This is a genomic window from Agathobacter sp. LCP21S3_B2 (assembly GCF_052118705.1).
Classification (GTDB): domain Bacteria; phylum Bacillota; class Clostridia; order Lachnospirales; family Lachnospiraceae; genus Roseburia.
On sequence record NZ_JBQKGQ010000003.1, the window covers coordinates 115,343 to 173,013 of the forward strand.

Consider the following 57,671-nt stretch of genomic DNA (forward strand, 5'->3'; position numbering starts at 1 on the left):
GCCAGCTTTTTGGCCGGTGAATATGCATCCAGTGTACCTGAAAGCAGTGCCAGACGCTGTCTGCAGTCCGAAAGCCTCTGCTTCATAATCCTTTCAAGTGCATCCTCGATATCTGCCAGACGCCTTTTATTCTCATTTAGTTTATTCTGTGGACTAAGGAAATTAAGTCTTGTTTTAATATGTGACAGCTTTTCCCTGAAAAAATCAATCCGGCCTGTCAGATTTCTGTCCATCCTGCGGCGCAGATTGTCAAGGCGCTCTAACGTCTGTCTGTAGTCACTGACTGCAAGCTCTGCAGCCGCTGAAGGTGTGGGTGCTCTCCTGTCTGACACAAAATCCGCTATCGTCCAGTCAGTCTCATGGCCTACCGCCGAGATGATTGGCGTGCGGCAGTCAAATATGGCTCTCGCCACAATCTCCTCATTAAAGGCCCATAAATCCTCTATGGAGCCTCCGCCTCTGCCGACTATTATCACATCAAGATTCATCGCATCCAATGTCTGTATGCCCTTCACTATACTATTAGCCGCACCCTCTCCCTGCACAAGTGCCGGATAAAGTATGACCTGTACATATGGATTCCTGCGCGACGATACATTCCTTATATCCTGCACGGCCGCGCCTGTCGGTGCTGTAACCACACCAATACGGCCGGCATACTGCGGAATAGGCTGCTTGTATTCTGCCGCAAACATGCCCATCTCCTCAAGCTCACGCTTTAGCTGCTCGAATTTGAGATACAGATTGCCCTCTCCGTCAAGCTCTATCTTTTTGGCATAAAGCTGATAGGCACCTGTCTTCTCATACACCTCAACGGAACCTGTCACAATAACCTGGTCTCCCTCCTTCATGTGGAAGGAAAGTCCTGCAGCCCTGCTGCCCGCAAACATGATAGCGTTCATGGCTGCTCCCGCGTCCTTTATTGTGAAATAAATATGACCGCTCGTGTGATACTTGCAGTTGCTCACCTCTCCCTTTATGCTCACCTGTCTGAGCATAAAATCCTGAGCGAACATATTTTTAATATAGCTATTTACTTGTGCTACCGAATATATATTTCTATTTGCCATGTTCAATGCTCTATATCGCTGTTCCTCTTAAGCTATGCAAACTTTGCAAGCACTCCGTTTACAAATGCACCTGACTCATCTGCACCATACTTCTTTGCAAGCTCAACAGCCTCATTTATTGAAACCTTTGTAGGAATATCGTCCTCAAACTTTATCTCATAAACTGCCAATCTGATAATTGCCAGATCAACCTTTGCCATACGATTGGTCTTCCAGCCTATAGACTTCTCATCGATGAGTGCATCAAGCTCTGCCATATGCTCAATAATCGCACTGCATTTTTCATCAATATACTGTCTTTCCTCGTCTGTAGGATTTGTAAGCTCATCATTTAAAAGCTCCATCTGCTCTGCAAGCTCAGACTTGTCATGAAACTCAACCCTAAAAAGCATCTTAAAAACGTTTTCTCTTATCTTGCTTCTTGTCATTTAAATTCCTCTCGTGAATAGTATTTTATATAAATTAAGGATGTCTGTACGACATCCTTAATTATACTACATTTGTGCTCATTTAAAAAGAACTATTTAATTCTCTCCCATATCAACACTTGCTATACGAACATTGATAGTAGCCACAGAAAGCCCTGTCATTGTCTCAATTGCAGACTTAACCTTCTCCTGTACCTTTGTAGAAACCTCAGGGATGCTATACCCATAAGCAATATTGAGTGCTACATCAACTACTACCTCATTGTCTGCTATCTCAATCTGAATTCCCTTTGAGAGATTCTTCATACCGAGCCTGCTGACAATCTCGTTTGTGATATTGCCTGCCATGGAGCTTACTCCCTCAACCTCAGTGGCAGCAAGACCGGCTATGATAGCTACAACCTCATCTGCTACCTTGATCTCGCCAGACTCATCTGATTTGATATTTATTGTGTTTCTATTCTCTGCCATGTCCATGTTCCTCCTTAACCGGCTATACGGTCTGTCCCTTTGCCACGTAAACCTGGAATGAGTCATTACCCGTAAGTGATCTATTGCTTGATACACGAACATTCTTGTCTGTAATCACGTACTCCAGATTGGCGCCATCCTCAATTACCGTATCCTGTAGCAGGATGCAGTTCTTGACCTTTGCATTCTTTCCTATCTTGACGCCTCTTGATAGGATGCTGTTTTCCACGGTACCCTCGATGACACAGCCATCAGCAACCATGACATTCTTGGCTTTTGAGCCATTTATGTATCTTGTAGGGTTATCATCCCTGATCTTTGTATAGATAGAATTGCCACTCTTAAACAATGCTTCCCTGTTATCCTCATCAAGGAGCTTCATATTCTCCTCGAAATAGCTCTTCATATCTGTAATCTGTGAAGCATAGCCTGTGTACTCATATGCCTGGATATTGAGTGAATCAGTGTTTGCAGCCATCAGATCTCTTGTGAAATAAGAATAGCCATGCACAAAAGCGTCATCCACTATTCTAATGAGCTTCTCCTTCTCCATGATATAGATATTCATGCCAAAGTTTACCTTGCCCATATTCCTTGCATTGATATATATCTTTTTGATACGTCCATCATCTATATCAAATGTATAGTACAGCTCATCATTGTTGCCGTTTGGTTTAAGGAATACCTTTGGTACCTCCTGCTTGCGGTACATTGCAGTGATATCAGCCCCTGTGCTCTTGTGTGCCTCAATCAGCTCCCTGAAATCAAAATTGAATACATAGTTTGAATCAGCCATGATAACATACTTCTGAGTACACTTCCTCAGATAGCCCTTAAGGCTTTCAATTGCCTCAACACGGCCCTCATACACCTTAATCTGCTTCTGTGCATAAGGCGGAACTATATTGATACCACCATTTTTTCTTGCAAGATCAAACTCCTGACCTGAGCCCAGGTGATCCATCAGAGAGTGATAATTTTTCTTAACTATGAGAGATATATTGTCAATTCCGCTATGTACCATGCTCGAAATCAGGAAATCACAGAGTCTGTAACGACCTGCAAACGGAATGGAAGCCATAAGTCTCTCGGATACCATCTCAGGAATGAGGGCATCGTAGCTGTTTGCAAAAATAACGGCCAAAGCCTCTTCGTTGTTCATGTTTAGCATTGTTCCTGGCCCTCCTCAACATCATTATATACCATCGCCTTTGGTCCTATAACCGCTCTGTCGCCAATTGTAACTCCCGGTGCAATTGTAGCAACATCACCTGTCACGTCCTCCGCCGGCTTTTCTCCAATAACTGCATCATAGCCTACTGTAACGCCCTCTGCAACTATACAGTGTGTGACCTTAGCGCCTCTTTTTATCACAGTATCACCCATGACAACTGCATCCTCTACCACTGCGCCCTCTTCTACGACGACACCGCCAAAAAGAATTGAATGCTTTACTGTGCCCTTCACTACACAGCCATCGGTAATCATAGAGTCTGTAACCTCTGCGTTGTTGCCGATGAAATGTCCTGTATGGCCGCTGTTACGGCTGTATATCTTCCAGTTCTCATCGAATAAGTTGATACCGCTGTGCTCAGGATCAAGCACCTCCATGTTTGCCTCCCAGAGTGCAGGTATTGTTCCTACATCCTTCCAGTATCCATTAAAATGGTATGCATACATCCTGCGGCCATCCCTCAAAAGATTTGGAATGATATTGTTACCAAAATCATTCTCGGAATCCGGATCATTTTCATCCTCAATAAGATACTTCTTAAGTATATCCCAATTAAAGATATAAATACCCATGGATGCAAGATTAGACTTAGGATTCTTTGGTTTTTCCTGAAATTCTGTAATCTTGTCATCATCATCTGCTACCATGAGACCGAAGCGTGATGCATCCTCCCACGGAACCTCCATAACCGCTACAGAAAACTCAGCATTTTTCTCCTTATGGAACTTAAGGAAATCGCTGTAATCCTGCTTACAAATCTGATCTCCTGAAAGTATGATAACATACTCAGGATCATATCTCTCGATAAATGCAATATTCTGATAAATCGCATTAGCTGTTCCCTTGTACCAGTCAGAGCCTGAAGCCTTCTGATACGGTGGCAGTACATGCACTCCTCCATATAATCTATCGAGATCCCATGGCTGTCCATTTCCTATGTACTCATTCAAAACAAACGGCTGGTACTGTGTCAGTATACCAACTGTATCTATTCCTGAATTAACACAGTTAGAAAGTGGAAAATCAATAATTCTGTATTTGCCTCCAAACGGAACTGCCGGCTTTGCAAGTTTCTGTGTCAGTGCATAAAGTCTTGAGCCCTGACCACCGGCAAGAAGCATTGCAACTAGCTCTTTTGCCATATTAAAATCCCCCTTGTTAAATTTTATTAAATTTTGTTAGCTTTTGCAATTATTTTGGTTTTTTATAATGGTTTATAGTTATATTTTACCACACTTTGGCATTTATGCAATTCAAAATTAACTAAAAAATACTATAATTTTTGTCATTATTTTCCAATTATCTCGCGGTTGTTTATGAACTCGTACGGCACTTCCTGGTACACATAGTAGTTAAGCCAGTTTGAATAAAGTATATTGCCGTGAGACCTCCACTGTAAAAGCGGCTTTTGTGTGTCATCATTGTCCGGATAGTAATTCACAGGCATATCTATATCAAGCCCCCTATTCTTATCCCTCTCGTACTCATTGTGCAGAGTATATCTGTCATACTCAGGATGTCCCATCACAAAAATCTTTTTGCCGTCCTGATCCATCAGGAGAAATACTCCTGCCTCATCCGACTCCGCAAGTATGGTAAGCTCAGGATGCTTTAATATATCCTCCTTTAAGACCTCGGTATGTCTTGAGTGCGGTGCATAAAACACGTCATCGAAGCCTCTGACAAGCGGGATTTTTCTATTCTTTACGCGGTGTGCATATACACCGAACTTCTTCTTTGAAAGTACACGCTTTGGTATGCCGTAATGATAATACAATCCGGCCTGTGCGCCCCAGCACAGATGAAGTGTGGAGAAAGCATGTGTCTTGCTCCACTCCATTATCTTACATATTTCGTCCCAGTAGTCTACCTCCTCATATTCCATTAGCTCAACAGGCGCTCCTGTGATAATCAATCCATCAAAGTATCTGTCCTTTATATCATCAAATGTCTCGTAAAACTTGTTCAGATGGCTGAGTGATGTGTGAGTAGCCTCGTGAGTCGAAGTAGCTACAAAAGTTACATTGACCTGTATTGGAGTATTTGACAATGAGCGCAGTATCTGAAGCTCAGTATCCTCCTTAAGCGGCATGAGATTTACAATCGCAATCTCCAGCTGTCTGATATTCTGATGTGATGCCCTGTTTTCGTCCATCACAAATATATTTTCTCTCTCTAGTATTTCCTTTACAGGTAAATCATTTTGTGTCTTTATAGGCATTTTATAACCTCTTTTCTAACGCCCAAACATCTCTATAAATGTATCCTCCGAGATGATAGGTATTCCTAATTCTTTTGCTTTTTTGTTTTTTGATGAAGTAGATTCTGTGTCATTGTTTACCAGATAGTCTGTCTTTTTTGACACACTTCCTGTCACCTTGCCGCCCTGTGACTCCACATAGGCCTTAAACTCGCTTCTGTTGGCGAAATCATGCACATCGCCTGTGATGACAAAGGTCTTGCCGTTTAAGCTTCCCTCCGACATATCCTTTATATCGACCTTTTCTATGTCAAGTTCCTTAATCAGCGCTTCAAACATCGCACTGTTTTTTGGATTTGCATACCATTCAAGTATGGAGCCTGACTTTTCCTGGCCTATGCCGTCTATATCCACAAAGTCAGTGGCATTTCTCATCCTGTCTGCAAAGCCATCAAAGCCTATCGTGTTGACAATCTTCTTGCCTGCATCGGTACCTATAAGAGGTATGCAGAGTGCAAATATCAGATTTACCGGATGGACATGTCTGCTTTTTTCGATGGCAGCCTGCATATTCGTGCACGACTTCTCGCCAAAGCCCTCCATGCTGCTTATCTTATCAAAGTGCTCGGGCAGATGGTATATGTCGGGAAACTGTTTTATGAATCCCTCATTTATAAATTTTAACATTGTCTGTACCGAAAGTCCATCTATATCCATTCCGCTTTTGCTTACAAATCTTGAAAACTTTTTGACATTCTTGGCTGTGCAGTCAGGGTTTGTGCAGTGCAGTGTCCTTACACCGCTGTTTTTGCTGACAAATATGCGTGTCGGATGATGGCATACCGGGCACTCCTTCGGTATCTCAACAGCCCCCACCGCATCCTTTACAGCTATGCATTTTGGAATAATTTTATTGGCTTTTATGACAGAAAGCGTACATTCTTTTCCCACTCCAAGCCTTTCTATCTCAGTCAGATTGCAAAGCGAAGCTCTCGAAACCGTCGTGCCCTCTATCTGCACCGGCTCAAAAACAGCCACCGGCGATATTGTCGAAACCGCACACGACCACTCAATATAGCGAAGCCTCGTATCTACTGCCTCATCCTGCCACTTGAAAGCAAAGCCTGCCCTCGTTGCATGATGTCCCGTGATGCTTCCGCCTGAAGCGTAAGCTGTATCATCATAGCATATGACAAGTCCGTCCACAGGCACATCCATCTTTCCGCTCTCAACATCCCTTGTCCAGCGTTTTACAGCCTCCTCAAGGCCTGCCGCATCAGTTGCCTCCCTTTTGACAACATTGAATTTCATATCACTAAGATAGCTCATTCTGTCACCCCATGATATGATATCATCATCTATATGCACGAGTGTAAACGCATAAAACACAACATGTCTGCGCTTCACCTCCTCCACATCATCGAGATTTAATGTACCGGAGGCAAGGTTTCTTGGATTGGCATATTTCTCATCATCGTCCTCGATTGTATCATTTAACAGCTTGAAATCCGTGTAGGAAATTGTCGCTTCTCCTCTTACAACCATATGCCCCTTGTATGGTATCTCCTTTGGGAAGCCGCTTATGGCATCCTGCAAAAATGTGATGTTACTTCCTACAGTTCCATTTCCTCTCGTCAGTATTTTCACAAGCCTGCCACCGTCATACGTAAGCACAAGTGTCAGACCGTCAAGCTTCCATGAAAGCCATATTGGCATATCGCCTGCCCATTTCTTAAGCTCCTCAATGCTCTTTGTCTTTGCAAGTGAAAGTGCCGGATATTCATGCGGCTCACGATTTCCAGCCTCTGCCTCATAGCCTGCATTCTGTGTCGGACTGTCCTGGCGGATATATCCTGTCTCTTTTTCAAGCTGTGTAAGCTCATCAAACATTGCATCCCACTCGTAGTTTGGCATGATTTCATCTGCACCGTTGTAGTAAGCCCTGGACGCGCGGTTAAGACTTTCAACAAGCTCATCTATCTTATCATTTAATTTATTATTCTCCATACCGTAATATTCCCCTGTCTGCTTTACTTTGCTTTTCTATCCGGATATTTCTTATCAGAATGTTTCTTATCAGAATGCTTCTTATTCGTATCAGGCATAACCGGCTGATTTGATGAATCCGCAATCAGTCTTTTAAGTCCCTTATATTCAAGTGGTGTCACAGCCCTGTACTTTCCTCTTGGCAGGTCGCCGAGCTCAATATTCATAATTCTCACTCTCTCAAGCTTGACCACACGGTAGCCAAAGTATTCACACATGCGTCTTATCTGCCTGTTGTAGCCCTGTGTCAGGATAATCTTAAACTGCTTTGAAGACAGCTTTTTCACATGGCACTTTCTGGTTGTCACACAAAGCTCTACAAGCGGTACTCCTCCCGCGAGTCCTCTGATAAAGCTGTCAGATATCGGTCTGTTTACCGTGACGATATACTCTTTCTCGTGTCTGTTGCCGGAGCGCATCATCTTATTTACTATCTCTCCGTTGTTGGTCAGAAGTAAAAGTCCCTCAGAATCCTTATCCAGCCTGCCAATAGGATAAATGCGTTTTGGGTAATTAAGATAATCTATAACGTTGTTTTTTTCCCTTTTTTCAGCTGTGCAGACTATGCCGGCCGGCTTATTCAAAGCAATCAGTATCATCTCTTCTTCCTTTGATACTACCTGTCCATTATATGTGACAGTCTGTCCCTTTAGAACCCTGTCACCTGTCTTTGCTGTCACACCGTCTATTTCTACTTTGCCGGCCTCTATCTGCCTGTCTGCCTCACGCCTTGAGCACACACCCGCTTCACTGAGAAATTTATTTATTCTTACACCATTTTCTTCCATACCATATCCTCTTTTTAGATTTCTTTATCCGATATACATAAACCAGGCAACAGCCTTTTCTACTCTTTGCAACAGCCATATGCTATGTAGATTAAAACACGGAGACCTTTAAGCCTCCGTGTTGCTTTTATGATTGTATATGCAAATCTGTTACTTTGTATTGCTTTTACTGTCCTACTGTCTGGAGATTTTCCGTCTTGATATAAGCCCTGCCATTTGTTCCGGCACTGTAGGATACTATAGTCCAATCACCCTCTGTACCATATGCTGTAAGTGTTACCTGCTCCTTTAAGAGACCAAGCTCCTTAGCATCTGTGCTTGCACCGTCACGCACCTTTACAACATCCTTTGTCACTACCTGATACTCAGCCGGTGCCTGTGGCTGCTCTGCCGGCTGCTGATTTTCAGCATTAGTATCTGTAGCCTGCTGGTCTGTGGTCTGTCCGACGTTTGCATCTGTAGTCTGCTGATCAGCGGTCTGTCCGGCGTTTGCATCTGTAGTCTGTCCGGCATTTGCATCCGCAGCCTGCTGGTCGCTGTTTTGTGCTGCATCATCAGCCTGCTGTGTATCCGCCTCTGTGTTCTGTGTGTCTGCATCATCTTTCTTTAAATTGGCAATACCTGAAGATGTGTACCATTGCTTTATTGCACCTGTGAGTGTTGTCTCAAGCATAGTCTTTAAGTTTGCATCTGTGCTGAGCGCCTGCTCATATTCCTTCTGTACCTCCTCATGAAGGTCTGCAAACTCGGATGAAGCAGTATACTTTGATATAAGCTCCATAATATCATCATCAAGTTCATTCTCACAGTATGTTCTGTTGAAATTGCTGTATACATTGTTTATGAAGAGCTTTCCATCCTTGCCTGTCTCTATATAAAAGAAGTCAAGTGTAGGTGCCTGTGTATCAACTCCTGTAAACTTTATGCTGTTTTTGACAGACACAAAATATGAGCCTTTCTTCAAACCATTTTTGGTATAAGGTGTGATATCATTGACTGACTCATAGTACTGGCTGACAACACCGATATAGCTCTTCTCGTTGTCACTCATAGGTGTAGCAAGCTTGCCAAGTGTATCAATGTCATCCCCCACGTATGCCTTGTAATAATCAGCAAGTAATGTGCTGATATCGTCCTTTGCGTCATTTGTGTAATCCTTTTCAAACTCAAAATCCTTTACCGAAATCTCTGTCTGTGATCCGGCTTCGGTATTGGATTGTCTGCCATTATTGCCTCCTGCGACAACTACTATAAGTATGAGTATGAGTCCTACAAGTACACCTGCTACTCCAACGTATTTTTTATTTTCTGTGCAAAACTGCTTTATATTATCCAATGTTTCCCTGTTAAAAAAGTCCTTCATGTGATTCCTCCATTAACCCAACATATCAAACTCAAAGTATGTGACCGACGCGAATCGAACGCGCACTCGCCGGAGTCGGAGTCCGGAATTTTATCCATTAAACTACGGTCACAAAAAAGTTACCAACTATTTATATCACATCTTTTACTTTTTTTCAATGTTACTTTTTTCTTATTATAGTCTTTTAGTGTTTTATTATAACTTATTATGCATACTATTATAATTGATAAAAATTTGACAATATATTTCATTTATCTTATTATTTATCTGTTTGGGCATTATTATATATTTGAAATTTTTTCCGATATGCCATAAAAATATACCATTTTAATTAATACAATTACTATTTATATAAGGAGCAGTATTATGAGTTTCACATTTTTAAACCAGCTTCCAACTCCTGCACAGATTAAGGAGGAATATCCTCTGTCAAAGGAGCTTACCGAGCTTAAAGCGAAGCGCGATGCAATGATTTCAGATGTTATCTGTGGAAATGATGATAGATTTCTTGTCATTATCGGACCTTGTTCAGCTGATAACGAGGATTCAGTCTGTGACTACGTCAGCCGCCTGACAAAGATTCAGGAGGATGTAAAGGACCGCGTAATTATCATCCCACGTGTATATACAAATAAGCCAAGAACAACCGGTGAGGGCTACAAGGGCATCGCCTCACAGCCTGACCCTGAGAAGGCTCCTGACATGATTGAGGGACTTATCGCCATGAGAAAAATGCATATCCGTGCCATCGCAGAGAGCGGACTCACCTGTGCAGATGAGATGCTTTACCCTGAGAACTGGGGCTATGTTGAGGATCTTCTCTCATATGTCGCAATCGGTGCTCGTTCTGTTGAGGATCAGCAGCATCGTCTCACCGTCAGTGGCTTCGATGTGGCCAGCGGTATGAAAAACCCTACAAGTGGTGATTTTTCTGTCATGCTCAATTCTGTTTATGCAGCACAGCACCCACATCATTTTGTTTACAGAGGCTATGAGGTCGAGACTTCAGGAAATCCTCTGACACACGTTGTTTTAAGAGGCGCAGTCAGCAAACATGGCAACACTACAACAAACTACCATTACGAGGATTTAATCCGGCTGCACGAGATGTACGACAAAATGGACGTTGTCAATCCGGCTGCTATCATAGATACCAACCATTCCAACTCCGGAAAACAGTTCAAAGAGCAGATCCGTATTGCCAAGGAAGTTATGCACAACAGACAGCTTTCCTCTGATATCAAAACACTTGTCAAGGGTCTTATGATTGAGAGCTATATTGAGGAGGGCAGCCAGAAGATTGGCGAGCATGTCTACGGAAAATCCATCACCGACCCATGTCTTGGATGGGAGGATTCAAAGAAGCTTATCTACGATATTGCAGAAATGAATTCTTAAATCACAAATTATATACATATTATTTTTGCAAAATACAAGCCACAGGAGTTTATATCCTGTGGCTTGCATTATTTTGTCTGTTTATTTAATCATATTGCTATAGGCAAGAACTGCACTGACTGTTTTGGAATCCTGGATTTTTCCGGCATAAATCATGTCGCACAGTTCCTTTAGAGTGTATATTTCTACATCGATTGACTCGGCATCATCGAGATGCTGCTCGCCCTTTTTCAGGTTTTTGGCAAGATAGACATCCACTTCTTCGTCACAAAAGGCTACTGTTGTGCGAAGCGAAAGTAAAAACGAGATATCGTCAGAGCTGTAGCCCGTCTCCTCCTTAAGCTCTCTTTCTGCACACAGCCTTGTGTCTTCTCCCACAAAGTCCCTGCAGCCGGCCGGAATCTCTATTGTCTCCCTCTCGAGGGCATTTCTATACTGACGCACCATGATTATCCTGCCGTCATCAAGCACCGGAAGCACTGCCGCAGCGCCTTTTCTGTGCGAGACAAAATCCCATTCCTCAGTCTTACCGTTTGCAAACTGCATTGTATCCTTGTATATATCGAGTATTGAGCCCTTATATACAAGCTCTCTTTTTTGCCGTTTCATTTCGTCAATCATTTTTTCTGTTTACCCTCTAAATAATTAAAATTGAAAGTTGCCGTTTTGATTAGAAATCTACCTCTGTGTCATAATAGCAGCACTTGAGAAGCTTCTCCATCTCCTCCTGGCTTGGCTGGCGCGGATTTGAGCCTGTACAAGCATCAAGTATGGCATTTGCCGCAATCTCAGGAAGTCTCTCAAGGAATACCTCCTCCGGTACAAAGCCCTGCTCTGTCGGATAACTGTCTGCTCCGTAATTCTTGATACAGTGTGGTATATTCAGATCATCATTCATGCCGCGTAAGTATTTGATAAGAAGCTCAACCTTCTCATCAAGTGTCTCTCCACCCAGCTTCATGAAATCAGCTATTGCTCCGTAGCGCTCCTTTGCTGTCTCATCCTTTGCATTGAAAGCAATAACCTTTGGCAGATACATCGCATTGGCTGCTCCGTGGATGATATGTGCACCATAATCTGCAAAAGCTGCGCCTGTCTTGTGTGCCATAGAATGAACTATTCCAAGTAGTGCGTTGGAGAATGCCATTCCTGCCAGACACTGCGCATTGTGCATCGCATCTCTCTTTGCCATATCACCATTGTATGAATCAATCAGGTCATGCTGTATCATCTCTATTGCATGGAGTGCAAGCGGATCTGTAAAATCGCTGTTGGCTGTGGATACATATGCCTCGATAGCATGTGTCATGGCATCCATTCCGGTGTGTGCAACAAGCTTCTGTGGCATCGTCTCTGCAAGCTCAGGGTCTACGATTGCAACATCAGGTGTAATCTCAAAGTCTGCAATTGGATATTTGATGCCCTTCTCATAATCTGTGATGATTGAGAACGCAGTAACCTCTGTTGCTGTGCCCGATGTGGATGAAATAGCACAGAAATGTGCTTTCTTTCTAAGCTTTGGAATACCAAACACCTTGCACATATCCTCAAATGTGATATCCGGATACTCGTACTTAATCCACATAGCCTTAGCTGCATCTATAGGTGAGCCTCCACCGATAGCCACAATCCAGTCCGGTTCAAATTCTTCCATGGCAGCCGCACCTTTCATGACTGTCTCCACTGACGGATCAGGCTCGATTCCCTCAAAAAGCCTAACCTCCATGCCTGCTTCCTTCAAATAAGCCTCGGCCTTGTCTAAAAAGCCAAATCTCTTCATGGAGCCTCCGCCCACACAGATAATAGCTTTCTTTCCCTCAAAGTTCTTTAACGCCTCAAGTGCTCCCTTTCCGTGATATAAATCTCTTGGTAATGTAAATCTCTGCATTGCAAAACCCTCCATATGATATCGTTATTATATAGTTTCTCCCTTGTAATATTTATAAAAATCGCAGCCATCAACACTGAATAGTTACTAAATATTACATTTATTATTTTATAACATTTTACTAATTTTGTCACGTACTATTATCACTTTTTGTGAATATAAAACAATTTATACATATATTTTTATGCAATATAGATAATTATCTTTAGTAGTTATGAATAGTTACCGATAATTTATTTTATATCATAAGCACTGCATTGTAAAAATCGGCAGCATTTGTGTTTTTCATATGTTTTCATACATTTTAGCAAAAAGAAAAGGCTTCATACGAAGCCTTTTCAAATGTACATGTTATTATGTAAAACCGACAATACACTAATGCTTTACTTTGCGTAATCCACTATACGTGACTCACGTATTACATTAACCTTTATCTGACCCGGATACTCTAACTCAGACTCAATCTGCTTAGATATGTCTCTGGCCATGATAACCATGTCGGCGTCACTGACCTGCTCAGGAACTACCATAATACGAATCTCTCTACCTGCCTGAATAGCAAAAGATTTCTCTACACCTTTATAACCATTTGTAATGTCCTCTAACTGCTGAAGACGATTTGAATATGTCTCCAAAGTCTCTCTTCTTGCACCAGGACGCGCCGCACTGATTGTATCAGCCGCCTGCACGAGACATGCAATAAGTGACTCCGGTTCAACATCACCATGATGTGATTCTACTGCATTAATCACAAGTGGTGACTCTTTATATTTCTTACATAATTCGGCACCGAGCTGGATGTGTGAACCCTCCATCTCGTGATCTACTGCCTTACCTATATCATGTAATAAGCCTGCACGCTTTGCCATTCTGACATCCTCGCCGATTTCAGCAGCCAGTAAGCCAGCCAGCTGTGCAACCTCGATAGAATGCTTTAACGCATTCTGACCGTAGCTTGTTCTAAACTTCATCTTTCCAAGAAGACGCACAAGCTCCGGATGAATACCGTGTATGCCCACCTCAAGTGTGGCAGCTTCACCCTCTTCACGAATCATATTATCGACTTCTTTTTGAGCTTTCTCAACCATCTCCTCTATGCGGGCCGGATGGATTCTTCCGTCAACAATAAGCTTCTCAAGAGCTATTCTTGCAACCTCTCTTCTGATTGGATCAAAGCTTGACAAAATGACTGCCTCAGGTGTGTCATCTATAATCAGATCTACTCCTGTCATAGTCTCGAGAGTACGGATATTACGTCCCTCTCTTCCTATGATACGTCCCTTCATCTCATCATTCGGAAGTGATACCACTGAAATAGTAGTCTCAGATACATGATCTGCTGCACATTTCTGAATAGCTGTAACCACATATTCCTTAGCCTTACGGTTTGCCTCTTCCTTTGCTTTGTTTTCCATTTCCTTAATCATTTTTGCAGTATCAAGTTTTACATCTTCTTCAATGGTCTTTAAGAGATATTCTTTAGCTTGCTCGGAGGTTAATCCAGAGATTCTTTCAAGTTCCTGTAAACGCTGCTCGTTAAGCTTTGATATTTCAATCTTCTGCTTCTTGAGTTCCTCTTCCTTAACTGCAAATCCGGCTTCACGCTTCTCGATAGCTTCGAGCTTCTTGTCGACATTTTCTTCCTTCTGAACGATACGACGCTCATTACGGGAAATCTCGTTTCTACGCTCTTTTATTTCCTTATCCAGATCATTCTTAGCCTTAATAGACTCTTCCTTAATCTCAAGCATAGACTCGCGCTTCTTTTCCTCCGCAGCCTTTACAGCCTCATCAATGATTCCTCTTGCCTTCTCCTCAGCATTTCCAATCTTGGAGTTAGCAGATTTATTCTGGTATGAAGCGGCTACAAACCATACAACCAATGCAGTAATAATAATAGAAACTACAGCAGTAATGATATACGGTAGCATTACAGGAGCACCTCCTTTATTAAATTTTCATTGTATTTCACAAATTACAACAATTAAATTCTATACTTTTTGGTGCAAATTGTCAAGGTAATTGTGACCTCATTGCTGAAAGAATCTGGCTGCTCTTAAAGCCCCTACGCATTAGAAACTGATATATCCTGCGAAACTCCTTTTCATCACAGTTGTCAGGATCATAATGTTTCTTTTCAAGCAGCTTGGCTATATGTTTCTCTTCTTCTGCAGTGTATTCGCTCTCTATGGCACAATTTATATCATCTCTGCCTATGCCCTTTGCCATAAGCTTCTGCTCAAGCTGCCTGCGGCTTAAGCTGTCCTGATGATATCTGACATATGTGACGGCAAATCTGTAATCATCAAGATAATGAAAACTCTTGACATAATCTATCGCTGCATCCACACAGCAATCCGGATATCCGCCCTGTGTGAGCTTTTCCCTGAGCTTTCTTTCACTCCTGTCCATCTGTTCAAGCAGATGAAGTGCTCTCTTTTTGGCTCTCTTTCCTACCACCTCAGTTATCAGCTTTTCGTAATCCGCTTCACTGATAAAGGCTCCCTCCATAATAGAGTACCGCACGGCCTCTGTACGGTACAGCACACATGACGTGCCATTATCAAAGGTCGTGCGGTATTTGCCTTTACCAATATTCTCATATCCGGTAATCTCTATCATATATAACCCTGCTCACTTATTGCTCATCTGCCTCTGACTTTTCAGAGTCTTCCTGTACTGCAGCATCTTCATCCTCAGGCTGTGTAAAGTAAAAATCCCTTACCTTTGCCTCAAGCATATCAAAAAATGCCGGATTCTCATGGATATAAGTCTTTGCATTCTCACGACCCTGTCCTATCTTGTCTCCCTCGTATGCGTACCATGCACCGGATTTGTTGACAATGCCTGCATTGACTGCAAGATCAAGCACATCTCCTTCTCTTGAGATACCCTGGCCAAACACGATATCAAACTCTGCCTCTCTGAAAGGAGGAGCTATTTTATTCTTAACAACCTTTACGCGGACATGGTTGCCGACTATCTCACCGGCCTGCTTGAGTGACTCAGTTCTTCTGACATCAAGACGCACTGATGAATAGAACTTTAATGCCCTTCCACCTGTGGTAGTCTCAGGATTTCCAAACATCACACCTACCTTCTCACGAAGCTGATTGATGAATATAACGATACAATTTGACTTGCTGATAACTGCCGTGAGCTTACGGAGCGCCTGGCTCATAAGTCTCGCCTGAAGACCCACATGGGAATCCCCCATATCTCCGTCAATCTCGGCCTTTGGTACGAGTGCCGCAACTGAATCGACAACCACGATATCCACAGCGCCCGAACGCACCATGGTCTCTGTTATCTCAAGTGCCTGCTCACCGCAGTCCGGCTGTGAAATATAGAGATTGTCAATATCAACACCTATATTTCTGGCATATACAGGGTCAAGCGCATGCTCTGCATCTATAAAGCCTGCGATGCCGCCTCGCTTCTGTACCTCTGCAACACAGTGGAGTGCAACCGTTGTCTTACCTGATGACTCCGGTCCGTACACCTCAATAATCCTGCCCTTCGGAAGCCCTCCGAGTCCTAATGCAATATCAAGGCTTAATGAGCCTGTAGGTACTGTCTCTACATTCATATTGGCTGAGTTGTCGCCAAGCTTCATGACAGAGCCCTTTCCGTATTGTTTCTCAATCTGCGCAATGGCAGCGTCTAATGCTTTTAATTTATCTTCCTTTGCCATAATAATCTCCTATTCTCTCGCGAACAAACGTTCGTTCTGTTATTATAATAATACACTTCTATTCAATTGTCAACTAATAAATTGGAATAATTACAGAATCAAATAGCTGCCCATGTCTCACGCTATACCTAAAAGCAGCTATAAGTAAAATACTCAAAATATACAAATAAAACATAATTAAAAAGACAGTTGCTTTCACAACTGTCTTCATTATACACATAATCTCTCAATAGCGTCAAGTCCAAATTCAACCTTGGAATTCTCACCTGACTACGTCAGGTTTTTCTGATTGCACAGATGAAAAATCATGTAAATTATTGATTGAGCTATTTGCAGAATGCTGTACTAGTATAGCGTTTCTTAAATAACTGGACCAAATACTTGCCCGTTTTCTCGATAGTACAATCCAAAAAGCCTCAGCGTAGCTAGTTTCTTCCAAACTCAGTAAGCACAAGTCCGTCATTTCTATCGAGTGTCATGCCGATGCTCCACTCATTGATGAACAGGAGAAGCGGATTTCCCTTCATGTCGACAACCTTCTTCATATCGCTTGTTCCGTTAATTGTATCTACATTGACCTCATCCTTGTTCTCAATCCATCTGATATGCTCATATGGCAGATTATCAAGTCTGATCTGGACATTGTACTCATTTTCAAGTCTGAATTTAAGCACGTCAAACTGAAGCACACCGACCACGCCGACTATGATTTCTTCCATGCCGCCCTTGTACTCCTGGAACATCTGGATAGCACCCTCCTGCGCTATCTGTGTGACGCCCTTTACAAACTGCTTTCTCTTCATGGAATCAACAAGTGATACCCTCGCAAAATGCTCAGGTGCAAATGTCGGGATGCCCTCAAACTCAAATTTATCCTTTGCTGTCGTGAGTGTATCTCCTATAGAGTATATGCCCGGGTCAAACACACCTATGATGTCGCCCGCATATGCCTTGTCCACTATTTTTCTCTCATCTGCCATCATCTGCTGCGGCTGTGAAAGCTTTAAGCTCTTGCCTCCCTGCACATGGTATACCTCCATGCCGGCTGTAAACTGTCCGGAGCAGATTCGCATAAACGCTATTCTGTCCCTGTGATTTTTGTTCATGTTGGCCTGAATTTTGAATACAAATGCAGAAAAATCCTCTGAAAAAGGATCAATCATTCCGATGTCAGAGCGTCTTGCTGTCGGTGCATATGTCATCTTAAGGAAATGCTGTAAAAATGTCTCAACACCAAAGTTTGTGAGAGCCGAGCCAAAAAATACAGGTGAAAGCTCTCCCTTTGTGACAAGCTCCATGTCAAAATCTGCACTGGCGCCATCCAATAGCTCAATCTCATCCATGAGCTGACTTTTAAATTCCTCTCCGATCTCATCGGAAAGAGCCGGATCATCTATATGAATAATCTTCTCCGAGCCCTCCTTTGTGCCCTTTAAGGTGTCTGCAAAGGTCATGACCTCCTTGCTGTTTCTGTCATACACACCCTTAAACTGCTTTCCTGAGCCTATCGGCCAGTTGATAGGACAGGTCGCGATGCCCAGCTCTTTTTCGATGTCATCGAGAAGCTCAAACGTATCGTTGGCATCACGGTCCATCTTGTTTATGAATGTAAAAATAGGGATATGTCTCATGACACAGACCTTAAAGAGCTTTCTGGTCTGTGCCTCAACACCCTTGCTTGCATCAATTACCATGACGGCCGAATCGGCTGCCATGAGTGTACGGTATGTGTCCTCTGAGAAATCCTGGTGTCCCGGTGTATCAAGGATATTGATGCAATATCCGTCATAATTAAACTGTAATACAGATGAAGTAACCGAAATACCTCTCTGCTTTTCTATCTCCATCCAGTCCGAAACAGCATGCTTTGCCGTAGCCTTTCCCTTTACCGAACCGGCCTGGTTTATTGCCCCTCCGTACAAAAGAAACTTCTCTGTCAGAGTAGTCTTTCCTGCATCCGGATGGGAAATTATTGCAAATGTTCTTCTTTTTTCTATTTCCTGTCTTAAGTTATCCACTGATATTTCCTCCAAACAAAATCAGAGTATAGTATAGCTTAAAACGGTTTCCATTTCAAGACACTAAAAATTCATGTATCAGTCCATCGTCGATATGACAATATTTGATGCCCCGATATTTGTCTTGCGCTTGATAATGTCCTCTATCTGAGCTCTCTTTTCATCAGTCACATCTTCCTTTCCAACAATCACATCACAGCATTCATCACTGAGACTTACCACAGCATTCTTAAAGCCCTTTGCCTCCAGCATCATCTGGGCATCCTCCTCCATCTGTGCATTTTCTGTCAGCTTCACCATGGCATCGACCGCGCTCTTCTTCTCGGCCTCTGACACTCCTGCATCATCGATAATCTTCTGCAGAGCCTCCTTGTTCTTTGAGCGCACCTGCTCGCGTCCCAGCTTCACCTGTGCCACACACTCCTCGCTCTCTGTGGATGCACTTGTCAGTACCGTTTCGCCGGCATTTAATATTTCCTCTGTCGAGTCTGTCTCAAGCGCAACCTCATCTGATACCTGTGTATCCTCACATTCCTCCGGCTCCTTTGTATCTGCCTTTCCATTTACAGCCTCGATTTCAGTGGAAAGCACATCCTTTGCATTCATAAAGGTATCCCTGTTATCGTAGCTTATGTAACCGACCACTGCCAAAAGAAGTGCAAGTGTCGTAATAATTATCTGATTTTTATGGCTGCCTTTCTTCACTTTTATTCCTCCCTGGATATCATTTTTGCTATTTTTATTTTATGCATTGGCACATCAAATAATGCAGAAACCGCATTAGAAATATCGTTGTTTACCTGTGGGCTTCCTCCGCCCTGCGCTACCACAAGCACTCCTGAAACAGTCGGTTTGTCCGTGCTTGTGACATAAGGTACACTTGCATCCTCGTCATCGTATATGACCGTAGTCTTTTCAATGCTCTCCGAGGTCTCCTTAGTATCCTTATCCACTATCCTTGTGCCATCGTCTGACAGCGTAATCATCACAGATACCTCACCCACACCGTCCATCCTTTCAAGAATACCCTCAAGCTTTTTTTCAAGCAGCTTCTCATATTCTTCATCATCGCAGGTGCTTTCACTTACTGACTTAGCTTTAGCTTTCTTTTGTGAATTACTACAGGTCTTTCTATCCTCTTTTACCGGAAGCACCACAATAAGAAGCAGTACTCCAACAAGTAAAATCACTATGTAGTCAGTTTTCTTCAGCTTCGAAAGCCGTAAACAAATCTGTCGTATCCGCGTCATATTCATACGAAATCCCCTCTATTTTCTTTGTAAGCTCAGCAAATCTCATGTCATATTCATACCCTGCCGCAAGAGGTTTTAGAATAATGACTGCCAAAAACACCCCAAGCATAAACCTAAAGTACCTCCTATACTGCTCCTTTGGCGTTAAATATGTCATTACCATGAAAAAAAATGCCAGATACAAATAACTCTTCATGCCCTATCAACCTCCCATAAAGCTTGTAGATGCACATACTATCGCAATCACTATAAAAAACAATATAGATGCATCTCTTATCACGATATAATACAGATTTCCTGCCCTGGCAACGGCTTCTATGCCCTCCACAATCCTGTTGTCTGAGACCGGCTGCAACGCAGCGGAAAGCAATCTGTACATCAGCGAAAAGATTAGTGTTTTTACAAGCGGGGTCAGCACAATGAAAAAGAGCACGATAATCGCCGCCATACCAACACTGTTTTTTATGAGCATCGCACAGCCAAGCATAATTTCACCTGCACCCTGCCCAAGCCTCCCCACACCCGGTATCGCCTGAAAACTTTTTAAGATAAGGCTTTCCGATATTTTGTCCTTTGCGGGAGCAATCATGGCCTGGACTATGCCTATGCCTGCCACTATCTTTATGGATGCCTTCATTATTTTTATAACTGCTGATTCAATAAACTCTGCAAGCTTTTCAAGCTTCTTTTCACTAGATACGTGATTGAGCACCTCAAGCACCAGAAACAGATGAATTCCCGGTATGAGCACCAGCTTTATAAGCCACTCCACTACATAAATGAGCACAAATGCCAGCATGTAAAAGCCTGATGCCGAAAATCCTTTTCCGGACGCAAGAAGTACTGTCGCATATGCCGGCACAAGCGCTGTAAGATAAGTCAAAAGCACATCAATACAGCCCTTTGCCACATCAGACAACACAAAAAAAGATGCCATAAGCATTGATATAACCGATGCATACATAAACAGAAAACTTACATTGTATACATAATCCTGCCGCCAGAAAATAAGCCTTGAAAACACCATAAAAAGTATCGTATAGCACAGCACATTTATAATAACAGGCTTCACCGCCGCTATTTCATAAAAAAACAGCTCATAAATATACTCACAGATTTTTTCACCTGCCTTTTGATCTCCTGCCAGAATGGCATCCACTATATCCGAAAACGATAGTCTGTCCGGCAGATAATCCTTTGAATATTTTTCAATCTCTGACATATCTATTTTTTCAAGCATCTGCTGCTCAATTCTATCTGTGATTTCGGTGTCCGACGCATACACAAAACACTGCGGCAAAAACACTACAGCCAATATGATTATTATCAAAATATATTTTCTACAAATCAAAACAGCTCTCCAATCAGCTCTATCAGGCACGACATCACCGGAATTGACATCACAACAATTGCTCCCTTCGCAAAAAGCTCTATCTGCGATGCAATTGCGCTATGACCGCAGTCCTTACAGATTGAGGATGAAAACTCCGCAATATATGCAATCCCAAGTATCTTTACCATAGTGACAAAAAATACCGGTTCCACAGGAAGCTTTGAAAGAAGTCCTTTAAAAAACTCAATTGTTGTGCCTAGCTGCTCCAATGCAAAAGCAAAAATTATAGTGCCACAGGCTACTGAAAGAAGCATTGAAAGCTCAGGCCTGTCACGCTTTAAAAGCACTGCAAAAAATACTGCCGCAATTCCTATTATCCCAATCTTCAACATATTACAAAGAAAACATATCCTGCATTGTCTTAAACAGCTCACTTATATATGGCACAATCCAGAACAATACGATCACAAGCCCGGCCAGACTAAGCAGGAAAGTCATTTCCTCCCTTCCACTGTGTTTTAAGACCTGTCCGAGCACCGTAATCACTATTCCAAGTGCTGCTATCTTAAAAATAATCGAAATCTCCATCATCAAGTCCTTTCATCGCATACAACAATATGTTTAATAGGATTACCACATTTTTATATAAGCATTATTGATATCATAATCCCTCCCAAAATACCCACCGGACAAATCACCTTCATTTTTTCAACATAATCTTTCCTGTAAAAATCTATCTGTTTATGTATGTCCAAAGCACATTCCTTAAGCCGCAGCTCCATCGCAGCTGCATTTTTTTCAAAGAATGCACCTCCCATTTCAACTATCATTTTCTTTATTTTTTCATCAGATATCCTGCCACAAAGCACAGTCCCCCACACAGCCCTCCAGCCCTCCTCTCCGCTTTTACAGCTCCTGTTTGAAAGTGCCTCTCCCATTCTCCTGCAGCCCTCATTAAACACCTCGCTTTTTCCTCTTATGCTGTTAAAAAAATGTGGTGCCTTCATTCTTTCTCCTGCCAGATAAAATGCCCCCTTTTCAAGCAAAAGCATGAAATCATACAGCATCGCTATATCTGCCTTTTTTCTTTTGCTGTAATCGTTTATCAGCCCCAATACCGCAAACAGTACTATACAAAAGCCTGTAAGCTTCATCATAAATGCTATAGCGCCTCACCCCTTTTTCATCATGGTCTATAAACACAAACCGTTCTATGGCATGTGGCAGAATTTTTCTTCGCAGATCATCTGCATTGGTGCCATGTACACTGCCAAGTATCCTTATTCCGCAACTCACAAGCTGATTTAATGCCTCGATATCACCTTCTCCTCCCAGCTCATCCACTGCAATCACATCCGGTGACATAGAGCGCAAAAGCATCCTCATGCCAAGTGACTTCGGACAGTTATCCAGCACATCACTGGAATTGCCTATATCGTTTTGAGCCACTCCCAAGTAGCACGCTGCTATCTCCGAGCGCTCATCGACCACCGACACCTTAAGAGCTTTTTTTCCGTCACAGCCATCTGAAAGTATCCTGATGCAGTCTCTTAAAAATGTTGTTTTTCCTTCTCCCGGCCGTGATATAACCAATGTATTGTAAATGCTGTTTTCATCCCGGATATAAGGCATCAGTGGCATTGCAACGTCCCTTATCTGATGGGCAATTCTGATATTTAAGGACGCTATCTCACTGACTGCTGTAACCTTTCCTCCATCGCAGCCCATCTGCCCTGCAATTCCCACACGATGACCTCCCTCCACTGTAAAATAGCCTGCTGCAAGCTGCGGTGCTATCGCGTGGAATGAATATCCGCTCAGATAATTTATCATCTCCTCAATATCGCTATGTGAGATATACACTCCGGCTCTACATCCTCCCGCAAACATATACTGCACCTGCTTTCCGGCGCGCACCCTGATTTCCTCCAGACCACACGGCATGTACGCTTCTGCCTCAGCCTTCATCTTTTGTGGCAGATAATCAATTATATCCATATTTTTCACTCCTTATCGCCACTTCGGTGGCTGGTCGGGATAGGGCTTATGCGTGTGGCTGCAGTGTCGCAGAAGCGTATAGCGGAGCTATTTAGAGTCTGTTAAATTATGCTTTGAAGCACAGAAATGCCGAGGCATGGACGCCGAGGCAAGGAGATATCGAGCCCGGACGGCGAGTATCGACGGTTTCGTCAGGCATAGAAGTACTTGCTGCATAATTTATACAGAGTCTTAATAGCGCAGCGTAGCTTCTGCGACACTGCAGCCACACGCATAAGCCCTATCCCGACCTGCCACCGACAGTTATTCAAATTAAAAAAAGGACACAGACGATTCTGATAAATCATCTATGTCCTATTTATATTACATGTCCAATTGTTTTAGAACATGAAATTACTACTATTAATATTACATCCTGTCAGGAGCTGAGAATCCAAGCATATCGATACAAGCCTCAAGTATCTCCTTTGTGAGCACAAGCAGCGAAATATATGACTTCTTAAGCTCTTCATTCTCCTCAGAAAGAATCTTTGTGTCATGGTAGAAGCCGTTGAATGCGTTGGCAAGCTCGTAGATGTATGCACATATCTTGTGTGGTGCAGACTCCTCGTATGCACTCTCAATTGTAGCATTGAACTTTGCCAGAGAGAGCATGAGATTCTTCTGTCCTGCATTGACTGCCGGCATGATTGCATCCTTCAGTGCGCTGATGTCGCCACCCTTTGCCTCATACTTTGAGAGGATTGACTTGATACGCACGATTGTATAAAGGATATATGGACCTGTGTTGCCCTCAAAGGATGTAAATCTGTCGATATCAAAGATGTAATCCTTGCTCGCCTGATTAGACAAATCACCATACTTGACTGCTGCAAGCGCTACAGTTTTGGCTGTCTGCTCAGCCTCCGCCTCGTCTATATTCAGATTCTCTTTTTCCTTCTGGTTTTCCTTAATCTTATTGAGCATCTCATCGTCAATTTCCTTGAGGAGGTACTCAAGACGCATTACTCCACCGTCTCTTGTCTTGAAAGGCTTGCCGTCCTTGCCATTCATGGTTCCAAAGCCGATATGTACAAGCTCCGTAGTATCAGGTACTATGCCTGTCTTTCTTGCGCAGCGGAACACCTGGATAAAGTGCATTGACTGACGTGCGTCTGCCAGATAAATCACACGGTCAGGGTTGTTCTCCTTCATACGCATAACAAGTGTTGCAAGGTCTGTAGTGCTGTAAAGCGAGGCTCCGTCAGACTTTAGGATGATACATGGCGGAATCTCCTTTGTATCTGTATCCTCCTTCACATCCACAACCAAAGCACCCTCACTCATATGTGCAAAGCCCTTTTCCTTCATCATTTCAACCATCTCAGGTACATATGGCTGCGCATCCGACTCGCCCTTCCACAGCTCAAAATGGACGTTCAGATTCTCATAATTTCTCTTAAGGTCTGTTACAGAGACATTCATGATGTGTGAAAGCAGTGCCTGATAGCCTCTCCTGCCTCCCTGGAGCTCCTTTGTGGCAAGAAGTGCTGCCTCCTTGAAGCTCTCATCTGATTTTGACTTACCGCTGGCTGTCGGATAGATGTCCTCAAGCTCTGATATGGTAAACGGTGCCTCCTTCGGGTACTCTCCTGTATAGCTCTCATCAAAATAAACGAGGTCAGGTTTTCTCTCGCGAAGCTCTGTAATGATAAGTCCCATCTGAAGTCCCCAGTCACCGAGATGCACATCACCAATCACATTGTGTCCCATGAACTTTGCGATACGCTTAACGCTCTCTCCGATTACTGCTGAACGAAGATGACCTACATGAAGAGGCTTTGCCACGTTTGGTCCGCCGTAATCCACTACTATAGTGAGTGGCTTTTTGGCCTTCTCCAAGCCGTATCTGCCCTCATCATCCTTCATATCGTTCATATATTTTGCCAGAAAAGCGGTATCCATTTTGATATTAAGAAATCCCGGCTTTACTGATTCTACTGACTCAAACATCTCATCTGACTCAAGTAGCGCCGCTACCTTGTCTGAGATCATAAATGGTGCACACTTATACTCTTTTGCTGCTGCCATTGCTCCGTTACACTGGTACTCACAAAGGTCCGGTCTGTTTGAAAGTGTAACCTTTCCGTACTTCTCGTCATATCCTGCACTGACGAATGCCTTTGTCACTTCCTCTGATATCAAATTAATCAGTTTTTTCATTGTATTCCTCCTGATATATAGCTGTTTTGCGTCAAACAGCGAATATACTTATATTAGCACACAAATGAATTGCTTTCAATATCCACCATCATTTTTGCCTTCGGAGTAAATATTAACCGGCAACGTAACCTTGCATTTGCACCCCAAAAGGAGTATGATTTCATATGAAAATTTAAAGGAGGTCTTATCAATGAAGATAAAAACTAAACAAATAACCGTTACTGCAATTATGCTTGCAATCTGCCTTGTCAGCCAGTTCTTTAAGAACTTAAGCGTATACATCACAGGTCCAATCATTAATGCAGCTTTAATACTTACCGTACTCTATGCCGGAATGGCATGTGGCATTATCCTAAGCATTATCACACCTGTCACATCATTTTTCATCACAGGAAGTCCTGTTATGGCGGCTATCCCTGCGATGTTTCCATGTATCATGATAGGAAATATCATTCTCGTGGTATGTGTGGGACTGCTTCGCAAAAAATGTGGCAAAGCTGCCGGTTTTCCTGTATCAATTGCAATAGGTGCCATACTAAAGGCTCTTTTCATGGGAATAGCCATTGCTCTTATCATTCTACCGACATTTCTGCCTGCTCCAATGCATAAGATGCTGCCGGTTTTTCAGCTTCAGTTTTCAGTGACACAGCTTATCACCGCTGTTATCGGAGGTGTGTATGCAGTCATAATTGCGGCTGTGCTTAAAAAAACTTCTTTAGCACAGGCAGACTAAATATTCAATTATCTGCCTATGCTTCCAGATATCCGTGCATATTTTTAAGCGCATTTTTCTCAAGCCTTGATACCTGTGCCTGAGAGATATTTATCTCCTCTGCCACCTCTATCTGTGTCTTGCCCTCGAAAAAACGCAGCTTAATAATCTGTCTCGCTCTGTCATCAAGCAGCTTTAAGGCATCGTCGAGAACCAGATTTTTTACCCATGCTTCCTCTTTGTTTTTCTTGTCTGATATCTGATCCATCACGTAAAGTGTATCACCACCGTCAGTATATACAGGATCAAAGAGGGACAGCGGTGTCTGGATTGCATCAAGTGCGTATAGTATATCGTTTTCGGGGATGCCGCAATCCTTTGATATTTCTGCCAGGGACGGTTCGTGCACCAGCTTTCTTGATAGCTTTTCCTTTGATTTAATAGCCTGATATGCGGTATCCCTGAGAGACCGCGGAATGCGGTACGCACTGTTGTCACGCAGATATCTTCTGACCTCACCGATAATCATCGGAACAGCATAGGTTGAAAACTTAACACCTATAGTCGGATCAAAATTATCAATTGATTTCATAAGCCCGATGCAGCCTATCTGAAATAAATCATCCATATTTTCATTATGGTTTGAAAACCTTCTGATTACCGAAAGCACGAGCCTTAAATTTCCACGAATATACTTTTCTCTTGCAGCCTTATCACCTTTTTTTATTTTCTTAAACAGTTCTTCTTTTTCTTCATCCTTAAGTACCGGCAGTTTCGATGTAGTCACACCGCATATATCAACCTTATATACAGACATGGGAATCCTCCGGATAAATTTCTTTATCTAAAGCATTCCCATTTACAGTAATTATATTCAATTAATATACGTATATAATTCTACAGCACTGCCGCTATTTTTATATCCTTTTCATCCTTAAGTGCCAGCACACTGTTGTCTTCAAGCAATGTAACTGTAGGTCTTGAATACTTCTCCGTCACAAAAATTATTTTGGCCTTTTTGCCGTTTGTCAAAAGCACCGTGCTTCCGATATATGAGCTTGCAATCTTCTTCAAAAACATCCCTATATACTTCGGATGATACTTTGATATGCCATCATACTCAAAATCTGCTATCACCTCAAACGGACACATCCCATCACGGTAACAGCGCTTTGATGTCATTGCATCGTAGACATCGGCTATCGTAATAATAGCTGATATATCATCGATTTTATCTGATTTATATCCAAACGGATATCCTGAGCCGTCAAACTTCTCATGATGTAAAAGTGCCGCACGCTTTGTGCTTTCAAGAATGTTGAAGCTCTTAAGTATCTCATAGCCATATATCGTATGTTTCTTTATCACCTCAAACTCATCCTTTGTGAGCTTTCCGGGCTTCAATAATATCTCATCGGGTATCTTAAACTTGCCTATGTCGTGCAACAGACCTGCCATTGAAATCTCATCCAGCTTTTCTGTATTAAGCCCTGCCCACACACCAATGAGACGTGCAATGATTGATACATTTATGGAATGCGCCATAGTAGATACATCTGTCTGCTTTAATACCTGAAGTGCATCAAAGAGCTCATATGAAGTCTCAAACCTGTCAAAAATCTCTACCGAGTCCCTGATGATCGCATTCTTATCCGGAATGATATTCCTGTATAGTATGTCATTCATATATTCATGCAGGTTATCGATGGAATCACGGTATTTTTCCTTAATGATGGCATATTTTTTATTCCATTCTTCTTTTTCCTGTGCTGAGCTTCCCTCAACATAAACCGAAGCTATATTGTAGAATCCAAACTTTGCTATATCAAATGCCGATATAGCCTGACGTCTTTTAAGGATAAGCTGTCCCTTTGGCGAAAACACATCTACTGCCGTAGTCATTCCCTCTTTTAGTTCATTAACCTTTATTTCTCTCATAATACTGTTTCCCTCTAGTCATTTATCTTCTCACTTTCACTCATTATATCACAATATATCCAAATATGGCACTGAATTTATGTATTTCTTGACATTCAAAGCATTTTTTGTTAACATAGCAAGGCTAACATAAATACGTCAGTTCGAAACCTTCCTGACGTAAAACAAAACTAAAGGAGAACTAAATATGAGAAACAAAAAAGTATTATTTGCAGTACAGGCAGCTATGATTGCAGCACTCTACGTTGTGCTCACGTATATCACCAATCTGCTTGGTCTCGCATCAGGCACAATTCAGGTACGCTTTTCTGAAGCGCTTTGCATCCTTCCGGTTTTCACACCGGCAGCCATTCCTGGACTTTTCATCGGATGTCTGATTTCCAATCTCATCACAGGTGGCATCATCTGGGATATCATCTTTGGAAGCATCGCTACACTGCTCGGTGCACTAGGCACTTACTTCCTTCGAAAGAAGAAGTTTGTGTACACCCTGCCGCCGGTCATCGCCAACATTATTATCGTGCCACTCGTGCTCAGATACGGATATGGTTTTACAACTATATACAAGGGTGTTGATATCTCGCTTCTTTTCAATGCAGTTACAGTCGGAATCGGTGAGATTATCTCAATCTGTGTACTTGGAAGCTTGTTAAAAGGAATACTTTCGAAATACAGAAATGTAATTTTCAAGCAGGACGAGGCGTAGTTACATACATAACACTTTCAATAAGCTGAGCGTCACAAAATAAAAAGGCTCTGTGTCATACACTGATATGTATGCACAGAGCTTTTTACTTTATTACTTTAATATGCTGTGATTACATTCTATCTATCCCACTTGTCACACAGCGCATTTATCTGGTCTGCAAACTTGCTCAAGTCCTTATTAGCCATGCCCTGGCACTTCTGGATGACAGATACAAGCCTCTGGCCTGCTGCCACAAGACGGTCAAATATAGTCTTCTCTCTGCTTGCCATGCCATATGCAGCCTTTTTCTCCACACGCTTACGTGAACCATCTGCCACCTTCTGATTCGTGATAAGGTCATAGGCATCACCACTGTACGGTGCCACTGCATCATAGCCGAAGGTCTCATGCACGTGGTTTGCAAAGGACTCTGCTGTGGACTCCTCTCCATGGACTATAAATACATGCTCCGGCTTGTTTTTTATTGCGCCAAGCCACTCGGTAAGCTGATTTTTGTCTGCATGTCCACTGATACCCGGCAGATTTACTATGCTTGCCCTTACTTCTATTTCCTCACCAAAAAGCTTCACCTTTTTAGCACCGTTTAAAAGTGCATAACCAAGTGTTCCCGGAACCTGATATCCTACAAACAAAACTGTTGAATCGCTTCTCCAAAGATTATGCTTTAAGTGATGCCTGATACGTCCGGCCTCACACATACCTGATGCTGATATGATGACCTTCGGCTTCTTATCGAAATTAATCATCTTTGACTCATCCGATGATACTGCCACACGAAGTCCGGGGAACTTGATTGGATTGATGCCTGCCGAAATAAGCTCCATAGCCTCCTCATCAAAGCAGTCCGATATATTCTCATGAAATACATTTGTTGCCTCAACCGCAAGAGGGCTATCGATGTAAACCTCAAAATTCGGATGCTCCGGCAGCAGATTCTCCGTCTTTATACGCCTGATAAAGTAGAGCATCTCCTGTGTCCTGCCCACTGAAAATGCCGGGATTACCAGATTTCCGCCTCTTGTAAATGTCGCATTGATGACCTTTGAAAGCTCCACCGCGTAGTCAGGCGGCGTATCGTGCAGACGATTGCCATATGTAGATTCCATAACCACATAATCAGCACTGTCCACATACTGCGGATCCTTGATTAGCGGCCTGTTGTGATTTCCGATATCACCTGAAAAGACAATTTTTTTTGTCACATTCTCCTCAGTCACCCACATCTCAATGGATGAGGAGCCAAGCAGATGACCTGCATCCACAAATTGCACCTTAAGCCCCGGACATATCTCATACACACTGTTGTAATCACACGGTGTAAAATGCTGCATAACATTCTGTGCATCCTCCACATTGTACATAGGAGTCACCTCAGGTCTTCCAGCTCGTCTTGCCTTTCGGTTCTTCCACTCAGCCTCAAATTCCTGAATATGCGCAGAATCCTTTAGCATAATGTTACATAAATCCATTGTCGCCTTTGTCGCAAAAATAGTGCCCCTGAAACCATGATTGTATATGAGTGGCAAAAGACCTGAATGGTCAATGTGTGCGTGTGTGACAAACACATAGTCTATAAGTGAAGGATTGACCGGTATCTCCTGATTCACGTATAAATCAGCCCCCTGCTCCATTCCACAGTCAATAAGTATATGTGTGTCCCCAAACGTCAGATAATGACAGCTTCCAGTAACCTCTCTGTCAGCCCCGATAAATTCCAATACCATACTACCATCTCCTATTCTGTTTTATAATAGAAACTTCTCAGTGGTTCTGAGTAATTACTTATGATAAAAATATTATACCACACTTATGCCATTTTCTGTATTTCTTTCTTCAATCTTGCCATTATTTTTTTCTCAAGCCTCGATATGTATGACTGTGAAATTCCCAGGATGTCTGCCACCTCCTTCTGTGTCAGTTCCTTATTCTCCACACGGTTTACTCCAAATCGAAGCTCTATTATCTGCCTCTCACGCTCGTTCAATGACAGCATGGCTTTTTTTAGCAGTGATATCTCAACCTCAGTCTCGAGATCCTTATATATGACATCATCCTCCGTCCCCAGTATATCTGATAAAAGCAGCTCATTTCCGTCCCAATCCGTGTTAAGCGGCTCGTCAAAGGATACCTCAAGCTTCACTCTGTTATTGCGACGCAGATACATAAGAATCTCATTTTCTATGCATCTGGATGCGTATGTGGCGAGCTTGATTTTTTTCTCGGGATTGAATGTATTTATCCCCTTTATCAGACCGATTGTACCGATTGAGATAAGGTCCTCCACGCATACTCCCGTGTTTTCAAATTTCTTTGCCAGATACACAACAAGCCTCAGGTTGTGCTCTATAAGCTGCTTTTTTGCCTGTTCCTTTGACATTGCCACGTTTTTATCCCCCAGTGCTATGAGGCAGCATTTCTCCTCGTCTGTCTCAAGCGGAGGTGGCAGCACCTCCGTCCCTCCTATGTAAAACACTTCATCCGTTTTGTTTTTTCCAAAAAGGAGAATTTTTAATTTCTTTTGAATCACTAAAAACAGCTTCATTTAAAATCATATCGTATGCACTGTTTGTCAATATATTTTCCGATGCTTTTCCAATCAGAACATTATGTAATATCTTTTTCTTTCCTTTATTCTCCACCACCATAGTATCAAAGCAGCATGCCTTAAGACACCCATTTTCATTTCCCAGACTTTTATACGGCACATTTATGTACTCTTTATCATCACCCGCTATATCAAAAACCCTCGCCCCCGCTATATGGACCGGAATATTTCCCGGCTGTTTTTTCAACAGATTGCCGGAATCGTACAATGCAGTTACATACACCCGCTTTTTATTTTCCATGATAGTTACTCTGTATAATCCCCTGCTCTCGTTGCTACGCTCACACCAGGATTTTAATATCATATAAGTTATCACAAAACCTCCTGTGCATATCAAGGAAGCATCCGCTGATAACAGACTGTCAAGTGCATACACCACACCTCCTGATAAGACTGTGACAAAAACAGAAAGCCCCAAGAGCTTAATCATCCCAATTCTTGCGCCAGTTGCAAAATATACTGCTGCCGGAGCTACAAGCAGCAATGACAACCATCTGTAGATACTGTAGCTTCCAAGCAAAAGCAGCAGGCACGAAACCATGCCGGATACTGCACCTGCCAGAATAATCCTTCTGATTCTGCCATATAAAGGTATTTTCAGCACATATGTGATACAAATCATTCCCATAGAGTTTACTATAAATGTTCTCAGGTAAAAGACATCGATATAAAATGCATAGATAATTTTCACCTCTCTTTCATTAAAAATATATCCCAAAGCCCTACTCTGTTAAAATCACATTATGTCGACACACTACCATAAATACACAGCAAAAGGGCATACAGTCTGAATTAAAATCAAACTGTATGCCCTGTATAAATCGTCTGTCAGTTCCGTGAAAACTATCTTCTGGAATTCTTAAGGAAATCAGGGATATTAATCTCCACCGGCTTAACTGTGCTTTCCGGCTGACGAGGTCTTTGTATACCTGAATATGTCTGTGGGGCTGATGCCTGCTGGATACCTGTTGTATGAAGTCCGTTAGCTGTTGTATGGAGTCCATTTGTAACAGTATTTGGTGTAGTCATACCGGCTCCCGGTCTCTGTCCCATCTGGTTAGGATATGTCATATGTCCCTGTATATTGGCTGCCGTGCCTCCCTGAGCTACTGACTTTTGAGGAGTAACCATATTTGATGATACATCCTCAAGTCCGGTAGCAATTACTGTGATAGATGCCTGATCTGTCATTGTCTCATCATACTTGGCACCGAAAATAATATTTGCATTCTCGCCCGCAAGATCCTGAACATAGCTTGCTGCATCATTTGCATCCATAAGAGAAATATCTCCTGAGATATTGATGATGACATGTGTAGCACCATTAATCTTTGTCTCAAGAAGAGGAGATGCAACTGCAAGCTTAACTGCCTCTATTGCCTTGTCATCGCCCTGTGCACTACCGATACCGATATGAGCCATTCCCTTGTCCTTCATTACTGTCTGGACATCGGCAAAGTCAAGGTTAATAAGTGCCGGAAGGTTGATAAGATCAGTAATTCCCTGAACCGCCTGCTGTAATACCTCATCTGCCTTCTTAAGTGCATCCGGCATTGTTGTACGACGGTCTACAATCTCAAGAAGCTTGTCATTAGGAATGACAATAAGTGTATCGACGCTCTCCTTAAGTCTGTCTATTCCCGAAACAGCGTTAATCATACGCTGCTTTGCCTCAAATTTGAAAGGCTTTGTGACAACTCCTACTGTAAGAATGCCCTGGTCTTTTGCTATCTTTGCAACAACCGGAGCTGCACCTGTTCCTGTTCCGCCACCCATACCGCATGTGACGAATACCATATCAGCACCCTTAACCGCTGCCTGAAGCTCCTCTGCGCTCTCCTCAGCCGCCTTCTGGCCAATCTCAGGCTGTGCACCGGCACCAAGTCCTTTTGTGAGCTTCTCTCCAATCTGTATCAGAGTAGGGGCCTTACAAAGCTGTAATGCCTGCTTATCAGTATTGATACCTATAAATTCTACTCCACCTATATTCTCGTCAATCATTCTGTTGACTGCATTGTTACCGGCTCCACCGACTCCGATGACAATTATCTTTGCACTGTTATCTGCCTCGTTAGTTTTAATCTCAAGCAAGGTTCTTCCTCCTCTTTCCATCCAAATATTCTAAATTATATATTATAAATTCAAATATTCTGAAATCCATATATTCTATAATATAATTTTTCTATCAAATAATCAACCTTTAAATATGATTTTTTTTATTTTATTGGGTCTTATCAAACACAATATTTGTGGTTTCCTCAGTCCAGTTCTCTAAATGTAGTGTACCTGAGAGTCCATCAAGAGATGGCATGATGGCTTTTAGCCTCTCTATCTTTCTGGTCAGCTTTGTTGTATCCCCGATAAGCACATTTATATTCCCGTAATGTACCTCAGGTGCATTGTCACCACCGTAATCAATGGAATCAGGCACCAGCTCTTGTCGCTTGAGAGACTGTGTTACCTCCAGAATTTCTCTTAATGTTGACTTTTTTATAGGCAGCTTTTCATACAGTACTACCTTATCGCAGCTTATACCGTCAATTCTCGGTACACCAGACACTGTATCTGACGATGTCTCAACTACAAACCCATCCTTGTCAAAATATGCGTTTTCATCTATTCCCGGAATGTATATATACCCAAGCATTCCCTTTTCATATACTGATATATGAAGCGTATGAGGACTGTCTAAGCTGATGCTCATTGTATCAATAAACGGAATCTTCCTTGTATCCTTGATTTTGTACTTTATGTATACATACAACGAATTCCATGAATACTTGTCATTTAATACAGCATCCTCAATAACCTTCTGCTCGTAAAGCTCATTTCCCTCAACTACGACATTTTTCACAGTAAAGAGCTTTAATGCTATAAGAAACATCACCGCAAGCACACATATCGTAATAAGGACTCCCATAAGGAAATGCTTCAATCTCTTTTCATGTCTTCTTTTCTTCCTGATCATCATCTTCACCAAGCCTAACTATTGTACTTTTCCAAGTCTGATTCCCCTCGACACTGACAGTACTATACCAATCTCCGCCATCAGGAAAATGATGGATGTTCCTCCATAGCTGATAAACGGCAGGATTACACCTGTGTTCGGAATGGAATTTGTTACAACAGCAATATTCAATATAACCTGAATTGCAATGTGGCTCATGACTCCAATCACTAAAAGCGAACCGTATAAATCCCTGGCATTATTGGCAACAACCATCATACGCCATATCAGAATGATAAACAGGAGTATAAGACATATGGCTCCAAACAATCCAAGTTCCTCACATATGATTGTAAAAATCATATCGTTTTGTGACTCCGGGACATTTCCAAGCTTTTGTAAGCTTTCTCCAAGTCCCTTGCCAAATAAACCGCCTGAGCCTATTGCATATAAACCCATCATTGTCTGGTAAACCGCATCACTGCTGGCGGTTTCCGGATGCAGCCATGCCTCAATTCGTGTACTTCTGTAGCCTGCCAGCATTACAAATGCCACTGCAAATACAAGCACACCGATTCCGACCAGAATAAACTGCAGATATTTCGGACTGGCAACAAACATCATACAGACAGATATGCCTATTATGATAATTGCCGTACTTAAGTTACTGTACGCAACGATTCCTATAAGCGGTGCAAGTATTATAAACATCTTTATGATACTTGAAAACCGGGTAAACTGCTTAGGAATCTTGTCAATTATCATTGCCATAAATAAAATAACGGCTATCTTCGCCACCTCTGACGGCTGGAACTGTATCGGTCCTACACTAATCCATCTGGATGAACCATGTGAACTTGAACCTATTTTCGGCACAAATACAAGAATACACAGCAGAAACGACACCACATATGCTGTCACTCCCAGCTTCTTCCACCATCTGTAGTCTATTGCCGTCATGGCAGCCATGGCAGCCATTCCCAATAAAATATTTCGTATCTGAAGCTTCAAATAATGCATACTGTCGTTATATCTGTTAGCTGATGTATATGAGCTTGAGCTGTACAGCATTACAAGACCAAAACAGAGCAAAAATATAACAATAAACAAAAGATTATAGTCAAAAAAAGGTATTCCTTTTTCCTTTTTTTCTTTTTGTTTTCTACGCTTTTCTGCCAAAATGAATTACTCCTCTAATCCTTTTACTAATTCCTTGAAGATACGTCCTCTCTCCTCATAATTAGGGAACATTCCCCAGCTTGCACATGCAGGTGATAAAAGGACGGCATCGCCTGAAGCAGCATGCTCATAACAATAGCTGACAGCCTCCTCAAAGGTATCCTTCTTTACTGTATTCATGAATCCATGTCTGTGTGCACATTCCTCTATTTTGTCCGCTGTCTGACCGATGAGCACAAGCTCCTTGACCTTACCGTCAAAGGCCTCTATCCACTCGTCATATTCTGACTGTTTATCATATCCTCCTCCGATAAGAAGTGTCGGTCTGTTCATGGCACGTATTCCCTGAATAGCCGCATCGGGATTGGTTCCCTTTGAATCATTGTAAAACTTAACACCGCGCTTTTCTGTCACATATTCTATTCTGTGTTCAACTGCCTTAAATACCTTAAGCACCTCGACAATCTTATCCATAGGCACACCAAAGCTTAAGGACATGGCACAGGCTGCCATAACATTCTCAAAATTGTGCTTTCCAAGCAGATTCAGGTCATTTACATTGATTATCTCATCGCGTGAACCATCGTGTGCATACATGATGATGTCTCCATCCAGATAAAAGCCCTCTGAAAGCTCTGACTTACTGCTGAAAAACACAACCCTAGCCGGGCACTCTGCCGCAAAGCCTCTAAGTACCTTATCCTCATAGTTTAAGATACAAAAATCATCCTTTGTCTGATTCTTTGTGATATCTTCTTTTGCCCTGATATAGTTTTCCATTGTGTGATGACGATTAAGATGATCCGGTGTAATATTTAAGATTGCACTGATGTGCGGCTTGAAGGTATCAATTGTCTCAAGCTGGAAGCTGGATATCTCTGCTACTGTCACGGTCTCATCCGTGCTTCCTGTAACCATTGATGTATATGGTATTCCAATGTTTCCAACAACTCTTACATCCTTAAAGTAATTCTTCATTATCTCACCTGTAAGTGCCGTGGTCGTTGTCTTGCCGTTGGTTCCTGTAATAGCAATGATTCTGCCTGCTCCAAATGTGTATGCAAGCTCTATCTCACCCCAGATTTTAACGCCCTTATCTCTTAATGAATTGACCATAGGAATATCTGTTGGTACACCCGGACTGAGTACAGCCACATCAAACTCATCCATCTGTGCATCTGTCATATCTCCGAGTATTAGCGGTACTTCACGGATTGCCGGTACCTTCTCATAAAGTGCCTCTGTATCAAGCTCTTTATTTCCATCAAATAATACTGTATCTATATTATTGGCACGTAAAAGCTCTGTAGCTGCGATTCCGCTTTTTCCTGTACCGACAACAAGTACTTTCTTTCCTTGTAAGCTCATTTTTATTCCTCCGTTTTCCATGTATTAAACCCTGATTTATACACTAAATTATAGTATACGTTATTTATCCGTATTTCGCAAGAGCTACTGTTCATCCACATATGGTATTATTTCCGTAAACACCTCCGCGGCAACCGGAGCGGCAATGGTACCTCCGTAGTATACTCCACCTTTGGGATTATTTATTTTAACAAGCACCATCAGTCTTGGGTCATCTGCAGGATAAAATCCAAGAAACGATGCTATATAGACATTATCACTGCGTGGAAGTGTCTGCGATGTAGCTGTCTTTCCACCTATTGCATACCCTTCTACCTGCGCGTTTTTGCCTGAGCCCTCAGATACCACGCCTTCAAGAAGCATTCTGAGTGTCTCAGAGGTTTTCTCTGTGCAAATACCGGTTCTGGTATCAAAAGATATCTGTTTCTTTGTGGTGCCATCGGAATTCAATATCTCTTTGCCTATATGCGGTGTCACCCTGTTTCCTCCATTTATCAGGGAGGATACCGTGGTCATAAGCTCTATAGGTGTAATCTGAAATGACTGTCCAAATGAAATTGTAGCAAGCTCCACCTGTCCTATTTTGTCAGGCTGATGCATTATAGTACCTGCTTCTCCCGGCAGATCTATTCCTGTTTTTTCCAACAGGCAAAAGCTTTTAAAATTCTCATAATACCTGTCACAGCCTATGCGCAGTCCAAGATCTATGAATACCGGGTTACACGAATTCTGTATTCCCTGTACAAAGGTTTCGCTGCCGTGCCCACTCCTTTTATGACAATGTATACGTCTATCCTCCACCGTAATATATCCGGGACAGTAAAAGCTGTCGTCCAGACTTACCACATTCTCTTCAAGTGCTATAGCAGCTGTTATAATTTTAAATGTTGACCCCGGCTCATAAGTATCGCTGACGCAGCCGTTTCTCCATGCCTCGTCATGATTTTCACAGGAAAACGGGTCATTGAGATTGTACTCGGGATAGTCAGACATAGCATAGATTTCACCATTCTCAGGATTCATGACTATGATGCTCACACTGTCAGCAAGGTTTTCATTATATGCCGCAGCAGCCTTCTGCTCACAGATTCTTTGTATGTTTATATCCAGCGTTGTGACAAGTGTATCTCCTTTTTTTGGTGCCTGTCGTCTCTCCTTATAGCCCTTCACCTCCACACCTCTACCATCACATACTGTATATATTTTTCCGGGTTTTCCGGAAAGGACATCATCATAGGTTGCTTCAAGCCCGACAACACCCTGTCCATCAGCCCCGGAGAATCCAATAACTTTTGAAAACAGTTCATTTCCAGGATAGTATCTGATGCTTGACTCATCTACCTTTACCCCGGCTAAACCATAGGAGAGTATTCTGTCACCGGTTTCCCTTGAAACATTGTTTTTAATTTTTTCTATCGAGGTAACCTTTTCCACCTTTTTACGTATCTTCGATTCATCCATCGAAAGCTCTGTGCTCAGTGTCCTGATTACCGCTTCCTCATCGGTTATCTGATTATGTATCACTGAAATGTTGCAGGCTGTCTCATTTGCCGCTATAACACTTCCGTTTCTGTCTAATATATCTCCGCGTATGCCCGCTATTGTCCTCTCACGCTCCTGCAGTGCCCGGGCTTTTTTACTGTAATATTCTCCCTTTACAAGAATAAGATAACCCAGACGGACACATAATACCATAAGCATTATTGTTATCATCGCACACAGTACACATATTTTCTTTCTATACCCGGTATTATTCAATATCATAAAAAATGCCTCAATATTTTTACACTAATATATGCAAAAAATATTGAGGCTATTCTCTATTCACCCTGCTCGCCTTCCTGAGTTACCTTCTCTCCTGTCGGAGGATTTGCTCCCGTTATCGTAAGGTCAGCATTTACACCCGTCTGTTCCTCATCAGGGTAGATATTCATATACGGAAGTACTTCCTTTAATATCTCTCTTGTAAGATTCTGTGCATAGTTACTGTGAGGCTGATCCTGCACGTTAGGCTGGTCAATTACAGAGTATATGACAAGCTGTGGATCCTGTGCCGGTACACAGCTGATAAACGATACAAGATAGCAGCCCCTTTTACGCAGATGGGTTGTCTCATCATACATCTGTGCGGTTCCGGTCTTGCCACCCATGGAATATCCATCAACCTTTGCAACCTTACCGGTTCCTTGTGCAACAACATTTTGCAGATAATTTTTCAAGGTCTGGCTGGTTGACTCTGACACAGTCTTTTTGAGCATCGTAGGCTCTATTGTCTTTACGGTATTTCCGTCCTCATCGGCAATTTTCTTTATCACATGCGGCTGATAATAATTTCCGTCATTCACAAGTGAAGAGAACGCACCTGCCATCTCTATCATCGTACAGTTATAGTTCTGTCCGAATACATTTGTAGCTAAATCTACAGGCTTTATGTTGTCAAGTGTATACATAAGTGTCGACGTATTTGCCTCACCCGGTAAATCAATGCCGGTCTTTTGGCCAAATCCAAACACACTCTGATAATACAGGAAATTTTCTGCTCCTATCTTATATGACATCTGCATGAGTGCATCATTGCAGGAATCCATGAGTGACTTTTCAAGTGTTTCTATACCATGTCCATTTCGATTGACACATGACACCTTCTCACCGCCGAACATCTCATATCCATCGCACAAAAATGTCATATCCGTAGTGAGTGTTCCCGTATCAAGTCCACATGCAACGGTAAACGGCTTCTGTACTGAACCCGGCTCATATGTGTGTGTAATACAGAAGTTCTGCCACAGCTTATTCAGAGTATTTAATGTATCATCATCACTCATTGCATCAAGCTGCTCTTGTGTATAGTAATTCTTCATATTCTTCGGATCGTTCAGATCAAAGTTTGGATAATTTGCCATGGCGAGTATCTCACCGTTTTTAGGATTTTCTATGATTACACCGATATTTTCTGCTCCCAGCCCTTCTCTTGCATTATTTGCATAGGTATCTGAGAAAAGCTTTATCTTGTCCTCCACAATTGACTGTATATTTGCATCAATAGTTGTATAGATTGTATCTCCGTTTTCAGCAGGTATAACCGTCTTTTGAAAATCATTATCAGCGTTTAAGTATCCGTATTCTCTTCCGTTCACACCGTTTAATGTATCATTATAATAATTTTCAAGTCCTGTTGTACCAACGTCACCCGATGATGTAAATCCGATAACAGAGCTTGCCAGCGTGCCGAACGGATAATTTCTCTGGTATTCTGTCTCAAACCAGACACCCTTGATATTTGGATTTTTGAGGTTTCCTTTTTTGTCAACCGCATCCTGCATCTGCACAAACGGCTGGATTGTGTCATATGACTGTTTTTTTAAAAGTACAATGTATTTTTTGTCCTTGCTGTTTTTAGCGTAATCCTCAAGTACAGCGCGGTCCAGCTCCGAAAAACACTGTGTAAGCGCATCAATTGTCGGCTCTATATACTCCTTCTTCCCGGTCATAACAGAACAGTCCAGCACAACATTATAAACAGCCACACTCGTTGCAAGCACTGTACCATTTGAATCCACTATATTTCCGCGCTGGAATGGTATCGTTTTGCTGTCGTATGACTGTAGTGATAAAACCTTTTTTGTATATGCATCTCCGCTTGTGTATTCAATATACATCAGTCTGCCGATAAGTCCAAGCATACCTGCAACAATAAACATAAACAACACAAACAGCTTTTTTTTCATCTGACGGCCTATTTTTCTGACCGGTCTTTTCCTTGCTCTGGCTGCCAATATGCTTCCTCCAATTTATTCCGGAATATCGTTATACTGATCCATATAGTTATTATTGTCAACTGAATAGTAAACTATCTGATCCTGTGTGGCACTCTTCATGCCAAGTCTGTTGATTGCCGCATCTTTAATGGCATTCAAATCTGTTGATGTGGTAATTTTCTTATATCTGACATCATTATCTGCTTTGATGTCTGCTACCCTGCTCTCGAGTGCCGCCACTTCCTTCATCTGCTGGGTCACATTTGATCTGGTCTGTATCACTGTAACAGAAACGAATGCTGATGCCAGCACACACGCTGTAAGAAATGTGACAAATGCACGATTCATTGAAAGTGCTCTTTCCTGATTTCTGCGTGCTGCTCTTCTTCTGTTTTTTCTGCGTCTAGCATCCTCAAGTTCTCTTCTTGTACTGTGCCCGTGTCTTTGTGGCTCTGCCTCCTCAAGTTTTCTTACTGCATTCCCGTTTACATAATAAATTGTTTTATTCATTTAGCTGCTCCTTTTGCTGTCATTCTATAATTCATTTCTTTCAAATACCCGAAGCTTTGCGCTTTTGGAGCGTGAGTTTTCTTCAAGCTCCTTTTCGGATGGAAGGATTGGTTTTCTGGTGATAACCGTTCCTTTTGATTTATTACCGCATACACATACCGGAAAGCTCGGTGGACATGTACATGGATTTTCGTTTTTTTTGAAATTGGATTTTACTATTCTGTCCTCGAGAGAGTGGAATGTGATAATACATATCCTGCCGCCCGGATTAAGTAAATCTATCATGTCATCCAGGTTGTCCCTTAGCACATCAAGCTCATGATTCAGCTCTATTCTGATAGCCTGATATGTTCTCTTTGACGGGTGACCACCGGTAGCTCTGACCTTTTTTGGTATCGCTGCCTTTATTATCTCGTTGAGCTCGCCTGTTGTCGTTATCTCTTGCTTTTGTCTTGCTGCTGCAATATGCTTTGCAATATTCTTTGCAAACTTGTCCTCACCGTAATCCCTGATGATACGGTACAGATCATTTTCGCTGTAGGTATTTACTATATCCCTTGCAGTAAGGACATTTCTGTCGTCCATACGCATATCAAGCGGTGCATCCTCACTCCTGTAGGTAAAACCCCTTTTTGGTGTGTCAAGCTGGAAGGATGAAACTCCAAGATCCAGCATAATACCATCCACCTTTTCAATGCCGAGTGAATGAAGCACATTCTTCATATCAGAATAATTGCTTCTGACTATCGTTACCCTGTCTCCAAACTCTGCAAGTCTCTCTCCTGCTGCCTTTATAGCATCCGCATCCTGATCTATGCCAATCAGCCTGCCCTTGTCTGAGAGCCTCTTAGCTATCTCATATGAGTGCCCGGCTCCTCCGAGAGTACCATCCACATATATCCCGTCAGGACGGATGTTTAAATTTTCAATTGTCTCGTCCCTTAAGACTGAATAATGCTTAAATTCCATGTGGTCTCTCCATTTAATATCAAATGCCTATGCCAAGCTCTGCCATATGATCTGCTATCTCATCCATATCGTCAAAATCAGAGTTCTCAAGGTATCTGTCTTTGCTCCAGATTTCTACTCTGCTGTATACTCCGACAGATACTACTTCCTTATCTATACCTGCGTATTCTCTAAGGTTCGCCGGTAAGAGGATTCTGCCCTGCTTGTCCACCTCACAGGTGGCTGCTCCTGCAAAAAAGAATCTCATAAATTTTCTTGCTTCTCTTGATGTGAGTGGTTTGTCGCGAAGATTTTCCTCAATGCGATGCCATTCTTCGTTGGAATAGACGAACAGACAGCCATCTAAGCCCTTGGTAACTACAAACTCATTACCAAGCTGTTCACGGAACTTCGCCGGGACAATCATACGGCCCTTGGCGTCTATTGAATGATTATATTCGCCCATGAACATGGCATCCATCCTCCTTTTCCTCATTTTGAAGCTTTCCACCACTTCACTCCACTTATATGGTATTTCACTCCACTTTTCACCACTTAGTTACAATATTACACCTTACAGCCCACAAAATCAAGGCTTTAAGACAAATTCCCATAAAAAAGCATTAAAAAAAGACGCTCCGTCTTTTCATGGACTTTGCGCCTTTTTTATAAAATACATATGAAATTTACTCTTTAGTGGTGGATTGTGGTGGAGTGTCCACCATTTTGCCCATTTTCATCTGCTTATATCTGACAATACCTATCCATATGGCTGATACTGCCACCAAAGTGGCGGCGAGTGCCATAGACACCGGATAATTGATATAAGGGATGAGAAGCTGGTCTGTACGCAGGTTTTCTATCCAGAATCTTCCTATACCATAGCCTAATAAATATAGAAGAAACACCTCTCCGTCAAACCGTCTGTGCTTAAAATAAAGCATCAACAAAATAAACAGGCATAGATTCCAAAAGGATTCATACAAAAATGTAGGATGCACCGAGATATACTCCACTCCGTCTACCACAGTTGTATGTGACATAAGCTTTTCAGTCAGATCCGATGTCCTGACAGCTGATACCGGAAGCTGCATGGCAAAGAGTCCGTCATAATAATCGCCAAATGCCTCCCTGTTGCAGAAGTTTCCCCATCGGCCAATCGCCTGTCCCAGTATCAGTCCAAGCCCCGCCGTATCACACAACAGTGGAAACGACAGCTTTCTGACCTTTGCAAAAACGAATGTGGTGATAATTGCTGCTATCACTCCTCCGTAAATTGCCAGTCCTCCCTGCCTGATATTGAATATGCTAAGCAGGTCATCCTTGTACAAATCCCACCTGAATACCACATAGTATATTCTTGCGCCTATCACCGAGCATATGATTGCCACAAGTGCCAGGTCAAAGTATGTATCAGGATTTTGTCCTGATTTTTTTGCCACATAGCAGGCCACGCCCAGCCCCGCAAGCATACCACATGCTATTATTATGCCGTACATCGCAATATCAAAGCTTCCTATTGATATACTCTTTATCACATGCTGCAGATATATATGAAGATGTGGGAAGTTTATATTATAATCCATATTTTTCCTTTCCTGACTGTAATTGCTGTCTGTCACACCATAATATATACGGCAGCAATCACAAATTACGAAAATATATGTACCCGGAGCACCATAAACCTGATACTCCGGGCAACTGTCATTATGCGCTTCTTAGTCTACGCCTGACACTCAAAGCTTGCACACTCTGTACTGCACTTATTAGGTGTACAGTTTTTCTTGATGCCAATCTGATTGGCCATGCAGCTATTGTGGTCATTGTACTTACACTTTGCTGCATCACAGTGCACATCTGTCTCCTTGTGAATAGCTAGCTCTGCAGATACCTCACAGTCACAGGCCTTATTTGAAAAGCTGCCACACTGTGTATCGCAGGCTTTCTTTGCCTTATTTCCTTTCACATCGATTTCTCTGAGCTTACAGCAGTTATCTGCATTATACGCACATTTTTCAACATTACAATCAAGTCTTGTCATACTTTTGCCTCCTTTGCTTATGCATAGGCTAGTATGTCCTGATTGATTTTTTTTATACTTTTTAATTGATTATCTGTGTTTTTCCTCTTCCGGAAGCTCCACTCTGATTTCCTTTGTACGGATTTCCTTGCAAATCTGGTCGATGAAATCTGAAAGTGGCTTAACACCCTCATTTCCTTCAAAACGGCTTCTTACCGATACTGTGCCGTCTGCCTCCTCGTCTGCTCCAACAACAAGCATATATGGAAGCTTATCCATACGAGCTTCTCTGATCTTGTATCCGATCTTCTCAGCTCTGTTGTCAACTGTCACATCAACATCATTGCGCTTAAGCTCATCTGCTACCTTTTTAGCATAATCAGCATACTTCTCTGAGATAGGAAGCACTCTAACCTGCTCAGGGCAGAGCCATGTAGGGAACTTGCCTGCGTAGTGCTCGATAAGCCATGCAAGTGTACGCTCATAGCAGCCGAGTGATGTACGGTGGATGATGTATGGACGGATTTTATCGCCGTTTTGATCAATATAGTACAGATCAAAATTCTCAGCAATAGCACAGTCGAGCTGTATTGTTACCATGGTATCCTCTTTACCGTATACGTTCTTGGCCTGAATATCAATCTTTGGTCCGTAGAATGCAGCCTCGCCGTCGGCCTCAACAAAAGGAACATTTTCCTCAACAAGGATGTTACGAAGAACCTCCTGTGTTGAGTTCCAGTACTCATCATCTCCTAAATACTTTTCTGTGTTCTTTGGATCCCATTTTGAAAGACGGTATGTCACATCATTCTCGAGTCCCAGCACCTTAAGTACATATCTGTTAAGACTGAAGCATGCCTTGAGTTCCTCCTCACACTGGTCAGGACGGATAACATTGTGACCCTCTGAGATAGTAAACTGTCTGACACGTGTCAATCCATGCATCTCTCCCGAATCCTCGTTTCTAAACAATGTGGATGTCTCACCCATTCTGTAAGGCAGATCTCTGTATGAGTGCTGCTTTGCCTTGTATACATAATACTGGAACGGACATGTCATCGGACGAAGTGCCATAACCTCTTCCTCGCCGTCCTTCTCAGGATCTCCGAGAACAAACATGCCGTCAAGATAATGATCCCAGTGTCCTGAAATCTTGTACAGGTCTGATTTTGCCATGAGTGGTGTCTTTGTACGCACATAGCCCCACTCCTTATCCTCGAGGTCCTCAATCCATCTCTGCAGCTTCATAATCATCTTTGTGCCCTTTGGCATCATAAGCGGGAGTCCCTGTCCGATTACATCTACTGTTGTGAAAAGCTCCATCTCACGACCAAGCTTATTGTGATCACGCTTCTTAGCCTCCTCCATTCTCTCAAGATGTGCCTTTAAATCCTCTTTTTTATTGTAGGCTGTTCCGTAGATACGATGGAGTCTTGCCTTGTTTGAATCACCTCTCCAGTATGCCATTGATGATGATGTGAGCTTGAAAGCCTTTACTCCCTTTGTGCTCATAAGATGTGGTCCTGCACATAAATCTACAAATCCACCCTGGTCATAGAATGAAATCTCCTCACCCTCAGGAAGCTCCTCGATAAGCTCTACCTTGTATGGCTCATCCTTTTCCTTCATGAATTTGATTGCTTCCTCTCTAGGGAGTGTAAATCTTGTTATCTCATGACCCTGTTTGATGATTTTCTTCATCTCTGCCTCAAGTGCATCGAGATCCTCTCTTGAGAATGGCTGTGAATCGAAATCATAGTAGAAACCGTCATCAATTGCCGGTCCGATTGTGATTTTTGCATCCGGAAACAGATTCTTTACTGCCTGTGCCAGCACGTGTGATGCTGTATGTCTGATGACACGAAGTCCTTCCTCATCACTTGCTGTGATTATATTGAGTGTGCAGTCCTTGTCAAGAACTGTTCTTAAGTCAACAATTTCTCCGTCAACCTCTCCTGCGCAGGCTGCTCTTGCAAGTCCCTCGCTTATATCTTTTGCGATTTCATATACGCTTTTTGCTTCGCTGTACTCTTTTGATGAGCCATCCTTCAATGTTATCTTCATGGTTATCTCTCCTTTATTTTTAATATAAAAATCCCCGACACCGCATTGCTGCGACATCGGGGACGATAAGCTTTGTTACCGTGGTTCCACCCACATTCTTTCCGCCTGAAAACATACTGCTTGTCTGTATCCGACAGAAACTCATTTGACTATAACGGTATCACCGGGCTTTATTGGAGCCACTCCAAGCTGGTGTTCGGTATATCATCCACCGGGGAGCTTTCACCACTCTTTGGACTTTGATTCTCGTCTTCCAAGGCTTCCCTCTCTGCTGCTTTTAATATACTTACTGTGCTCTTCAACGTATTGTTATTATGCTGTTGCACATATGTATGTAATATACGCAAACATGTGCCATACATATCTTTAGAACAATTAATGTTCCTTCCAAAAAATGATAATATACTTATTTTTCTAATCTGTAAAGTACTTTATGCATTTTTTCCGCAACATTTTTTATATTTCTTGCCCGAACCGCATGGACATGGGTCATTTCGGCCGATTTTCTTGCCTACTACCACTGTTCCTGACTTCTTCTGCTCGAGGTAAAGCGCATGCTTTGTCTCTGCGTCAAAGATTTCATCCCATGCCGGGAGATTGTAAAGCCAGTCTGCCTTTGCATCTACCATGTTCTTATAGAGCTTTTCTTTATCGAATGCAAGGCTTACCTTTGTGTCCTCATCCATCTCCTCGATTAGGTTTGGTGTGACAAGGCTGTCATTGATTCCGTCTAAGAAGCCTGTCATCTCCATGATTGATAACTCATATTTCTCAGCAAGCTCTTTGACTGTTCCCTCTACTGCCTCATCCGGATTTGCAAGGAGCTTCTCATATACGCCCTTCTCCAAGAGGAAATAATGCTGCCAAAAACGCTGTAACTCCCCCTGATCTGCTTTGTCATTATAGGCAATCTTGTGCCACTCTTCTAATAAAGCCATTTTTACTACCACCTTTATCTTTTATAAACTGATACGAGGCCAAACAGCCTCAACTTCACATATGGATGTATTATACCAAAATAACAGCTTGACGTCAATTTTGTTTTTTTATATTATAATTAGTAACTATTCAGAACCACTGAGAACAAAAAAGCTGATGTGTCATGCTTGCATGTAAGCAGCAGATTTTCTTGTTCTCAAGGTGGCTCGAATAGAGCCACCCCCACATATATGAGCAAAATTAGTTGCGTAGCAACGAGAAAGCACGAGTATCGTGCGTTTTTGCGAATGTGTGTGGGGTGGTTCTGAATAGTTACTATAATTATTAAATAACTATTCAAAAACCACGGAGAACAATTCATGAAAAAGACAAAACGTATTCTGGCACTGATTGGTGCCATCCTTTTATTATTTTTATATGTTGTGGCATTTGTTGCCACTGTGCTCGATCACACGAGCGACATGCGCTACTGGAAGGCTGCCGTTGCCGCAACTATCATTATCCCGGTACTTATCTGGGCGTATTCATTTGTATACAGACTTTTAAAGGGTTCTGATAAAGAATCTGATGATGTAACCAAAATACCATGAAACGCAAAATCACACCTGAATTATCATCTAAAGACTGGAACGAATTCTGCAGCCGCTTTCATTTTGATAATGATAAGCTGCCTCTTATCCGGGCAATATACACAGCAATGCTTCCATTGGTGGATGCCTTCGCATATTATTCCATAAAACAGGATTTGCCTGAGGTATCTCTGGCACACTATGCATACGGTCTCGTGACACTCGGAAACGGTGCAGACGAGCTGTCAGAGCTGTATTTAAACCATGAGCAGCTTGAGGAGGCCTACATAACAGACTGTTTAAGCCTCATGCTTTTGTCAAACGCATATGAGCAGTTTGCAAAGGCTATCGAAGAAGAAAGTTCTCTTTATGCCATTGAGCTGTCATTTTTAGGCGATGAATATCCTCTTGAGCTGCTGCCTGAGATTTTTGAGCACGTAAGCCCTGATGGCATACATCTCACCGGTTCAAATATGCTCATGCCACTTAAGACAGCCGCCCTCATAATAAAGCTTGACTCACAAAAGCAGAAAAATATCAAAGAGCTCTGTAATACCTGCGCGAACTGTAAAAATCTGTCGTGCCCATCAAGAAAGGCCCCTGGTCCTAAGCTGCCACACACCTATGGTGCCATGCAGATTTTTAATATCAGACATTGAAGCCCTTCTTTTTCTCATATGAGCCTCTCAGTTTCTCAACCAGAAGTGTCAGATTCCTAAACAGTGACTCAGCCGCAAAGCCAAACACTATCATGAGAAGAATACATATATTTGACAAATCTGTCAGTGCAAACAGTTTCTTTAAGAAGAAACCCGAAAATACCAGACCTGCTATATTTCCGATAATAACAGCATATTTCATTCTATTGAGCGGCTCACTGATTTTAAAAAGTATCATGAAGCCCACTACCGAAAGTACAAGCGTCGCTATCGTTCCTATGCTTGCATCTGATATACAAAATACTTCTCCGCATACGACAAGCGCTCCGACAGCTATTACATCCGTAAGTCCACCCGGCAGTGCCTTTAGCATGACATTGGTGATAAAGCGCCCCTTTATCCTGTCCTTATTCTGCTCCAGTGCCAATAAGAATCCCGGTACTCCTATGGTAAACATACTGATGAGCGATACCTGTGCCGGCTCAAGCGGATACGTAACCATAAGAATAACTGAAAACAGTGAAAGTAACAGTGAGAATATATTTTTCACAAGAAACAGGCTGGCTGAGCGCTGGATATTGTTTACCACCCTGCGTCCCTCATATACCACATCCGGCATATGTGCAAAGTCAGAGTCCAAAAGGACAACCTGGGCTGCCTGAGCTGCCGCCTCACTTCCCGATGCCATAGCCACACTGCAGTCGGCGTCCTTCATGGCAAGTATATCGTTGACTCCGTCTCCTGTCATCGCAACCGTATGACCTTTAGCCTGCAAAGCCTTTACAAGCTGTTTTTTCTGCTTTGGTGTCACACGTCCGAATACAGTATATTTATTCACTGCATCGGCTATTTTATCCTCAGTATCGAGTGTTGCCGCATCGACAAAGCTTTCTGCACTTTCTATTCCTGCCTGTATGGCAATCCTTGAAACGGTACGCGGATTGTCACCTGAAATAACCTTTATCGCAACACCCTGACTCTTGAAATACTCAAAGGTCTTTACCGCATTCTCTCTGATAGGATTGGCAAGTGCCACAAATCCAAGCGGAGTAACGCTGCCATTTATGCCATTCTCCACGTTTTCTCCATCATACCTTGCAAACAAAAGTACTCTGTCACCTTTGTCAGCGTATGGTATGATTTCTTCCTCAATGCGCGCAAAGTCTTCGTGCATGATAAACTCCGGTGCTCCGAGCAGATATGTTCCATCAGAAAAGGTAACGCTGCCATATTTGAGACTCGACGAAAATGCCTGCTGTGAAACCGCTGTACGATGCAGTGCAGATGTATTATTTGTCAAAGCATCCGCCGCATATGCCTTTAGTGCGAGCATAGTCGCATTGTTGTCAACCGAAGCATTTGCATAATCTAAAATAAGACTTTTAAGCTCATCTAATGTCAAAGCTGTCTGTGTGCCATCTGCTCCACTGTTTTTACAGAGAAAAATTTCCTTAAGCTTCATATCAGGCTCAGTAATTGTGCCCGTTTTATCCACACAAAGCACATCCACACGCGCAAGCGTCTCAATACTTTTCATATCATGAAGCAAAACCTTTTTCCTTGCAAGCTTCATAGTGCTTAAGGCAAGCGCCACTGTGGTCAGCAGATATAAGCCCTCCGGTATCATTCCTATAATCGCTGCAACTGTCGATGTAACACTCTTTGTGATAGACTCACCATTCACAAAATGACTCTGCCAGAATAATATAAACCCAATCGGAATTATAACTATGCCAACCCATTTGACAATCAAATTAATGGAGCGTATCATCTCTGACTGCTCCTTGCCGCCCATTGATTTTGCCTCAAGGCTCAGCTTTGAGATATATGATTCATTACCGACCTTTTCAAGCCTCGCATAGCACTCTCCCGATACAACAAAGCTTCCCGACATGAGAGTACTGCCCTCTGTCTTTTCTACCTCATCAGCTTCACCTGTGAGCAGTGATTCATTTACCTGTATATTTCCGGATATCACAACCGCATCCGCACAAATCTGCTTTCCTGCGGTAAGTAAAATCACATCGTCCTTTACAAGTTCATCCGTACTAATCTGCTTTACGCTGCCGTTTCTGATGACATCCGCATGCGGAGCATTCAGTAAACTCATTTTTTCAAGAGTCTTTTTTGCGCGGATTTCCTGAACGATTCCGATTACCGTATTTCCAATAATTATAGGCAGAAATGTCAGATTTCTGAAAGAACCTACCATTATGAGAAGTATCGTTATGACAAGAAATATAAGGTTAAAATATGTGAAAACATTTGAAATCACAATTTCCTTTGTCGTCTTGTCTGTAGATATATCAGCCCTGTTGGTAAGTCCTTCCTCCACTCTCTGCCTTACCTCTTCATCGGTAAGGCCCGTGATATTTATGCTATTGCTGTCTTTGTTCATCTTATTCATGCTATTCACCGTTTTCCCTCATTATTCTACATCATAATAATGATACATTTTGACCCTTTAATCATTATAATGGTACAACATCAGCACGATTTCAATACCTATTTCATAAAAAAAAGATGAACTATTTCTTAAAGTTATCATTTTTAAACTATTAATCCATTGCTACTCACTTTCAGTCTCTGTACTCTCACTGTCTTCCGTTGCAATCATATCATCTATAGAATCCGGAATTGTTCTAAGGATTGTGGTACTTGAAAGATATACATCATCATTTACCTTGATATAGTACTCACCAAGCATAGCGTTTTTCTCACCGATTGTGATGGTATATGCCTTGTCATCGGTGCTTAGCTTTACGACATTCTGTGGTTCATCCAGCCCAAAATCAGATGTATCCGCATCTGAATCAAATTTCTTTGAAGCTGTAATGCTTGTGGCGTTTCCAAGCAGCGATGTGACCTTGCTTGTATTGATTTTAAGAAAGGTATCATTATCGCAAGTATCACAAAGGTGCGTTTCTGCTTATTCATTCATTTTCTCTCCTATTTCTTATACACTTTTACCTGTAATCTACTTCTTTCTCCTCATTGCCCATACAACGATTCCTATGATAATAAGCAGTATTGGTACAGCTATCATTATGATAAGTCCCGTAATAACCGCCTGCAGCGTATTTATAGTGATATTGCTTAAGGTGTACTCCTTCACAGGTATCACACTTGATGCAAGCTCAACATTTCCGGTCATTGATGTGATAACATCCTTGAACATGTCTGCATTGTTGCCGGAAACAGCATTATCATATGAATCATCAACCACATAAGGCGTACCAAACACAACAATCGATGCGCCGGTGCTTGAATCATTTACAGCAAGACCTGTAGTAAACGGTCCGTTCTCATCTGTGTCCGGCACCTTTTCCTCGTTAAAGAGCTCTAAACTCTTAAGATTTGCATTTGCCTTGCTTACAACACTCTGAAAATTGCTTCCTATTTCCGTTTCATTGTGTCCCGTTATCTGATAAATTACCGGGAGCTCATCTGCATCCATTGTGACATACTCTATAGCACTTGTAATCTGTCCCTCGGCATCAAAGCCTGTGATGCTAGACTGCGACTGGTATCCGTAATAATATGATGAGCTGTCATATTCATATATATCATTGTAATCAATCACCTTTGAACGGTTTTTGTTCTCGATGATAAGGCTGTTTGTGGTAGGTGTCGTGTCTGTGTAATCCTGATAAAACTTCGGGCTTGTCGCCGGGTCTACATATTTTACCTTTATATGACTCGAAAGATCCTTGTATCTGTTGATTGTCTCATCTATCTTTGCATCCTTTGATTTCCTGGAATTTAAAACATAGATTGTGATATCCTCATCGAGCTTACTTATCCTGTCCTTTGTATCGCTTGTGAGCGAGTACAGCTTTGTAGCCGAACAGTCAATTGATGTGTACCTGGTAGGAAGCGCTGTCACTACAAGATTTACCACCACACAGATTGCACACATTATGACAATCATTCCTGCTGAAAATGCCCCTATGCCTATCATCTTCTTTGAAAATGCCCATCTTCTCTTCTGGATAGATTGAGTCGTCAAGAAGCATAAAAGCAAAATAACCGTCACATAATAAGCTGCCGATGTGACACTAAAGCAGCCACTCACAAAATTCTCAAATGGTGTGTACAAATCAAAGCAATTAAGCACCTTTGTTAGCAGATTCCCACTTGACGAGATGAGCCCTGTAATAGACTGCATCATGTATGAGAGGAATAATGCCGCAAATGTAAGTATTGCAGATATTATCACACTCTCAGATATGGACGATATAAAAAGTCCCACGGCGATGCATGATAAACCGTAAAGCTAGTAGCCAAACAAAGCCACATACGCTTCACTGAGCGCCACCTTGCCGTAAATTGACAACACGAGCGGTGAAAGTGCAAAAAGTGCTATGTCTATGGTGTATACTGCTGCCATCGCTAAATATTTTCCTGCTACAATCCTTCCGACAGATACAGGCGATGTCAGCATGAGCTGATCTGTCTTTGTCTTTTTCTCATCAGAAAGCGATCTCATCGTGAGAATTGGCACTGCAATCATCATAATAAAACCGATTCCCTTTAAATCATATGAGATATACGGATAACCGTTTTTCAGATTGTATACATAAAAATATAAGCCATACACTGCACTTATCTCACTTAAAATATGTGAGCTCAGTATCACCGTATGATTTTCTCCAAGCTTTTTAATAAGCTCACGAATCTCTATTATCTGCTTTGGATCAAGTCCAACTGTAGGCTCATCCAGTATGATGATTTCCGGGTAGCCAAGAAGTGCCTGGGCGAAGCCCACTCTTTGTCTGTAGCCCTTGGAAAGGTTCTTTATGAGACGGTTTTTCACCTCCGTGATGCCGGTCATGTCCATGGCATCTGCTATCATTTCTTTTCTCTTTTTCCTGTCGAGCTTTTTGAGCTCTGCCACAAATTTGAGATACTCATATACCGTCATATCCACGTAAAGCGGTGGTATCTCCGGCAGGTATCCGATACATTTTTTTGCCTCCTCAGGCTGTGCAAATATATCATAGCCGTTTATCTTTACTGTTCCACCATCAGCACCGATATATCCGGTAACAATATTCATGGTGGTTGACTTTCCGGCGCCGTTTGGTCCCAAAAGTCCGTATATCTTTCCCGGCTCAACAGTCAGCGAAAGATGATCTACGGCCATATGGTCGCCATATTTCTTTACGAGATTACTAATTTCTATCACAGTAATACTCCTCCTGCTAAATTGTTATGATATCAGAGTAAAAAAAAGAGTGTTCAATTTGTGAATTTTGAACACTCTTTTGTACATTATTTAAAATTTTAATACTATAGCATTTTAGCTTTACTAATTGTCTGCGCGCACAATCATAGCTTCTCTGTCAGCACCTGTTCCGATAAACTTAACAGGTACTCCGATGTATTTCTCTATGAAACTGATGTATTTCTGTGCATTCTCAGGAAGCTCCTCGAAAGTCTTACAGCTTGCGATTTCATCTCCCCAGCCGCCTTCCAGCTCCTCATATACAGGCTTTGCGTTGTTTAAAACCTTGAGATTTGTTGTAAAGTCCTCTGTTACCTCACCGTTTACATCGTAGCCGGTGCAGACTTTTATTGTATCAAACTTGCCGATTGTGTCGAGATGGTTTACAGAAAGTGCTGTAAGTCCGTTAAGACGCTTGGCATATTTTAAGGTGACAAGGTCTAACCATCCGCATCTTCTCGGGCGGCCTGTTGTGGTGCCGTACTCATGTCCGAGCTCACGGATTCTGTCTCCTGTTGCGTCAAGAAGCTCTGTCACATATGGTCCCTCACCTACACGGCTTGAGTATGCCTTGATGACACCGTATACATTTCCGATATCTGAAGCAGAAAGACCTGTTCCTGTAAGAATACCACCGATTGTAGGATTTGATGATGTAACATATGGATATGAACCAAAGTCGATGTCAAGGAGTGTAGCCTGTGCTCCCTCAACAACCACCTTTTTGTCATCCTCAAGTGCCTTGTGTAAGAGGGTTATTGTATCACATACATATGGCTCAAGCTGTGCTGCATAGTCACTGTACTCTGCAAACATCTTGTCGAAATCAAGCTCCTTTGTATAATCAGTCTCAGGATCATATACCTTAAGAAGTGCAAGCTTGAGCTCTGTCTGCTCCTTAAGGCGCTCCTTGAAATCAGGTGCGTATAAATCCTCCATTCTGATTCCGCTTCTCTCATACTTATCGCAGTATGAAGGTCCGATACCCTTTCCTGTAGTACCGATTTTCTTTGCCTGTCTCACCTTCTCAAGCGCTACATCCAGCTTTCTGTGATATGGGAAAATAACATGCGTTTTGTCACTGATTTTTAAGTATTTATCTACATCATATCCGTGCTCCTTCAGGTTGTTGATTTCCTCTAAAAGAACCTGCGGATTTAAAACTACTCCGTTTCCGATCACTCCGATTGTATGTCCTGATAAGAGTCCTGACGGAATAAGGTGCATTGCATATTTAACACCGTTTGCTTTGATTGTGTGACCGGCATTGTCTCCGCCTGTGCATCTTACTGCTACATCAGCGTCTGCTGCAAGGTAATCAATTACCTTACCTTTTCCTTCATCACCATAGAAACATCCTATTACTACATCTACCTTTGACATTTTACATGCCTCCCTTGTATTTTCTGACACGACACATTGTGCCATGTTACTGCTTGATTTTAGTGGTATATTTATTATGCTTTGTAACTATTAATAATTATTTATTACAATACTCTATCTTCTTAGAGCAGGCTATTGCAAGCGCTCCGGGTCCTATATGGCATGAGACCGAAAGTGAAAGCGGATTCATGACTATCTCGTTATTTGGAAATGCTGCCTGAACCTCTTCCTTAAATGTCTCCGCTGCTGCAATATCATGTGTGTATGCCATTTCAAGATTTATCTGGCTGCCATCCGGATTATTGAAGCGCTTCTCAAAATCCGACTTCATGGCATCTATCATGATGCTCTTTGCCTGCTTTACGGTACGTGCCTTTGCAAATGCATCAAGCTTCTCACCCTGAATCTGAAGCACCGGTTTAAGCTTTAAAAGTGTGCCAAGAGCTGCCGCTGCAGGCGTGATTCTACCACCCTTTTTGAGGTAGTTAAGCGTATCTACCATGATATATATGGAAGACTCAAACTTTGCATTCTCTAATATCTGCTTTATCTCAGCTGCATTTTTTCCTGCTTCTGCCAGGTTCTTCGCATCTATAACCGACTGTCGCATTGTAACTGATATTCTCTGATTATTGACTACCTGCACTTTGCCGTCATAATCCTGCGAGAGCATATATGCTGTCTCACATGAGCTTGAAAGACCTGATGACATTGGAATGTATACAATCTCATCATTTTCCTTTAAAAACTCATCCCATTTATCTGTTACGTCACCAACTAAAGGCATAGATGTCTTGATATCGCCGCCTGCCGTAAGCTTCTCATAGAACTGCTCCTGTGTCAGATCGATATTCTCATAATACATCTGCTCATCGATGTAAAAAGGCATTGGAATCACTTCAACTCCAAGCTTCTTTGCCTCGTCAGGTGTGATACCGCTGTTTGAATCGGTAACTACTATAACCTTACTCATTAATTCTCACTCCGATATAAATATTCGTTGTCGTATTTTTTCCAACACCGCTCATTATACCATAGGTGTAATTGTTTGAAAAGAAGTTTTTGATGTACTTCGACATTATTCCACCTACATCGTAGACACGGCTGGCTTACACCAGCCTCCGTATATTCGTGGTCCGCACAGTAGGTGCTTCTTGCTCATATCCGGACATTCGTCAAATAAAAAATCAGAGGCAAGCGAGCTTATGGTGTTATTTTACTTATATCGTAGACACGGCTGGCTTACACCAGCCTCCGTATATTCGTGGTCCGCACAGTAGGTGCTTCTTGCTCATATCCGGACATTCGTCAAATAAAAAATCAGAGGCAAGCGAGCTTATGGTGTTATTTTACTTATATCGTAGACACGGCTGGCTTACACCAGCCTCCGTATATTCGCAATCCGCACTTAGGTGCTTCTTGCTCATATCCGGACATTCGTCAAATAAAAAATCAGAGGCAAGCGAGCTTGCCTCTGATTTTTTATTTTCCTCATTGTCTACGATTACATCATGCCCATTCCGGCGCCGGCACCTGCTGGCATTGCTGGAGTGTCCTCTTTGATTGTAGCTACTGCTGACTCTGTTGTGAGGAGTGTTGAAGCTACTGATGTTGCATTCTGTAATGCACTTCTTGTAACCTTTACAGGATCAAGGATTCCATTATCAACCATATCTACATACTCTTCTGTAGCTGCGTTGAAGCCTGTTCCCGGAGCTGACTCCTTTACCTTGTTGATGATTACTGCACCTTCAAGTCCTGCGTTTGCAGCGATATAGTAAAGTGGAGCCTCGAGTGCTTTAAGGATAACCTTTGCACCTGTCTTCTCATCTCCCTCAAGTGTATCAACAAGCTCTGCAACCTTCTTTGATGCATGGATATATGCTGATCCACCACCTGCGATGATTCCCTCTTCAACTGCTGCTCTTGTAGCGTTAAGGGCATCCTCCATACGAAGCTTAGCCTCTTTCATCTCTGTCTCTGTTGCAGCACCTACACGGATAACTGCTACACCGCCTGCCATCTTGGCAAGACGCTCCTGTAATTTTTCTTTATCAAACTCAGATGTTGTCTCATCAATCTGACCACGAATCTGGCTTACTCTGCCTGCGATAGCATCCTTGTCTCCGGCACCATCAACTATGACTGTGTTCTCCTTCTGAACCTTAACTGACTTAGCACGGCCAAGCATATCGATTGTTGTATCCTTGAGCTCAAGTCCAAGATCTGAGCTGATTACCTGACCACCTGTAAGGATTGCGATATCCTCAAGCATTGCTTTTCTTCTGTCACCATATCCAGGAGCCTTTACAGCTACTACATTGAATGTACCACGAAGCTTATTAACAATAAGTGTTGTAAGAGCCTCGCCCTCAACATCCTCAGCGATGATAAGAAGTCTTGCACCGGCCTGAACAATCTTCTCAAGTAATGGAAGAATATCCTGGATGTTGGAAATCTTCTTGTCAGTAATAAGGATATACGGATCATCAAGTACTGCTTCCATCTTATCCATATCTGTGCACATATATGCTGAGAGGTATCCTCTGTCGAACTGCATACCTTCTACAAGGTCAAGCTCTGTCTGCATTGTCTTTGACTCTTCGATTGTGATAACACCATCGTTTGTAACCTTTTCCATAGCGTCTGCTACGAGATTACCAACTTCCTCATCTCCTGCTGAGATAGCTGCAACTTTAGCTATCTGCTCTTTTCCCTTAACCTTCTGGCTCATATCCTTAAGTGCCTCAAC

General features: G+C 42.3%; 53 protein-coding genes, 1 tRNA gene and 1 pseudogene (2 of these 55 running past the window's edge). 5 read left to right on the forward strand and 50 right to left on the reverse strand.

Annotation, left to right across the window (positions count from 1 at the left end; all coding sequences use genetic code 11):
- From xseA to ACTQ1L_RS03420, 10 genes are all read right to left on the reverse strand, one after another.
- Positions 1–1,070: the 5' portion of an exodeoxyribonuclease VII large subunit gene (gene xseA, locus ACTQ1L_RS03375; protein ID WP_321112372.1), read on the reverse strand. The gene continues 151 nt to the left of window position 1, outside the view; the window shows 1,070 of its 1,221 coding nt (coding positions 1–1,070); the start codon lies at positions 1,068–1,070; the stop codon falls past the left edge of the window.
- A gap of 32 nt (positions 1,071–1,102) precedes the next feature.
- Entirely contained in the window at positions 1,103–1,498 is a 396-nt protein-coding gene (nusB, locus tag ACTQ1L_RS03380) for a transcription antitermination factor NusB (RefSeq protein WP_441365442.1), read from the reverse strand.
- A gap of 96 nt (positions 1,499–1,594) precedes the next feature.
- A complete protein-coding gene (locus tag ACTQ1L_RS03385; protein WP_015516688.1) occupies positions 1,595–1,969 on the reverse strand; it encodes an Asp23/Gls24 family envelope stress response protein in 375 nt (124 codons plus the stop codon).
- 22 nt (positions 1,970–1,991) lie between these two features.
- On the reverse strand, positions 1,992–3,140 hold the full coding sequence (gene glgD / locus ACTQ1L_RS03390; protein ID WP_441365443.1) for a glucose-1-phosphate adenylyltransferase subunit GlgD: 1,149 nt from the start codon (positions 3,138–3,140) through the stop codon (positions 1,992–1,994).
- The gene (locus ACTQ1L_RS03395) at positions 3,134–4,345 is read right to left on the reverse strand and encodes a glucose-1-phosphate adenylyltransferase (protein WP_055061874.1); all 1,212 of its coding nucleotides are present in this window, start codon (positions 4,343–4,345) and stop codon (positions 3,134–3,136) included. The genes glgD and ACTQ1L_RS03395 overlap by 7 nt, the downstream gene beginning before the upstream one ends.
- A gap of 146 nt (positions 4,346–4,491) precedes the next feature.
- The gene (metA, locus tag ACTQ1L_RS03400) at positions 4,492–5,424 is read right to left on the reverse strand and encodes a homoserine O-acetyltransferase MetA (RefSeq protein ID WP_441365444.1); all 933 of its coding nucleotides are present in this window, start codon (positions 5,422–5,424) and stop codon (positions 4,492–4,494) included.
- A 15-nt stretch (positions 5,425–5,439) separates the two neighbouring features.
- Positions 5,440–7,410 carry an NAD-dependent DNA ligase LigA gene (gene ligA, locus ACTQ1L_RS03405; protein WP_441365445.1) on the reverse strand — a complete coding sequence of 657 codons (1,971 nt, stop codon included), beginning with the start codon at positions 7,408–7,410 and terminating at the stop codon, positions 5,440–5,442.
- Between the two features lie 23 nt (positions 7,411–7,433).
- Positions 7,434–8,237, reverse strand: coding sequence for a 23S rRNA pseudouridine(2604) synthase RluF (gene rluF, locus ACTQ1L_RS03410; RefSeq protein WP_441365446.1), 804 nt, complete (start codon positions 8,235–8,237; stop codon positions 7,434–7,436).
- A 166-nt stretch (positions 8,238–8,403) separates the two neighbouring features.
- Positions 8,404–9,600, reverse strand: coding sequence for a hypothetical protein (locus ACTQ1L_RS03415; protein ID WP_441365447.1), 1,197 nt, complete (start codon positions 9,598–9,600; stop codon positions 8,404–8,406).
- A gap of 39 nt (positions 9,601–9,639) precedes the next feature.
- Positions 9,640–9,712 (reverse strand) — tRNA-Arg (locus ACTQ1L_RS03420).
- 254 nt (positions 9,713–9,966) lie between these two features.
- Between ACTQ1L_RS03420 and ACTQ1L_RS03425 the strand changes: the two genes are divergently transcribed.
- Positions 9,967–10,998 carry a 3-deoxy-7-phosphoheptulonate synthase gene (locus ACTQ1L_RS03425; protein ID WP_441365448.1) on the forward strand — a complete coding sequence of 344 codons (1,032 nt, stop codon included), beginning with the start codon at positions 9,967–9,969 and terminating at the stop codon, positions 10,996–10,998.
- Positions 10,999–11,079: 81 nt separating this feature from the next.
- Here ACTQ1L_RS03425 and ACTQ1L_RS03430 read toward each other — a convergent pair whose 3' ends face one another.
- The 15 genes from ACTQ1L_RS03430 to argS all read right to left on the reverse strand — a co-directional run bounded on the left by ACTQ1L_RS03430 (position 11,080) and on the right by argS (position 25,384).
- Entirely contained in the window at positions 11,080–11,619 is a 540-nt protein-coding gene (locus ACTQ1L_RS03430) for an NUDIX domain-containing protein (RefSeq protein ID WP_012743058.1), read from the reverse strand.
- A gap of 49 nt (positions 11,620–11,668) precedes the next feature.
- Positions 11,669–12,886: an iron-containing alcohol dehydrogenase gene (locus ACTQ1L_RS03435; protein ID WP_321112381.1), complete on the reverse strand. Its 1,218-nt coding sequence runs from the start codon at positions 12,884–12,886 to the stop codon at positions 11,669–11,671.
- Positions 12,887–13,269: 383 nt separating this feature from the next.
- Positions 13,270–14,817, reverse strand: coding sequence for a ribonuclease Y (gene rny, locus ACTQ1L_RS03440; RefSeq protein WP_441365449.1), 1,548 nt, complete (start codon positions 14,815–14,817; stop codon positions 13,270–13,272).
- 82 nt (positions 14,818–14,899) lie between these two features.
- On the reverse strand, positions 14,900–15,508 hold the full coding sequence (locus ACTQ1L_RS03445) for a regulatory protein RecX (protein ID WP_441365450.1): 609 nt from the start codon (positions 15,506–15,508) through the stop codon (positions 14,900–14,902).
- A 16-nt stretch (positions 15,509–15,524) separates the two neighbouring features.
- Entirely contained in the window at positions 15,525–16,580 is a 1,056-nt protein-coding gene (gene recA, locus ACTQ1L_RS03450; RefSeq protein WP_441365451.1) for a recombinase RecA, read from the reverse strand.
- A 425-nt stretch (positions 16,581–17,005) separates the two neighbouring features.
- Entirely contained in the window at positions 17,006–18,598 is a 1,593-nt protein-coding gene (locus ACTQ1L_RS03455) for a peptide chain release factor 3 (RefSeq protein ID WP_441365452.1), read from the reverse strand.
- A 78-nt stretch (positions 18,599–18,676) separates the two neighbouring features.
- Positions 18,677–19,303 carry a SpoIIIAH-like family protein gene (locus tag ACTQ1L_RS03460; protein ID WP_321112387.1) on the reverse strand — a complete coding sequence of 209 codons (627 nt, stop codon included), beginning with the start codon at positions 19,301–19,303 and terminating at the stop codon, positions 18,677–18,679.
- 2 nt (positions 19,304–19,305) lie between these two features.
- Positions 19,306–19,854: a stage III sporulation protein AG gene (locus tag ACTQ1L_RS03465; protein WP_441365453.1), complete on the reverse strand. Its 549-nt coding sequence runs from the start codon at positions 19,852–19,854 to the stop codon at positions 19,306–19,308.
- Positions 19,796–20,047, reverse strand: a complete 252-nt coding sequence (locus ACTQ1L_RS03470; RefSeq protein ID WP_012743066.1) for a stage III sporulation protein AF — start codon at positions 20,045–20,047, stop codon at positions 19,796–19,798. The genes ACTQ1L_RS03465 and ACTQ1L_RS03470 overlap by 59 nt, the downstream gene beginning before the upstream one ends.
- 6 nt (positions 20,048–20,053) lie before the next feature.
- Positions 20,054–21,202, reverse strand: coding sequence for a stage III sporulation protein AE (locus ACTQ1L_RS03475; protein WP_321112390.1), 1,149 nt, complete (start codon positions 21,200–21,202; stop codon positions 20,054–20,056).
- Positions 21,199–21,576 carry a SpoIIIAC/SpoIIIAD family protein gene (locus ACTQ1L_RS03480; RefSeq protein ID WP_441365454.1) on the reverse strand — a complete coding sequence of 126 codons (378 nt, stop codon included), beginning with the start codon at positions 21,574–21,576 and terminating at the stop codon, positions 21,199–21,201. The genes ACTQ1L_RS03475 and ACTQ1L_RS03480 overlap by 4 nt, the downstream gene beginning before the upstream one ends.
- Position 21,577: 1 nt before the next feature.
- The gene (gene spoIIIAC, locus ACTQ1L_RS03485) at positions 21,578–21,772 is read right to left on the reverse strand and encodes a stage III sporulation protein AC (RefSeq protein ID WP_117714939.1); all 195 of its coding nucleotides are present in this window, start codon (positions 21,770–21,772) and stop codon (positions 21,578–21,580) included.
- A gap of 53 nt (positions 21,773–21,825) precedes the next feature.
- Complete coding sequence (locus ACTQ1L_RS03490; RefSeq protein ID WP_441365455.1) at positions 21,826–22,341, reverse strand: hypothetical protein; 516 nt, start codon at positions 22,339–22,341, stop codon at positions 21,826–21,828.
- Complete coding sequence (locus ACTQ1L_RS03495) at positions 22,241–23,182, reverse strand: stage III sporulation protein AA (RefSeq protein WP_321112394.1); 942 nt, start codon at positions 23,180–23,182, stop codon at positions 22,241–22,243. Before ACTQ1L_RS03495 ends, ACTQ1L_RS03490 begins: the two co-directional genes overlap by 101 nt.
- Before the next feature lie 408 nt (positions 23,183–23,590).
- Positions 23,591–25,384: an arginine--tRNA ligase gene (gene argS, locus ACTQ1L_RS03500; protein WP_441365456.1), complete on the reverse strand. Its 1,794-nt coding sequence runs from the start codon at positions 25,382–25,384 to the stop codon at positions 23,591–23,593.
- 190 nt (positions 25,385–25,574) lie between these two features.
- On the opposite strand from argS, the gene ACTQ1L_RS03505 reads away from it, so the two are divergent.
- A complete protein-coding gene (locus tag ACTQ1L_RS03505; RefSeq protein ID WP_321112397.1) occupies positions 25,575–26,117 on the forward strand; it encodes an ECF transporter S component in 543 nt (180 codons plus the stop codon).
- Positions 26,118–26,133: 16 nt separating this feature from the next.
- Here the strand turns inward: ACTQ1L_RS03505 and sigG are convergent, their stop codons facing one another.
- A complete protein-coding gene (gene sigG / locus ACTQ1L_RS03510; RefSeq protein WP_441365457.1) occupies positions 26,134–26,913 on the reverse strand; it encodes an RNA polymerase sporulation sigma factor SigG in 780 nt (259 codons plus the stop codon).
- Positions 26,914–26,993: 80 nt separating this feature from the next.
- Entirely contained in the window at positions 26,994–28,034 is a 1,041-nt protein-coding gene (locus tag ACTQ1L_RS03515) for an HD-GYP domain-containing protein (protein WP_441365458.1), read from the reverse strand.
- 187 nt (positions 28,035–28,221) lie between these two features.
- Between ACTQ1L_RS03515 and ACTQ1L_RS03520 the strand changes: the two genes are divergently transcribed.
- Positions 28,222–28,740: a QueT transporter family protein gene (locus ACTQ1L_RS03520; RefSeq protein WP_055224070.1), complete on the forward strand. Its 519-nt coding sequence runs from the start codon at positions 28,222–28,224 to the stop codon at positions 28,738–28,740.
- A 119-nt stretch (positions 28,741–28,859) separates the two neighbouring features.
- Here the strand turns inward: ACTQ1L_RS03520 and ACTQ1L_RS03525 are convergent, their stop codons facing one another.
- The 16 genes from ACTQ1L_RS03525 to ACTQ1L_RS03600 form a co-directional block, all read right to left on the reverse strand.
- The gene (locus tag ACTQ1L_RS03525; protein ID WP_321112401.1) at positions 28,860–30,467 is read right to left on the reverse strand and encodes an MBL fold metallo-hydrolase; all 1,608 of its coding nucleotides are present in this window, start codon (positions 30,465–30,467) and stop codon (positions 28,860–28,862) included.
- An 83-nt stretch (positions 30,468–30,550) separates the two neighbouring features.
- Positions 30,551–31,285 (reverse strand): RNA polymerase sporulation sigma factor SigE, encoded by a 735-nt coding sequence (gene sigE, locus ACTQ1L_RS03530; RefSeq protein ID WP_321112402.1) that lies wholly within the window; start codon positions 31,283–31,285, stop codon positions 30,551–30,553.
- The gene (locus tag ACTQ1L_RS03535; RefSeq protein WP_321112403.1) at positions 31,218–32,066 is read right to left on the reverse strand and encodes a sigma-E processing peptidase SpoIIGA; all 849 of its coding nucleotides are present in this window, start codon (positions 32,064–32,066) and stop codon (positions 31,218–31,220) included. The genes sigE and ACTQ1L_RS03535 overlap by 68 nt, the downstream gene beginning before the upstream one ends.
- A gap of 125 nt (positions 32,067–32,191) precedes the next feature.
- Positions 32,192–33,439, reverse strand: coding sequence for a cell division protein FtsZ (gene ftsZ, locus ACTQ1L_RS03540; RefSeq protein WP_321112404.1), 1,248 nt, complete (start codon positions 33,437–33,439; stop codon positions 32,192–32,194).
- A gap of 130 nt (positions 33,440–33,569) precedes the next feature.
- Complete coding sequence (locus ACTQ1L_RS03545) at positions 33,570–34,268, reverse strand: cell division protein FtsQ/DivIB (RefSeq protein ID WP_441365459.1); 699 nt, start codon at positions 34,266–34,268, stop codon at positions 33,570–33,572.
- Positions 34,269–34,334: 66 nt separating this feature from the next.
- Positions 34,335–35,474, reverse strand: coding sequence for an FtsW/RodA/SpoVE family cell cycle protein (locus tag ACTQ1L_RS03550; protein WP_441365460.1), 1,140 nt, complete (start codon positions 35,472–35,474; stop codon positions 34,335–34,337).
- A gap of 6 nt (positions 35,475–35,480) precedes the next feature.
- Positions 35,481–36,842 (reverse strand): UDP-N-acetylmuramoyl-L-alanine--D-glutamate ligase, encoded by a 1,362-nt coding sequence (gene murD, locus ACTQ1L_RS03555; protein WP_441365461.1) that lies wholly within the window; start codon positions 36,840–36,842, stop codon positions 35,481–35,483.
- 84 nt (positions 36,843–36,926) lie between these two features.
- Positions 36,927–38,606 carry a peptidoglycan D,D-transpeptidase FtsI family protein gene (locus ACTQ1L_RS03560; RefSeq protein ID WP_321112408.1) on the reverse strand — a complete coding sequence of 560 codons (1,680 nt, stop codon included), beginning with the start codon at positions 38,604–38,606 and terminating at the stop codon, positions 36,927–36,929.
- Positions 38,607–38,662: 56 nt separating this feature from the next.
- Positions 38,663–40,618, reverse strand: coding sequence for a peptidoglycan D,D-transpeptidase FtsI family protein (locus ACTQ1L_RS03565; RefSeq protein WP_441365462.1), 1,956 nt, complete (start codon positions 40,616–40,618; stop codon positions 38,663–38,665).
- Between the two features lie 15 nt (positions 40,619–40,633).
- Positions 40,634–41,110, reverse strand: a complete 477-nt coding sequence (locus ACTQ1L_RS03570; protein WP_441365463.1) for a hypothetical protein — start codon at positions 41,108–41,110, stop codon at positions 40,634–40,636.
- A 24-nt stretch (positions 41,111–41,134) separates the two neighbouring features.
- Positions 41,135–42,079 carry a 16S rRNA (cytosine(1402)-N(4))-methyltransferase RsmH gene (gene rsmH / locus ACTQ1L_RS03575; RefSeq protein ID WP_321112412.1) on the reverse strand — a complete coding sequence of 315 codons (945 nt, stop codon included), beginning with the start codon at positions 42,077–42,079 and terminating at the stop codon, positions 41,135–41,137.
- Between the two features lie 19 nt (positions 42,080–42,098).
- Positions 42,099–42,530, reverse strand: coding sequence for a division/cell wall cluster transcriptional repressor MraZ (gene mraZ, locus ACTQ1L_RS03580; RefSeq protein ID WP_015516716.1), 432 nt, complete (start codon positions 42,528–42,530; stop codon positions 42,099–42,101).
- A gap of 214 nt (positions 42,531–42,744) precedes the next feature.
- Entirely contained in the window at positions 42,745–43,644 is a 900-nt protein-coding gene (gene lgt / locus ACTQ1L_RS03585; protein ID WP_441365464.1) for a prolipoprotein diacylglyceryl transferase, read from the reverse strand.
- A 137-nt stretch (positions 43,645–43,781) separates the two neighbouring features.
- Complete coding sequence (locus ACTQ1L_RS03590; protein WP_441365465.1) at positions 43,782–44,099, reverse strand: DUF1540 domain-containing protein; 318 nt, start codon at positions 44,097–44,099, stop codon at positions 43,782–43,784.
- Between the two features lie 69 nt (positions 44,100–44,168).
- Positions 44,169–46,142 carry a threonine--tRNA ligase gene (gene thrS / locus ACTQ1L_RS03595; protein ID WP_441365466.1) on the reverse strand — a complete coding sequence of 658 codons (1,974 nt, stop codon included), beginning with the start codon at positions 46,140–46,142 and terminating at the stop codon, positions 44,169–44,171.
- A gap of 431 nt (positions 46,143–46,573) precedes the next feature.
- Entirely contained in the window at positions 46,574–47,080 is a 507-nt protein-coding gene (locus ACTQ1L_RS03600) for an SEC-C metal-binding domain-containing protein (RefSeq protein WP_441365467.1), read from the reverse strand.
- A 360-nt stretch (positions 47,081–47,440) separates the two neighbouring features.
- On the opposite strand from ACTQ1L_RS03600, the gene ACTQ1L_RS03605 reads away from it, so the two are divergent.
- Together ACTQ1L_RS03605 and ACTQ1L_RS03610 are read left to right on the forward strand one after the other, a co-directional pair.
- Positions 47,441–47,671 (forward strand): hypothetical protein, encoded by a 231-nt coding sequence (locus ACTQ1L_RS03605; RefSeq protein WP_321112417.1) that lies wholly within the window; start codon positions 47,441–47,443, stop codon positions 47,669–47,671.
- Positions 47,668–48,309 carry a hypothetical protein gene (locus tag ACTQ1L_RS03610; RefSeq protein ID WP_441365468.1) on the forward strand — a complete coding sequence of 214 codons (642 nt, stop codon included), beginning with the start codon at positions 47,668–47,670 and terminating at the stop codon, positions 48,307–48,309. The genes ACTQ1L_RS03605 and ACTQ1L_RS03610 overlap by 4 nt, the downstream gene beginning before the upstream one ends.
- Here ACTQ1L_RS03610 and ACTQ1L_RS03615 read toward each other — a convergent pair.
- The 7 genes and pseudogenes from ACTQ1L_RS03615 to groL all read right to left on the reverse strand — a co-directional run.
- Entirely contained in the window at positions 48,299–50,716 is a 2,418-nt protein-coding gene (locus ACTQ1L_RS03615; protein ID WP_441365469.1) for a cation-translocating P-type ATPase, read from the reverse strand. The two genes, ACTQ1L_RS03610 and ACTQ1L_RS03615, sit on opposite strands and share 11 nt — an antisense overlap.
- A gap of 162 nt (positions 50,717–50,878) precedes the next feature.
- Positions 50,879–51,202, reverse strand: a pseudogene (locus tag ACTQ1L_RS03620) (DUF4340 domain-containing protein); the annotation flags it as partial.
- Between the two features lie 84 nt (positions 51,203–51,286).
- Positions 51,287–52,561 (reverse strand): DUF7088 domain-containing protein, encoded by a 1,275-nt coding sequence (locus ACTQ1L_RS03625; RefSeq protein WP_441365470.1) that lies wholly within the window; start codon positions 52,559–52,561, stop codon positions 51,287–51,289.
- 24 nt (positions 52,562–52,585) lie between these two features.
- Complete coding sequence (locus ACTQ1L_RS03630) at positions 52,586–53,497, reverse strand: ATP-binding cassette domain-containing protein (RefSeq protein WP_441365471.1); 912 nt, start codon at positions 53,495–53,497, stop codon at positions 52,586–52,588.
- Between the two features lie 123 nt (positions 53,498–53,620).
- The gene (locus ACTQ1L_RS03635) at positions 53,621–54,919 is read right to left on the reverse strand and encodes an adenylosuccinate synthase (RefSeq protein ID WP_321112424.1); all 1,299 of its coding nucleotides are present in this window, start codon (positions 54,917–54,919) and stop codon (positions 53,621–53,623) included.
- Positions 54,920–55,016: 97 nt separating this feature from the next.
- Positions 55,017–55,892 carry a DegV family protein gene (locus tag ACTQ1L_RS03640; protein ID WP_321112426.1) on the reverse strand — a complete coding sequence of 292 codons (876 nt, stop codon included), beginning with the start codon at positions 55,890–55,892 and terminating at the stop codon, positions 55,017–55,019.
- A gap of 531 nt (positions 55,893–56,423) precedes the next feature.
- Positions 56,424–57,671 carry the 3' portion of a chaperonin GroEL gene (groL, locus tag ACTQ1L_RS03645; protein ID WP_012743104.1) on the reverse strand. Its footprint extends 378 nt past the window's final position, so the window shows 1,248 of its 1,626 coding nt (coding positions 379–1,626); the start codon falls outside the window, past its right edge — the gene reads right to left on this strand; the stop codon is at positions 56,424–56,426.

Excerpts from the sequence above, each read along its gene's own strand:
- nusB (WP_441365442.1), bottom strand. The coding sequence starts at position 1,498 with ATGACAAGAAGCAAGATAAGAGAAAACGTTTTTAAGATGCTTTTTAGG.
- ACTQ1L_RS03385 (WP_015516688.1), bottom strand. The coding sequence starts at position 1,969 with ATGGCAGAGAATAGAAACACAATAAATATCAAATCAGATGAGTCTGGC.
- glgD (WP_441365443.1), bottom strand. The coding sequence starts at position 3,140 with ATGCTAAACATGAACAACGAAGAGGCTTTGGCCGTTATTTTTGCAAAC.
- ACTQ1L_RS03395 (WP_055061874.1), bottom strand. The coding sequence starts at position 4,345 with ATGGCAAAAGAGCTAGTTGCAATGCTTCTTGCCGGTGGTCAGGGCTCA.
- metA (WP_441365444.1), bottom strand. The coding sequence starts at position 5,424 with ATGCCTATAAAGACACAAAATGATTTACCTGTAAAGGAAATACTAGAG.
- ligA (WP_441365445.1), bottom strand. The coding sequence starts at position 7,410 with ATGGAGAATAATAAATTAAATGATAAGATAGATGAGCTTGTTGAAAGT.
- rluF (WP_441365446.1), bottom strand. The coding sequence starts at position 8,237 with ATGGAAGAAAATGGTGTAAGAATAAATAAATTTCTCAGTGAAGCGGGT.
- ACTQ1L_RS03415 (WP_441365447.1), bottom strand. The coding sequence starts at position 9,600 with ATGAAGGACTTTTTTAACAGGGAAACATTGGATAATATAAAGCAGTTT.
- ACTQ1L_RS03425 (WP_441365448.1), top strand. The coding sequence starts at position 9,967 with ATGAGTTTCACATTTTTAAACCAGCTTCCAACTCCTGCACAGATTAAG.
- ACTQ1L_RS03430 (WP_012743058.1), bottom strand. The coding sequence starts at position 11,619 with ATGATTGACGAAATGAAACGGCAAAAAAGAGAGCTTGTATATAAGGGC.
- ACTQ1L_RS03435 (WP_321112381.1), bottom strand. The coding sequence starts at position 12,886 with ATGCAGAGATTTACATTACCAAGAGATTTATATCACGGAAAGGGAGCA.
- rny (WP_441365449.1), bottom strand. The coding sequence starts at position 14,817 with ATGCTACCGTATATCATTACTGCTGTAGTTTCTATTATTATTACTGCA.
- ACTQ1L_RS03445 (WP_441365450.1), bottom strand. The coding sequence starts at position 15,508 with ATGATAGAGATTACCGGATATGAGAATATTGGTAAAGGCAAATACCGC.
- recA (WP_441365451.1), bottom strand. The coding sequence starts at position 16,580 with ATGGCAAAGGAAGATAAATTAAAAGCATTAGACGCTGCCATTGCGCAG.
- ACTQ1L_RS03465 (WP_441365453.1), bottom strand. The coding sequence starts at position 19,854 with ATGAATATGACGCGGATACGACAGATTTGTTTACGGCTTTCGAAGCTG.
- ACTQ1L_RS03470 (WP_012743066.1), bottom strand. The coding sequence starts at position 20,047 with ATGAAGAGTTATTTGTATCTGGCATTTTTTTTCATGGTAATGACATAT.
- ACTQ1L_RS03480 (WP_441365454.1), bottom strand. The coding sequence starts at position 21,576 with ATGTTGAAGATTGGGATAATAGGAATTGCGGCAGTATTTTTTGCAGTG.
- spoIIIAC (WP_117714939.1), bottom strand. The coding sequence starts at position 21,772 with ATGGAGATTTCGATTATTTTTAAGATAGCAGCACTTGGAATAGTGATT.
- ACTQ1L_RS03490 (WP_441365455.1), bottom strand. The coding sequence starts at position 22,341 with ATGATGAAGCTTACAGGCTTTTGTATAGTACTGTTTGCGGTATTGGGG.
- ACTQ1L_RS03495 (WP_321112394.1), bottom strand. The coding sequence starts at position 23,182 with ATGGATATAATTGATTATCTGCCACAAAAGATGAAGGCTGAGGCAGAA.
- argS (WP_441365456.1), bottom strand. The coding sequence starts at position 25,384 with ATGAAAAAACTGATTAATTTGATATCAGAGGAAGTGACAAAGGCATTC.
- ACTQ1L_RS03505 (WP_321112397.1), top strand. The coding sequence starts at position 25,575 with ATGAAGATAAAAACTAAACAAATAACCGTTACTGCAATTATGCTTGCA.
- sigG (WP_441365457.1), bottom strand. The coding sequence starts at position 26,913 with ATGTCTGTATATAAGGTTGATATATGCGGTGTGACTACATCGAAACTG.
- ACTQ1L_RS03515 (WP_441365458.1), bottom strand. The coding sequence starts at position 28,034 with ATGAGAGAAATAAAGGTTAATGAACTAAAAGAGGGAATGACTACGGCA.
- ACTQ1L_RS03520 (WP_055224070.1), top strand. The coding sequence starts at position 28,222 with ATGAGAAACAAAAAAGTATTATTTGCAGTACAGGCAGCTATGATTGCA.
- ACTQ1L_RS03525 (WP_321112401.1), bottom strand. The coding sequence starts at position 30,467 with ATGGTATTGGAATTTATCGGGGCTGACAGAGAGGTTACTGGAAGCTGT.
- sigE (WP_321112402.1), bottom strand. The coding sequence starts at position 31,285 with ATGAAGCTGTTTTTAGTGATTCAAAAGAAATTAAAAATTCTCCTTTTT.
- ACTQ1L_RS03545 (WP_441365459.1), bottom strand. The coding sequence starts at position 34,268 with ATGGGAGTCCTTATTACGATATGTGTGCTTGCGGTGATGTTTCTTATA.
- murD (WP_441365461.1), bottom strand. The coding sequence starts at position 36,842 with ATGAGCTTACAAGGAAAGAAAGTACTTGTTGTCGGTACAGGAAAAAGC.
- ACTQ1L_RS03560 (WP_321112408.1), bottom strand. The coding sequence starts at position 38,606 with ATGATATTGAATAATACCGGGTATAGAAAGAAAATATGTGTACTGTGT.
- ACTQ1L_RS03570 (WP_441365463.1), bottom strand. The coding sequence starts at position 41,110 with ATGAATAAAACAATTTATTATGTAAACGGGAATGCAGTAAGAAAACTT.
- rsmH (WP_321112412.1), bottom strand. The coding sequence starts at position 42,079 with ATGGAATTTAAGCATTATTCAGTCTTAAGGGACGAGACAATTGAAAAT.
- mraZ (WP_015516716.1), bottom strand. The coding sequence starts at position 42,530 with ATGTTCATGGGCGAATATAATCATTCAATAGACGCCAAGGGCCGTATG.
- lgt (WP_441365464.1), bottom strand. The coding sequence starts at position 43,644 with ATGGATTATAATATAAACTTCCCACATCTTCATATATATCTGCAGCAT.
- ACTQ1L_RS03590 (WP_441365465.1), bottom strand. The coding sequence starts at position 44,099 with ATGACAAGACTTGATTGTAATGTTGAAAAATGTGCGTATAATGCAGAT.
- thrS (WP_441365466.1), bottom strand. The coding sequence starts at position 46,142 with ATGAAGATAACATTGAAGGATGGCTCATCAAAAGAGTACAGCGAAGCA.
- ACTQ1L_RS03600 (WP_441365467.1), bottom strand. The coding sequence starts at position 47,080 with ATGGCTTTATTAGAAGAGTGGCACAAGATTGCCTATAATGACAAAGCA.
- ACTQ1L_RS03605 (WP_321112417.1), top strand. The coding sequence starts at position 47,441 with ATGAAAAAGACAAAACGTATTCTGGCACTGATTGGTGCCATCCTTTTA.
- ACTQ1L_RS03610 (WP_441365468.1), top strand. The coding sequence starts at position 47,668 with ATGAAACGCAAAATCACACCTGAATTATCATCTAAAGACTGGAACGAA.
- ACTQ1L_RS03615 (WP_441365469.1), bottom strand. The coding sequence starts at position 50,716 with ATGAATAAGATGAACAAAGACAGCAATAGCATAAATATCACGGGCCTT.
- ACTQ1L_RS03635 (WP_321112424.1), bottom strand. The coding sequence starts at position 54,919 with ATGTCAAAGGTAGATGTAGTAATAGGATGTTTCTATGGTGATGAAGGA.
- ACTQ1L_RS03640 (WP_321112426.1), bottom strand. The coding sequence starts at position 55,892 with ATGAGTAAGGTTATAGTAGTTACCGATTCAAACAGCGGTATCACACCT.